Annotated in this window: 43 protein-coding genes, 1 tRNA gene and 1 pseudogene (1 of these 45 running past the window's edge); 19 read left to right on the forward strand and 26 right to left on the reverse strand. The window is 66.6% G+C overall.

What is annotated here, in order from left to right; genetic code table 11:
• The 6 genes and pseudogenes from PSRA_RS09805 to PSRA_RS06590 form a co-directional block, all read left to right on the forward strand.
• A pseudogene (locus PSRA_RS09805) lies at positions 1-184 on the forward strand (IS3 family transposase); the annotation flags it as partial.
• A gap of 9 nt (positions 185-193) precedes the next feature.
• Positions 194-661, forward strand: coding sequence for a DDE-type integrase/transposase/recombinase (locus tag PSRA_RS06570; protein WP_420820561.1), 468 nt, complete (start codon positions 194-196; stop codon positions 659-661).
• Positions 662-986: 325 nt separating this feature from the next.
• Positions 987-2549, forward strand: coding sequence for an LCP family protein (locus tag PSRA_RS06575; protein WP_158216356.1), 1563 nt, complete (start codon positions 987-989; stop codon positions 2547-2549).
• Between the two features lie 117 nt (positions 2550-2666).
• The gene (locus PSRA_RS06580; RefSeq protein ID WP_143516380.1) at positions 2667-4226 is read left to right on the forward strand and encodes an LCP family protein; all 1560 of its coding nucleotides are present in this window, start codon (positions 2667-2669) and stop codon (positions 4224-4226) included.
• 117 nt (positions 4227-4343) lie between these two features.
• The gene (locus PSRA_RS06585; RefSeq protein WP_094661115.1) at positions 4344-6260 is read left to right on the forward strand and encodes an FtsK/SpoIIIE domain-containing protein; all 1917 of its coding nucleotides are present in this window, start codon (positions 4344-4346) and stop codon (positions 6258-6260) included.
• A 155-nt stretch (positions 6261-6415) separates the two neighbouring features.
• A complete protein-coding gene (locus PSRA_RS06590) occupies positions 6416-6694 on the forward strand; it encodes a WhiB family transcriptional regulator (protein WP_094661116.1) in 279 nt (92 codons plus the stop codon).
• Between the two features lie 193 nt (positions 6695-6887).
• Here PSRA_RS06590 and PSRA_RS06595 read toward each other — a convergent pair whose 3' ends face one another.
• Complete coding sequence (locus tag PSRA_RS06595; protein ID WP_094661117.1) at positions 6888-8375, reverse strand: sensor histidine kinase; 1488 nt, start codon at positions 8373-8375, stop codon at positions 6888-6890.
• A 246-nt stretch (positions 8376-8621) separates the two neighbouring features.
• On the opposite strand from PSRA_RS06595, the gene trhA reads away from it, so the two are divergent.
• Entirely contained in the window at positions 8622-9653 is a 1032-nt protein-coding gene (gene trhA / locus PSRA_RS06600; protein WP_094661118.1) for a PAQR family membrane homeostasis protein TrhA, read from the forward strand.
• A gap of 343 nt (positions 9654-9996) precedes the next feature.
• Here the strand turns inward: trhA and PSRA_RS06605 are convergent, their stop codons facing one another.
• The 19 genes from PSRA_RS06605 to PSRA_RS06695 all read right to left on the reverse strand — a co-directional run bounded on the left by PSRA_RS06605 (position 9997) and on the right by PSRA_RS06695 (position 32811).
• Complete coding sequence (locus tag PSRA_RS06605; protein ID WP_094661119.1) at positions 9997-10479, reverse strand: GreA/GreB family elongation factor; 483 nt, start codon at positions 10477-10479, stop codon at positions 9997-9999.
• Between the two features lie 159 nt (positions 10480-10638).
• The gene (locus PSRA_RS06610) at positions 10639-11040 is read right to left on the reverse strand and encodes an FKBP-type peptidyl-prolyl cis-trans isomerase (RefSeq protein WP_094661120.1); all 402 of its coding nucleotides are present in this window, start codon (positions 11038-11040) and stop codon (positions 10639-10641) included.
• Between the two features lie 63 nt (positions 11041-11103).
• Positions 11104-11184 (reverse strand) — tRNA-Leu (locus PSRA_RS06615).
• A gap of 115 nt (positions 11185-11299) precedes the next feature.
• Entirely contained in the window at positions 11300-12307 is a 1008-nt protein-coding gene (locus tag PSRA_RS06620; protein WP_094661121.1) for a Ppx/GppA phosphatase family protein, read from the reverse strand.
• A gap of 214 nt (positions 12308-12521) precedes the next feature.
• Positions 12522-13040 (reverse strand): DUF501 domain-containing protein, encoded by a 519-nt coding sequence (locus tag PSRA_RS06625; RefSeq protein ID WP_245834939.1) that lies wholly within the window; start codon positions 13038-13040, stop codon positions 12522-12524.
• Between the two features lie 292 nt (positions 13041-13332).
• The gene (locus PSRA_RS06630; RefSeq protein ID WP_158216357.1) at positions 13333-14118 is read right to left on the reverse strand and encodes an FtsB family cell division protein; all 786 of its coding nucleotides are present in this window, start codon (positions 14116-14118) and stop codon (positions 13333-13335) included.
• Positions 14119-14239: 121 nt separating this feature from the next.
• Positions 14240-15535, reverse strand: a complete 1296-nt coding sequence (gene eno / locus PSRA_RS06635; RefSeq protein WP_094661123.1) for a phosphopyruvate hydratase — start codon at positions 15533-15535, stop codon at positions 14240-14242.
• A gap of 192 nt (positions 15536-15727) precedes the next feature.
• A complete protein-coding gene (locus PSRA_RS06640) occupies positions 15728-16384 on the reverse strand; it encodes a hypothetical protein (protein WP_094661124.1) in 657 nt (218 codons plus the stop codon).
• Between the two features lie 190 nt (positions 16385-16574).
• Positions 16575-17363, reverse strand: a complete 789-nt coding sequence (locus PSRA_RS06645) for an endonuclease domain-containing protein (RefSeq protein WP_158216358.1) — start codon at positions 17361-17363, stop codon at positions 16575-16577.
• Positions 17364-17820: 457 nt separating this feature from the next.
• Complete coding sequence (gene mfd, locus PSRA_RS06650; protein ID WP_094661126.1) at positions 17821-21387, reverse strand: transcription-repair coupling factor; 3567 nt, start codon at positions 21385-21387, stop codon at positions 17821-17823.
• Positions 21377-21976 carry an aminoacyl-tRNA hydrolase gene (gene pth / locus PSRA_RS06655; protein ID WP_094661127.1) on the reverse strand — a complete coding sequence of 200 codons (600 nt, stop codon included), beginning with the start codon at positions 21974-21976 and terminating at the stop codon, positions 21377-21379. The genes mfd and pth overlap by 11 nt, the downstream gene beginning before the upstream one ends.
• A 146-nt stretch (positions 21977-22122) precedes the next feature.
• Positions 22123-23373: a trans-sulfuration enzyme family protein gene (locus PSRA_RS06660; protein ID WP_094661128.1), complete on the reverse strand. Its 1251-nt coding sequence runs from the start codon at positions 23371-23373 to the stop codon at positions 22123-22125.
• Between the two features lie 158 nt (positions 23374-23531).
• Positions 23532-24098 carry a GNAT family N-acetyltransferase gene (locus PSRA_RS06665; RefSeq protein ID WP_094661129.1) on the reverse strand — a complete coding sequence of 189 codons (567 nt, stop codon included), beginning with the start codon at positions 24096-24098 and terminating at the stop codon, positions 23532-23534.
• Positions 24099-24315: 217 nt separating this feature from the next.
• Entirely contained in the window at positions 24316-27591 is a 3276-nt protein-coding gene (locus tag PSRA_RS06670) for a UPF0182 family membrane protein (protein WP_094661130.1), read from the reverse strand.
• Positions 27592-27775: 184 nt separating this feature from the next.
• The gene (locus PSRA_RS06675; protein ID WP_094661131.1) at positions 27776-28915 is read right to left on the reverse strand and encodes an amino acid ABC transporter permease; all 1140 of its coding nucleotides are present in this window, start codon (positions 28913-28915) and stop codon (positions 27776-27778) included.
• On the reverse strand, positions 28912-29589 hold the full coding sequence (locus tag PSRA_RS06680) for an amino acid ABC transporter permease (RefSeq protein WP_094661132.1): 678 nt from the start codon (positions 29587-29589) through the stop codon (positions 28912-28914). The genes PSRA_RS06675 and PSRA_RS06680 overlap by 4 nt, the downstream gene beginning before the upstream one ends.
• Complete coding sequence (locus PSRA_RS06685) at positions 29589-30449, reverse strand: glutamate ABC transporter substrate-binding protein (protein ID WP_094661133.1); 861 nt, start codon at positions 30447-30449, stop codon at positions 29589-29591. Before PSRA_RS06685 ends, PSRA_RS06680 begins: the two co-directional genes overlap by 1 nt.
• A gap of 60 nt (positions 30450-30509) precedes the next feature.
• Positions 30510-31322 carry an amino acid ABC transporter ATP-binding protein gene (locus PSRA_RS06690; protein ID WP_094661160.1) on the reverse strand — a complete coding sequence of 271 codons (813 nt, stop codon included), beginning with the start codon at positions 31320-31322 and terminating at the stop codon, positions 30510-30512.
• 244 nt (positions 31323-31566) lie between these two features.
• Positions 31567-32811: a PPK2 family polyphosphate kinase gene (locus PSRA_RS06695; RefSeq protein ID WP_094661134.1), complete on the reverse strand. Its 1245-nt coding sequence runs from the start codon at positions 32809-32811 to the stop codon at positions 31567-31569.
• A 250-nt stretch (positions 32812-33061) separates the two neighbouring features.
• On the opposite strand from PSRA_RS06695, the gene PSRA_RS06700 reads away from it, so the two are divergent.
• Genes PSRA_RS06700 through PSRA_RS06715 form a run of 4 tightly spaced genes read left to right on the forward strand, consistent with a single transcriptional unit; the run spans position 33062 to position 40050 of the window.
• A complete protein-coding gene (locus PSRA_RS06700; RefSeq protein ID WP_094661135.1) occupies positions 33062-36133 on the forward strand; it encodes a YhgE/Pip domain-containing protein in 3072 nt (1023 codons plus the stop codon).
• Positions 36133-38340 carry a YhgE/Pip domain-containing protein gene (locus tag PSRA_RS06705; RefSeq protein WP_094661136.1) on the forward strand — a complete coding sequence of 736 codons (2208 nt, stop codon included), beginning with the start codon at positions 36133-36135 and terminating at the stop codon, positions 38338-38340. The genes PSRA_RS06700 and PSRA_RS06705 overlap by 1 nt, the downstream gene beginning before the upstream one ends.
• A 1-nt stretch (position 38341) precedes the next feature.
• A complete protein-coding gene (locus PSRA_RS06710; protein WP_094661137.1) occupies positions 38342-39148 on the forward strand; it encodes a TetR/AcrR family transcriptional regulator in 807 nt (268 codons plus the stop codon).
• Positions 39145-40050, forward strand: coding sequence for a GDSL-type esterase/lipase family protein (locus PSRA_RS06715; protein WP_094661138.1), 906 nt, complete (start codon positions 39145-39147; stop codon positions 40048-40050). The genes PSRA_RS06710 and PSRA_RS06715 overlap by 4 nt, the downstream gene beginning before the upstream one ends.
• 126 nt (positions 40051-40176) lie before the next feature.
• Here PSRA_RS06715 and PSRA_RS06720 read toward each other — a convergent pair whose 3' ends face one another.
• On the reverse strand, positions 40177-41193 hold the full coding sequence (locus tag PSRA_RS06720; RefSeq protein WP_158216359.1) for a potassium channel family protein: 1017 nt from the start codon (positions 41191-41193) through the stop codon (positions 40177-40179).
• 123 nt (positions 41194-41316) lie between these two features.
• On the opposite strand from PSRA_RS06720, the gene PSRA_RS06725 reads away from it, so the two are divergent.
• Together PSRA_RS06725 and PSRA_RS06730 are read left to right on the forward strand one after the other, a co-directional pair.
• A complete protein-coding gene (locus tag PSRA_RS06725; RefSeq protein WP_143516384.1) occupies positions 41317-42189 on the forward strand; it encodes a hypothetical protein in 873 nt (290 codons plus the stop codon).
• A 103-nt stretch (positions 42190-42292) separates the two neighbouring features.
• Positions 42293-43423 carry a hypothetical protein gene (locus PSRA_RS06730; protein WP_094661141.1) on the forward strand — a complete coding sequence of 377 codons (1131 nt, stop codon included), beginning with the start codon at positions 42293-42295 and terminating at the stop codon, positions 43421-43423.
• Positions 43424-43562: 139 nt separating this feature from the next.
• Here PSRA_RS06730 and PSRA_RS06735 read toward each other — a convergent pair whose 3' ends face one another.
• The 3 genes from PSRA_RS06735 to ychF form a co-directional block, all read right to left on the reverse strand.
• Complete coding sequence (locus PSRA_RS06735) at positions 43563-44627, reverse strand: YeiH family protein (RefSeq protein WP_412157523.1); 1065 nt, start codon at positions 44625-44627, stop codon at positions 43563-43565.
• A 305-nt stretch (positions 44628-44932) separates the two neighbouring features.
• On the reverse strand, positions 44933-45775 hold the full coding sequence (locus PSRA_RS06740) for a LysR family transcriptional regulator (RefSeq protein ID WP_245834936.1): 843 nt from the start codon (positions 45773-45775) through the stop codon (positions 44933-44935).
• 127 nt (positions 45776-45902) lie between these two features.
• On the reverse strand, positions 45903-46997 hold the full coding sequence (gene ychF / locus PSRA_RS06745) for a redox-regulated ATPase YchF (RefSeq protein ID WP_094661142.1): 1095 nt from the start codon (positions 46995-46997) through the stop codon (positions 45903-45905).
• Positions 46998-47166: 169 nt separating this feature from the next.
• Here ychF and PSRA_RS06750 point away from each other — a divergent pair, with 169 nt between their 5' ends.
• Together PSRA_RS06750 and PSRA_RS06755 are read left to right on the forward strand one after the other, a co-directional pair.
• Positions 47167-48246, forward strand: a complete 1080-nt coding sequence (locus tag PSRA_RS06750; protein ID WP_143516386.1) for a hypothetical protein — start codon at positions 47167-47169, stop codon at positions 48244-48246.
• 179 nt (positions 48247-48425) lie between these two features.
• The gene (locus PSRA_RS06755) at positions 48426-49217 is read left to right on the forward strand and encodes an SDR family NAD(P)-dependent oxidoreductase (RefSeq protein WP_094661144.1); all 792 of its coding nucleotides are present in this window, start codon (positions 48426-48428) and stop codon (positions 49215-49217) included.
• Positions 49218-49320: 103 nt separating this feature from the next.
• Here PSRA_RS06755 and proC read toward each other — a convergent pair whose 3' ends face one another.
• Both proC and PSRA_RS06765 read right to left on the reverse strand, forming a co-directional pair.
• The gene (gene proC, locus PSRA_RS06760; protein ID WP_094661145.1) at positions 49321-50160 is read right to left on the reverse strand and encodes a pyrroline-5-carboxylate reductase; all 840 of its coding nucleotides are present in this window, start codon (positions 50158-50160) and stop codon (positions 49321-49323) included.
• A 53-nt stretch (positions 50161-50213) separates the two neighbouring features.
• A complete protein-coding gene (locus PSRA_RS06765) occupies positions 50214-51632 on the reverse strand; it encodes an alpha/beta fold hydrolase (RefSeq protein ID WP_094661146.1) in 1419 nt (472 codons plus the stop codon).
• Between the two features lie 153 nt (positions 51633-51785).
• Here PSRA_RS06765 and PSRA_RS06770 point away from each other — a divergent pair, with 153 nt between their 5' ends.
• From PSRA_RS06770 to PSRA_RS06785, 4 genes are all read left to right on the forward strand, one after another.
• The gene (locus PSRA_RS06770) at positions 51786-54668 is read left to right on the forward strand and encodes a sensor histidine kinase (RefSeq protein WP_158216360.1); all 2883 of its coding nucleotides are present in this window, start codon (positions 51786-51788) and stop codon (positions 54666-54668) included.
• Between the two features lie 169 nt (positions 54669-54837).
• Complete coding sequence (locus PSRA_RS06775; protein ID WP_094661147.1) at positions 54838-55668, forward strand: response regulator; 831 nt, start codon at positions 54838-54840, stop codon at positions 55666-55668.
• Positions 55669-55983: 315 nt separating this feature from the next.
• Positions 55984-56775, forward strand: coding sequence for an ABC transporter ATP-binding protein (locus tag PSRA_RS06780; RefSeq protein ID WP_094661164.1), 792 nt, complete (start codon positions 55984-55986; stop codon positions 56773-56775).
• 32 nt (positions 56776-56807) lie between these two features.
• Positions 56808-57671, forward strand: the beginning of a protein-coding gene (locus PSRA_RS06785) for an FtsX-like permease family protein (protein ID WP_094661148.1). Its footprint extends 1902 nt past the window's final position; the window shows 864 of its 2766 coding nt (coding positions 1-864); its start codon is at positions 56808-56810; its stop codon lies beyond the right edge, outside the window.

Here is a 57671-nt window from a genome sequence, read left to right on the forward strand (position 1 = left end):
GGCGCTGCGCCTCAGGGGCACGGTCGTGTCGGCCAGGCGGGTCATGCGCCTGATGACCGGCAACGGGCTGGTGCCCCCGTTCAAGAGCTCGCGCCGCTACTCCTCGTACAAGGGCGAGCTGTCCGACGCGCCCGCGAACATCGTCAACCGCGACTTCCACGCGGACGCGCCCAACAGGCTGTAGGTCACGGACATCACCGAGTTCTCCATCCCCGCGGGCAAGGTCTACCTGTCGCCGGTCATCGACTGCTACGACGGCATGCCCGTGGCATGGACGATCGGGACGAGCCCGAACTCGGCCCTGTCCAACGGCATGCTGCGCAAGGCATGCGCCGCGCTCAAACCGGGCGAGAGACCCGTGATCCACTCGGACCGGGGATGCCACTACCGGTGGGACGGGTGGATCTCGATCTGCGAGGAGAACGGGCTGGTGCGCTCGATGAGCGCGAAGGGCTGCAGCCCCGACAACGCGGCGGCCGAGGGCTTCTTCGGACGCCTCAAGCAGGAGTTCTTCCACAAGCGCTCCTTCGCGGGCGTCTCCCTGCGGGAGTTCATCCGCAGGCTCGACGAGTACATGACGTGGTACCGCGACGAACGCATCAAGACCGAGTTCGGCACCAGCATCACCGCGCGGCGACGCGAGCTCGGACTCATGGCATAATGAAAACCAACGACAACGCAGTCCAACAAAACAGCACCACCCCCCAACCCATCACACTGTTACCGAATTTGATTCTGCCCCGCCCCGCATGTCGCTCCACCCACCACGCTCCGCCACGCCTTACGAAATGGGCCGATGTTGTAAACGTCTCGCGCCATTCCGGGCCTCTTTTTCCTATTTGGTTCATATGTGCGCATATCATGAATTCGTTTGCCCCGCGCGGGGCGACATTCGCGAACTGAACGGCGCGGCGTCATATGGCGCCCTCGAGGAAAGGCAGCTGGTGACACAAGTGGCGGGGAGCGAAGCGAACTCTGCAAGGCACGTGCCCAGTCGTGCACCCAAGCATGCGAAGCATTACCGCATCACGCACGGCACGCGCACCTTCGTCGCTTGCCTCGTCATCGGCATCCTCCTGTTCATCGCCACCTTCGCGGGCGCGCTGTACACGCAGGTCACGAGCAACATCGGCGAAGCCGCAGTCGATTTCATCAAGCTGGACGCCCAGGGCAACGCGGTCGCCGACGACTCCGGCCCGCTCGATCCGTACGACGGCCAGGCCATCAACATCCTCGTGATGGGCCAGGATACCCGCGACGGCGAGGCCAACGCGGCGCTCGGCGGCGGCAACGTCGAGAATGAGCACCAGGCCGACACCACGATGGTGGTGCAGATCGCCGCCGACCGCAGCTACATCAATATCGTGTCCATTCCGCGCGATTCGCTCGTCGACCGACCCAAATGCACGATGTCCAACGGCTCTGTGCTCGATGCAGCGGACGGCGTGATGTTCAACTCCGTGTTCGCCGCCGCGTACCAGCAGGGCGGCGACCTCGCGTCCGCCGCAAGCTGCACCGTGCACACCGTGAACACGCTGACGGGCATGGACATCAGCGAATTCGTGGTGGTGGACTTCGCCGGCATGAGCCAGATGATCGACGCGATCGGCGGCGTGGACATCTGCCTGCCCGCCGACGTGAACGACGCCTACTCCGGCCTCGACCTGGACGCCGGCGTGCAGCATCTGTCCGGCACACAGGCCACGCAGTACGCGCGCACCCGCCACGGTCTGGGCGACGGCTCCGACATCATGCGCACCACGCGCCAGCAGTACCTCGTCAAGCGTCTTATCAAGACGGCGCTGCAGAAGAACATGCTCACGCAGTCGAACCAGCTGTACCAGTTCGCCCTCACGGCGCTGGACTCGCTGTCGATGAGCTCCGGCCTGGCCAATGCCTCCACTCTCGTGGGCCTGGCCATGACCTTCTCGAACTTCAGCATCGACCATATGTATACGATGACGATTCCCGTGATCACGTCGCCGGATGACCCCAATCGCGTGGTGTGGGCCGATTCCGCCGATGCGATCTGGGAGAAGATGCGCACCAACCAGCCGCTGCAGAATTCGGGCGATTCCTCGAGCTCCGCCTCGGCGAGCGCGTCGTCGTCGGAATCCTCGAGCTCCGCGGCGTCCGATTCGTCGTCGTCCGATGCCACCGCATCCGTGGACTCCGCGGCATCCTCCGACTCCACGGCCACGACGCAGACCTACCAGTACAAGGACGACACGGACGATTCCTCGAGCTCCAGCCCCTCCGCTTCCTCGTCCAGCAAGAGCTCCAGCTCCTCGTCGAGCTCGTCCAGCGCCTCCGCCGATCCGACGGATACCATGACCACGCAGCAGCGCATCGACTACTACACGTCGCTGGGCGGCACGTACAATGCCTCGACGCAGCTCATGGAGCAGCCTGACGGCACCCTCATCGACCCGGCGACCAATGGCTACGTGGATCCGTCCGACGGCACCATCCGCGACCAGGACACCGGTTACGCCATCGGCATCGCGTACAACTACATGACGCTGACCTTCTGCCCCAGCCTGATGTGACGACGAGGCCGCGCGCCCCGTTCCGACACGCCGTCCGCAACCGCGCGACACGCCGGGACGACACGCCGGGACGACACATCAAAACGGGGCGCGCCGAATGTGAAAGGACTGACCAGCATGGCAGATTCGGGCTCCGAGTTCCCGCCGAGTTTCTCACCCTCAGACCGCGGGCCGACACGCCGGAGCCCGCGCCGTGGCGTCCCGTCACAGAACGGTGCAGCATGGAACGGTACGGGGCAGCAGGGCACCGCCCCGTACCCGCCGAGTTTCTCCCCCACGGAGCGCCCGGCCCGGGGAGCGTCCTCCGCCGCCCCGTCGACAGCGTCATCCGCGCGCCACGCGGCCCCGTCGTATCAGGCCCCGTCATCGTATGACACGCCGCTGCCCATCTCCATCGCCCCGACACCCGGCATATCGCGTCAACGCCCCGCCCGCGCGTCCTCGGCAAAGCCGTCGTCCTACGCGGCCTCCCGTTCCGCCTCCTCGCAAAATCGTGGTGCCGTGGATTCCGCCCCGCGCTCCTACGCGCCCGCATCGTATGCCCCCGCCACGTCACGCCGAACGTACGGAGCTTCCGCGGACGGCGCCCCGTCGTATCCCGCAGCCGGGCGCCAGCCCGCCCCGTCCTCGCCTGCCACGCCGACGCCCGGGACTCCCAGCTCCCCCGCGAATCCGGCGAATCCTGCAACCCCGGGCGACCCCGACGACGCGCGAACGCGCGCGAAAACGCATCATCCGCTGCGCATCATCGCCGCGGTCGTCATCGCGCTGCTCGCCGCCGTTCTCATCTTCGGCTGGACGCAGATCCAATGGATCAACAACTCCCTCAACCACGAGACCATGCTGTCGGGCAACTCGAACACCGCCGGCATGACGTGGCTTGTGCTCGGCTCCGACGAGCGCGATGGTACCGTGGGCGGCACCAGCGACGAAGTGCCCGGCTTCCGCACCGATACGATCCTCGTGCTCACGAAGCCCAGCTCCGGCGCCGCCTCGCTTATCTCGATCCCCCGCGACTCCTACGTGACCGTCGACGGCACCGACATGAAGATCAACGCCGTGGCCGAAAGCTACGGCTACCCGCAGCTTGTGAAAACCGTGGAAGGCATCACGGGCGTGACGATCGACCACGTGGTGCGCATCGGCTTCTCCGGCGTCACGTCCCTCGTGGACGCCGTGGGCGGCGTGGAGCTATGCCTCGACTATGACGTGGACGACGCCTATTCCGGCCTCGTGTGGCAGGCCGGCTGCCACACGGCCGACGGCACGACGGCGCTCGCCTTCGCGCGCATGCGTTACTCCGATCCGCAGGGCGATATCGGCAGGGCCGAGCGCCAGCGCCAGGTGATCTCCGCCATCATGACGAAGGTGACGCAGGGCGGGGCGATCCACAATTACGCCTCCCTGCATGCCGTGGGTGATGCGGCGATGTCGGCGCTGACGGTGGACGAAAACACGAACGCGTTCACGATGGCGCGGCTCGCGCTTGCCTTCCGGGACGCCACGGGGTCGGGCGGCGTGACGGGCACCGCGTACTACTCGGATCCGGGGTACTACCCCGCGTCGGGCATCGGCTCATGCGTGCTGCTTGACGATGACAAGAACCATGAGCTGTTCAATTCCCTGAGCCACGGGTCGATTCCCGCGGGAACCGTGGGAGGCTACACCGGCGCCTGATGACGGGCGGTTTTCTTCCGCCTGCGAGTTATCCACAGGCTCGGCTGTGCGTGTGACCTTCGTCCACATTGTCCGCTTCCCCGGCGTGTCGCGATCGGGTTATGGGACCGTGGCCCCATGAGACATTCAGCACACACCCCACGGCGGCCCGAGTGCCCACGCAGACGGAGTCACGGCGACAGCGACGACGGCCATGACACCGCCGCCGAACCGCGCCGGCGACGCCGCGAGCGCTCGCCCCAGTCGCTGCTTATCTCCGTATCGTATCTGGCCCCGGTATTCAGTCAGCTGGCGATGGCCGGCATGATGATCGCCATGGGCAACTGGTGGTTCCTCGGCTTCGTGGTGCCCGGACTTATCGGCTCCCTGGCGTCGGGAGCGGCCATGATCATGTCGATGCGCCGTCAGGAGGAGCCTGTGGCCAATCCGCTGACCGATCCGCTGGCCGCACCGTCCGATGCGCCTCTGCCAATCGTTGCCGAGCCGCCGCCCGAGGAGACCCTGCTGTTCCCGGGTGTCAAGGTGGCCCGTCCGCAGCATGCGTGGCGGGCGGTGGTCCATGCGTGGCTTCTGCCGCCGAGCTTCGACGCGCCGATCGGCGTATGCGCGGACGGCGTGTTCACGCTGGGCTTGCTGAGGTCCGGGCCGCATGCGCTGGTGGCGGGCACAACGGGCTCGGGCAAGTCGATTCTTCTGGAGGTGTGGTGCCTGGCCCTCGCATGCCGCAATCCGCCCAGGCGACTGAATTTCGTGTTCCTCGATTTCAAAGGCGGCGCGGCGTTCCGTGAGCTGAGCCGGCTGCCACATTGCGTGGGCTGTGTGTCGGACCTTGATATCGCGCATGCTGTGCGTGCGCTGCGGGCGATGGAAAACGAGATGCACCGCCGGGAACGGCTGGTGGCGGAGCACGGCGTGGCCACCACCGACGAGCTGCCGGACCCGCCGCCGCGGCTCATCGTGGTGGTGGACGAGTTCGCGGCCCTGCGCCAACGCATCCCGGATTACGTCGACCGCCTGATCTCGCTGGCGTCGCTGGGCCGGTCGCTGGGCATGAACCTCATCATCTGCACGCAAAGCCCGCAGGGCCAGGTGACGGCGGATATGAAGGCGAATCTGAACCTCAATGTCTGTCTGCGGGTGCGCGACGCGTTCCAGTCGGGCGAGATGATCGGCTCCCCGGCCGCCGCACGCATCAGTCCGCGTCTGCCGGGCACCGCCTTCGCGTCGGACGGGGCGGACCTGACGATGTTCCGGTGCGCGCCCTGCGGCTGTACGCCGCGGCTCGTGGATGGATGCCTGAGGGCGGCGCGCTTCCTGGGAATGGACGGGGCGGCCCGACGCCTGTTCTCCGCTCCCCTGCCGCGCAGAATCGATATGCGCGGCGCGCTGCGCCTCGGCGTAACCGCGGCAGGTGCCGGGCAGGATGCGCGGTGCGGCCATCTGCTAGAGGTTGGAGTGGCGGACGATGGCATCCGTCTGGAGCCTTTCCTTCTGGACATGCGCGCGAATACCGCGATTATCGGCGCATCGGGCCGTGGCAAGACGACGGCGCTGCTGGCCGTGGCCGAGGCGGCGCGACGGGCCGGGTGGCGCGTGGAAACGGGAACGGGGTGCTGGACGTGGCTGCTCGAGTCACCCGACGGACTCGCGGTCCGGATGGCGGATGATGCCGACGCCGTGCTCGACCCCTTGGCCTCGGGGCCTCGGGCCGACGATTTCCGTCAGGCCCTCGCCTGCCGGGATGCGACGGTGATCTTCGCGGTCTCGTCGGCGCGGCATGTGCGTTATCCGGAGCAGTGCACGCGGCGCATCCTGTTTCCTCTGGCGGATAAATCGTCGAATGTCATGATGGGCATGCCATCGCAGACGGCATCCTCGCTCACCGACGACGATGTGCGCACGCCGGGCCGTGCCATCGTGGTGGACGAGGCGGCGTACCCGGTGCAGTTCTTCGCGCCCGACGCACGCCAGGCCCAGGCAACGGCCCATGAATACGCTCCTGACGCGCTCGATGACACGCCCGGCGGCGTGTGATGCGGCGTGTGATGCGGCGCCCGGAATCCCCTCGGAGCGCTGCAGCCGGGGCGCAACATGCACCATGGGCGTAATTTCGGAAAATTACGTCGGGAACTCTTGAAAATCGCGCTGATCAGTGGTTAGCTGAAATCACTGAACAGACAGGAGTATTCATGAGCAGTGCAAGCGATTGGCGTGCTAGGGCCGCGTGCCGGGACAAGGATCCCGAGCTCTTCTTTCCCGTGGGCAACACGGGTGCGGCCTATCAGCAGATCGAGGAGGCCAAGCAGGTGTGCCGTACCTGCGAGGTCATCGACCAATGCCTGAAATGCGCGCTGGAGACCAACCAGGATTACGGCGTGTGGGGCGGCCTGTCCGAGGACGAGCGCCGCGCACTCAAGCGCCGTGCCATGCGCGCCCGTCGTTCCCAGGCCCTGCAGATGCAGATCTGAAAACGAACCGCGCACAGCGCACACAACGCGCGCACAGCACGCGTACGAAAGGGGGTCCGCCTTACCGGCGGGCCCCCTTTCGCTTTCCTGGTGCATTCACATGCGGCCCTTCCACCGCCGCGTCCTCCATGTGGCTTTCGCTATGCGGCGCTCACCGCACGGACGTTCACCGCACCTGCGCGGCCCGCGGCCCTCACTGCGCGGCGCGCAGCTTCATCTTCATTATCACGCGCGTGCCACCGCCATGGCGCGGCTGCCACTGGATGGTGCCGCCGAAATCGTTTTTCACGAAGGTCTCGATGATCTGCGTACCCAGGCCCGAGCCGGACGCCTTCGCCTTGCCGTCCTCCGATTCGGACTCCAGGCCGTTGCCGTCGTCCTCCACCACCACGTCGAGCGAATTGCCGCCGCGGCCCACGGAAATCGTGATATTGCCCGAATCACGCCCCTCGAATCCGTGCTCGACGGCGTTCGTCACGAGCTCGGTGAGCACCAGCGACAGCGGCGTGGCGTCCTGCGCCGGCATGCTGCCGAACTGCCCCACGAAGCGGATGTCGATCTTCTGCCCGCGCTGCTCGGCCACGTCCACGCTCATGCGCAGCAGGCTGGGGATGATGGTGTCGAAATCGACGGTTTCATCGGCGGTCTGGCTCAGGCCCTCGTGCACCGCGGCGATCGTGGACACGCGGCGCTGCGCTTCCTGCAGCTCGCGTCGCACCTCCTCGCTCTGGGTGCGGCGGGCCTGGAGGCGCAGCAGCGCGGAGACGGCCTGCAGGTTGTTCTTGACGCGGTGGTGAATCTCGGAAATCGTGGCGTCCTTGGTCTGCAGCTCCACCTCGCGGCGGCGGATCTCGGTGACGTCGCGGAACAGCACAAGCGCGCCGTTGCGTCCGGTGCGCGCGTCATACAGCGGGAAGGAGCGCATGGCGAGGCACGCGCGGCTCGTGTCGAGCTCGGAATCCGCGGCGCTTTTGCCGCTGAGCACATACGACAGCGACTCGGGCACGCGGTCGCGCTCGTGGATGTTGTCGGTGGTGATCTCCGCCAGGTAACGGCCGACGAGCTCGCCGGTCACGCCGAGGCGGCGGTAGCAGCTGATGGCGTTGGGCGAGGCGTATTCGATGATGCCGTCGCCCGACAGGATGCAGAAGCCGTCGGAGACGCGCAGGTCGCTGCGACGTTCGGAGATCAGCGTCTCCTCGTAGGGGAAGCGGCCCATGGGGATCATGTCGAACAGGCGCTTGCCGGTCTGGATGCATTCGAGCTCGTAGCGGCCGTTGCCCACGCGCGTGGCCATGTTCGTCTCGCGGATCACCACGCCGAGCACCTTGTCGTGGCGGATGACGGGCGCGAAGACGTCGCAGACGGTGGTGGTGCCGATCATGCGGTAGTGGTCGAGGCGCGCCACCACACGATTGGAGTAGGCGCTTTCGACGGCGGGCACGAGCTCGTCGGCGATGGGCTGGCCGATGAGGTCGTCCATAAGCACGGAGACGACCGTGGACGAACGGCATTGGTCGGCCACCACGTATGTGCCGTCGTCGTCGCGGACCACGAGGATCAGGTCGGCGAAGCTCAGATCGGCGATGACCTGCCAGTCCGACACCAGGTGGTGGAGCCACTCGCGATCGGCGTCGACGAAGTCGGAATTGCCTGCGATGATCTGCGAAAAATCTGCCATGGCACCAATCCTAGTTGATGCGGTGCCGGGGTTGTGAAACGATGCCGCCGGCCGAACAGACGACCATCGCCTGCGATTCACCGATTGCAATCGCCGTGCGGCCGCCGACTTGCATTCTGGAATGGTTACGCTACAGTAAGTTACGAAAGAGAAACCTGCACTGGTTCCGTCGGACTCTGCCCGTATCGAATCCGACGCGAATCGCAGAACGTCAAATCGTAGAACGCCAACGGTAAGGAGGTCGGGATGGCCAACGCATCATCCGCCACGGCGCAGGGATCCATCGTTTCGAAACACGACGCAGCGCAGCGCCCCTCCCCGACGCCCGCCTCTACACCCGCCACCTCCCCCGACGACGCGCCGCTGGCCAAAAGCGCCATCGACGAGAACGCGCGCCGCCTCGCCAAGGAAGCCGAACGCGAAGTGGCCGATGCCATGACCGGCATCGCCGCCGAGGAAACCAAGGAGCGCGTGCGCACCGAGCGGCTCGCCCGCGCCCAGGCCAAGGCCGACGCCAAGCGCGCCAAGGCCGAGCGCAAGGCCAAGAAAATCCTCACGAAAGGCGAGTACAAGGCACGCAAGATCGAACTCAAGGCGCGCGGCATCCGCTACAAGAAGGTGCGCCTTGACGTGCACGGACGCCCCAAGCCCGCCATGCGCGGATGGCTGCACCTATGCGCCGCCCCGCTGGCGCTCGCCGGCGGCATCGTGCTCATCTGCCTCGCGCCGTTCGCGTCGCTCAAATGGGCGTGCGCGGTGTACATGGTCTGCTCGCTGATCCTTTTCGGCAACTCGGCCATCTACCATCTGGGCGACTGGTCGCCGAAGGTCACCGACGTGCTGCGGCGCATCGACCACACGAATATCTTCCTGCTCATCGCCGGCACCTACACGCCGGTCGCGTTCGCGCTCGAGCCGCGATGGCGCAACATCATCCTCATCAGCATCTGGTGCTGCGTCGCCGTCGCGATGATCATCCACGTGGTGTGGATCAACGCGCCACGCATCCTGTACACCATCGTGTACATCGTGTTCGGCGTGTCGGGCATCGGCTACATGGGGCTGTTCTGGGCCTCGCCGCTTGCAGGGCCGGCGGTCGTGTGCCTCATCCTGGCGGGCGGCGCCTGCTACATCGTCGGCGCGGTTATCTACGCCCGGCGCAAGCCCGACCCCTGGCCGCGCGTGTTCGGCTTCCACGAGCTCTTCCATCTGGGGACGGTGCTCGGATACGCATGCCATATGGTGGCGGTTTTCATGGTCGTGTGCGCCATGAGGTAACACGATTTTCCCGCTGCGCACGCGATGGCGTGCGGCGATAAGACTTCCCGCCAGGCCCGTCGGGGTCACGGCCGACGCCTTCCGGGAACAGTAGGCAGGCTCGCCCTGCCTACTTTTTTATGCGCGCACGGTAACGCGAGCCGCTTTGTGCAACAGTGTGATGGCTTGCGGACATAATCGGGCGTTTTCGAGCCGAAAAATCGTGTTTTCTGTCCGAAACCCACCACATTGTTATGAAGTACGATGCGGTCGCGGACATGAAACGGCGCCCGGCCTCTCGAGGAGCCGGGCGCCGTCAGCGCGCATCATCATTGCGTGCGTTCATCGTGGATGCGGCGGGACGTCAGGCCGCGAGGGGCTTGGCGGCCTTGATCGTCACGGTGATCTGGCGGCCGTTCGGAGCGGAGTATGTCACCTCGTCGCCGACTTTCGCGCCGTTGATGGCCGCGCCGATCGGGGACTCGGGGCTGATCACATCGTAATCGGTGGCAACGGCGATGTCGCGCGAACCGAGCACATACGTCATCTCGTTACCGGCGATCTCGACGGTCACGACGGAACCGTTGCCCACCGTGCCCTCCTTCGGCGCCTGCATGATCTGGGCGTTGCGCAGCTTGACGATGAGCTCGTTGATGCGCCCCTCGTTCTTGCCCTGCGCCTCGCGGGCGGCCTGGTATCCGCCGTTCTCCGACAGATCGCCCTCGGCACGCGCGGCCGCGATCTTCTGGGTGATCTCCTCGCGGTTCGGCCCCTCGCGCCATTCGAGTTCCTGCTTGAGCTTGTCATAGGCCTCCTGCGTAAGCAGGACGGTTTTCTCTTCGGCCATCATGACCTCCCTGTCAGTGCCCCGGCCCCGCGGGCCGGCGGCTCATTGTTGTATTCGACGCCTGCGGCCTTCCCGGCCACAGGCGTCCCATGCCGCGAACGCGGCCTCCGGAATCCCGGAAAGTATCTATGCGCTGGCGCGCAACCCGGCGCGCAGGCGTCAGTGGATGTCGACCACGAACACAAGCGTGTCGCCGCCGCCGATGCCCGCCTGCGGAATGCCGCGGGAGCCGTAGCCGTACTCCGGCGGAATCGACAGAAGGAGGCGCGAACGGCGCGTGCGGCCGACGAGTCCGCGGTCCCAGCCCTTGATGACCTGTCCGACGCCGATGGCGAACTGCGCGGGCGTGCCGCGGTCATAGCTGGAATCGAACGGGGTGTCCTTGCCCCATACCACGCCGTAGTAGTCGACGGTCACGGTGTCCCCCGCACGCACGACGGGGCCGTCGCCGGCCACGAGTTCCTTGATCTTGAGCCCCTTGGGCGCGTCGGCATCGGGGAATTCGATGACGGGCTTGGCGCCGAATTCGGCGTTCACCGTGGGCATGACATCTTCAGCCATTGCTTGCTCCTCGCTGTTCCATACTGTTTCCAGCAATCGTTTCCGCAGCCGGGCACCGCCCGGTGCCCCAGATGAGATTCGAACTCACACTCCTTGCGGATGCGGAGTTTAAGTCCGCTGCGTCTTCCATTCCGCCACTGGGGCCTGTGCGAAGCTTCGCACAGGTTCACCATAGTACTTCAAGTTTCCGGTCCGTCACGGCGTTCCGCCAGCAGCGCGGACATACGATGCCCCGCTCACGACGCCGTGTTCGCCAGACTCAGGCGGCGCGGCGCCCGGCGAAGGTGCGAACCGCCAGGTCGCGCACGATGCCGTCGAGCAGGCCATGCTCGGAGGCAATATACGAGTCGATGGCATGGCCCTCGTCGGCGGCGGCCTGCTGCACGCGGCGCAGGACGCGCGTCCACACCAACGCTCCCCCGCCGATCACATCGATACGGCCCGGATGGATGACCGGGTACTGCGCGCGCTCGGCGCGCGTCATGCGCAGGATGCGGTCGTCGGTGGCGCAGGCATCGTCGATGCGCACCACGGCGCCGTCCACCGCATCGCGGTCGTAGGTGGCGAGGCCCTGCGCGAGGCCCGTCATGGTGGTGACGGTGCCGGACACGCCGATGATGGTGCGCGCACGGCCGGCCGGCACCGTGGCGAAGGCGGTGTCGATATGCGCGTCGATGTCGGCCGACGCCTGCCCGATCTGCTCCTCGGTGGGCGGGTCGGATACCAGATGGCGTTCGGTCATGCGCACGGAGCCCACGTTCATCGAATACGCCGCGTCCACCTCGCCGGCATGCTCTCCCACGCCGCCGAGCACGACCTCGGTGGAGCCACCGCCGAGGTCGACGACGAGATACGGGGCCTGCGCGTGCCCGTCCGACAGCTGGTCGACGACGCTTGTGGCGCCGAGGAAGCTCAGGCGCGCCTCCTCGGTTCCGGGGATGACGTCCGGCCTTACGCCGAGGATGCTCTCGACGGTGTTCTCGAAGTCCTCGCGGTTCTCGGCGTCGCGCGTGGCCGACGTGGCGACGAAGCGCAGCGCGTCGACGGGATGCTCGCGCAATACATCGGCGAACTCACGACATGCGGCGTACGTGCGCTCGAGCGCGTCGGCGGCGAAACGATGCGTCTCGTCGATGCCCTGCCCCAGGCGCACGACACGCATGATGCGCGGCACGTCCACGGTGAAGCCGTCACCGTCGTATGTGGCGACCATAAGCCTGATGGAATTCGTACCGCAGTCGATGCCGCCCACCGTAACCGATGTCATGGGTCCCTCCTTGTTCCTGGGCCTGCGCCCGCCGGTTATGGCCGGCCGGGGCCGGCCGAATCGTCAACGCATCCGTCGACGCACAATCGTCGATGTCGTCAACGCATAATCGTCGACGGCATACCGTATCCGACGCCGCGGCGTTCATCGCCCGGCGCCCTGACACCAAGACTAGCCCGTCCGGGCCGCGGCGGTCTACGCCGCGTCACGATCCCTACGCCGCGTCACAATGGCAGACGGAGGGGCTGAACTCGTCGGCGACGCGTTCGAGCACGAGGTCGCCGATCGGATTGACGCCCGGCCCCATGGCCAGGCTCTGCGCCATCAGCGCGTGGAGGCATTTGACGCGCACCGGCAGGCCGCCGGCGCTGATGCCCTCGATATGCTCCTCCGTGTCGCCGAGGCGGCGGGCGAGTTCGTGGCGGAACTCCAGATAGATGCGGTGGGCGCGATGGTAGGCGGCGCGCACGGCTTCGTCGGACCGCACCATCTCGGTGTACGCGGCCATGGCGCCGGCGGCCTCGACATGCGAGGCGGCGCGCACGGCGGCGGTGCCGCACAGGTAGAAGGTGGTGGGGAACGGAATGCGCCCCTCCACCAGCGGGCGCGTGACGGTGACGAGCGGCGTGCCACAGACCTCGCAGCGGCGCCCGACAGCGACCATGCCGCGCGGGTAGCGCCCCAGCTGGCGGGTCACGGCCTCGATGTCGGCGTCGGTCGGCGTGTCGGCCATGATGCGGTCGAGCGCGGCGACGGCCACGGCCGCGTCCTCGGGGGTCGGGGTTTCGTCGACGGCGCGCGGCGTGTGGTGTGCGTTCGGCGCGGCGGCGGCCGTGGCGTCGGAGCGCGTGATGGTTGCCATGGTGTCGGCGGGGCGCTCAGCCTCGGCCGGGCGCGGCGCGTCCATACGATTCTGGGGCGTGTTCTCGGACATTCCTCTCCTTACGATGCCGCCGGACGAAAGCCGACGGCGTATCTGCGTGCCATTCTGCGTATCGTATCTTCGTGTTTCCGGAATCGTACCGTCACTGCCCGGCATCGGCGGACGCGGACGCATCGGAGGCAGCGCCATCCGCGCCGGCATCGGCCGCCGCGCCGGCATCGGAGGCCGGCGCATCGCCGCCCGACGCCGTCGAAGCCGCCCCGTCGGACGCCGACGAGCTCGCCGCGGCGGACGGATCGGTGGCATCGGTCGCCGTCGAGGACGAACCGCCCGACGAGGAACCGGAGGACGAACCGCTGTCAAGCGCGCCGCCCACCGTGGCGTCAGTCACCACGGAATCGGTGGAATCGGATTTCTCCAAGGAATACATAAGCTCGCGGTACCAGGGCATCGTCTCGGTTTTCGACGAGGAGCCCGACGCTCCGGACGATGACGTGGAGTCGCGCCCCGTGTTCACGAGATACACCGGCTTTTCGCCCGGATACACGAATCCGAGCCTCGAGCGCGCCTGCGCCTCCACATAGGCGTTGTCGTTCCACCGCTCGATATCGCTTTCGAGATCGGCCTTGCGCGCGGTGAGCTCGGCCTCCTTCTGACGGGCGGCGTCGAGCTCGGCCTTGTTCTGTACATAGGTGACGGCCACCTGCGCGAGCTGGAACGCGGCGAGCGCGATGATGATCAGCATGATGATGAGGCTTGCCATGGAGCCGCCTCGCGCGCGGTCCCTCTCCTCGGATTCCTCGCGCCGCCTGCGCTCCCTGGCCGCCATGAGCCTGTCGTCCTGTGACGATGCGCCGCGCGACGAGCGTCCGCGCGCGTCCTTCCGCCCCGAATCCTGGGTGCCTGTGCGGGGAACCTTGCTTGACATATCTACGAAAATACCCGCCGCACTCGACGCGCGAGCGGGCGGGTATCGCATGATCACAGGTGGCGCGGGCGACGGGCGCGGGTCAGCGGACCCTCATGCCACGGCGCGGCGCCGGAGCGGATCACATGTACTTCTTGCAGGCCTTGAAGGCGCTGTAGCCGGCGTACTGAGCGGTGGAGCCGAGCTCCTCCTCAATCTCGAGCAGGCGGTTGTACTTGGCGATGCGCTCGCCACGGGCCGGGGCACCGGTCTTGATCTGGCGGGTGTTCTTGGCAACCGCGAGGTCGGCGATCGTGGTGTCGGAGGTCTCGCCGGAGCGGTGGGACACCATGGAGGTGTAGCCGTTGGCGGTGGCGAGCTCGATGGCGTCGAGCGTCTCGGTGACGGTGCCGATCTGGTTGAGCTTGACGAGCAGGGAGTTCGCGGCGCCCATGTCGATGGCCTTCTGGAGGCGGGCCGGGTTGGTCACGAGCAGGTCGTCGCCGACGAACTGGAGGCGGTCGCCGAGCTTCTTGGTGATGGCGGCCCAGTCTTCCCAGCCCTCTTCCTGGAACGGATCCTCGATGGAGACGATCGGGTAATCGTTGATGAGCTTCTCGTAGAAGTCGAGCATGTACTCGGCGTCGCGCTCGCCACCCTCGAAGTGGTACTTGCCGGCCTCGCCCTTGCCGTAGAACTCGGAGGAGGCGACGTCGAGGCAGATGCCGATCTGCTTGCCCGGCTCGTAGCCGGCGTCCTGGATGGCCTTCATGATGTAGTCGAGGGAGTCGCGGTTGGACTTCATCTTCGGGGCGAAGCCGCCCTCGTCGCCCAGACCGGTGGCCAGGCCGTCCTTCTTCAGCTCGTTCTTCAGGGTGTGGTACACCTCGACGCCGGCGCGCAGGGCCTCGCGGTAGGAATCGAAGCCGTACGGGGAGATCATGTACTCCTGGATGTCGGTGGCGAAGTCGGCGTGGGCGCCGCCGTTCATGATGTTCATGTTCGGGACAGGCAGGATGTGGCCGTTGGTTCCGCCGATGTAACGGTACAGCGGCAGCTCCGCGGACTCCGCGGCGGCGTAGAGGGCGGCGAGGGACACGCCGAGGATCGCGTTGGCGCCGAGGCGGCCCTTGTTCGGGGTGCCGTCGAGGGCGATCATCACGTCGTCGAGGGCGCGCTGATCGGTGGCGTCCATGCCGATGACCTTCGGGGCGATCTCGTCGTTGACGGCCTTGACAGCATTCAGAGTGCCCTTGCCCATGTAGCGGGACTTGTCGCCATCGCGACGCTCCCAGGCTTCGGCGGCACCGGTGGAGGCGCCGGACGGAACAAGGCCACGGCCCACGGCGCCGTCCTCGGTCTCGAGGATGACTTCGACGGTCGGGTTGCCACGGGAGTCGAGGATCTCGCGCGCGTAAACGCTTTCAATAACTGCCACAACTACTCCTTTAACGTAATGTTGTGCGGACGTTTTCAAGAATAATGCCCCAAATGGACGTTGGCTGGAAGCGACATGATGATTCGCGCCATATGCGCCGACGGCGAAACCGTCGCCCCGCGGTGCGAACGGCGATACGAGGCGAAACGGCGGCGGATACGATGTCGCCGCCGTCTCGATGCCTCCGCTGCCTCAGCCGGCGTATTCGACGATGGCGCGGGTCACGCCGCGCAGATAGTCGAGCGAGCGCTCCCAGTCGCCGGGTACCTCGATGGAATGGTTCGCATCCTCGAAAGTGCGCACGCGGTCGGTGAGCAGGCGGGCCTTGGCCGGGTCGAAATACGGGTCGGCCGTGCCCGCGCAGATCAGCGGGGCCGGATAGTCGGGCCCGGGCAGCGGCGCGGGGATGACGGACTTGTGCACGTCGAAGGGCGGCGGGTTGAGCACCGGAGTGAGCAGCACCGTGCGCAGGCCCAGATGCGCGGCGTGCGGGAACGACAGCGTCGACAGCGACTTGGTGATGACGAGCAGGTCGGCCTCCTGCCCCGCATGGCGTGCGCGCTCGAGCGACTTTGCACGCCACAGGTCGATGACATGCTCCATGCAGTCGATCATTTCGGGAAACTCCACGCTTTCGGTGAGCTTGAGGTCGAGACGATCCACGTACCAGCCCTCGGGCGCGAGCGCCTGGGCTGCCCAGTACAGCAGCGGCCGGTCCACCGTGTAGCCGATGCCCGGCATGATAAGCACATGCCTGCCGGTCTCCTCCGGCTTGACCGTGTTCTTGCCCCACGGCGTCAGCGCCGGCGTGACGTTCTTCCAATCGTGACCGCGTGTCTGATCGTTCACCGTTCCTCCTTGGCGCACGATTCCGGCGCCTTCACAATCAGCTTGGCCGCAGGTGGCGACAGCCGCCCGCCGGCGCCATCGTCCGCCCGCCGGCGCCATCGTCTGCCACCCCCTCCTATCCACCCACTTTTGCGGCCAAATGGGGGCAAAAGTCACCATAAACCGCACCGATCATCGACGCACCGGCGGGTCAACGAGGGGGCCAGCAGCGGCCGGGAACGAAATCTGTGTGGATGGTGCGCCGGCGGTCGGCGAGCTGCCTCACGGTCAACGGCGCCCTCAACCTGACCTTGTGCCCCAATCGCCGCTCGATGATCCCGGCGAGCCCCATCACAAAACGTTCCTGGGCATCGGCATCGATGACATCGGCATTCTCCACCGACACAACGATCCACCCCGCACCTTCCAGCTCCCTGCGTCGCGCAGCGTCCTCCTCGCGCTGGGAACCGTGGTAGGCGCCATCGTATTCAATGCCGATCCTGAGGCTTTCGTACGCCATGTCAAGAAAGTACCGCCGCCCCGACCCGACCCTGACGGACGGATTGACGGCAGGGCACGGCAAACCGTAGCGAAGAAGCAGCAGCCGCAGATCGGTTTCGGGAAAGGAATCCGTGTTGTCACGCATAAGGCGCAGTGCGCGACGGCTGTTCTCGATTCCCGCGGGCAGCAACCGCCTTTTCTGTGCTTTCTGCCCAACCTGCCCTTGCGCCTCCTGCCCTTCCTGCCCTTGCGCCTCCTGCCCTTTCTGCGCCTCCTGCGTCGACAGGATCGCGCCGACGCCATCGACCGCCGCCTCCATTGCGGCGACCGTGTACCACTTCTGGTCCCGGTCGCGCCGCGCCAGGGCATCGCCGAGACGCACCAGCGCGTCGAGGGGCAGGCTGTTCGCGAACATCATCCATGCGGCGAGAGGGCTGGTGCACGCAATCCCGTCGATATCGATGACGCTCCACGGGTGGCTGCGCATGACGAAGGTCACGCCGTTGACATTGCGCCGCTCTGCGCCCCGTGACACGATGGCGACGAGTCCGCGATCGGGAACGTCCGAGGGCACGTCGACGCAGCACAGCCTCAATGCGGTTTCGAAACCGAAGACCAGACGCCGCCGGCATCGCGACTGCGCCTCGCGGCATTGCCCGAGGGTGGTTTTGAACATCCGGATGGCCTTGGACTCGTTCGATTCGAAAACCTTGGCGGGTCGCGCCATGATGGCTTTGCGGACCAAGCGGGATACGGTGGTGTTGTACTCCATGGGCCCACGGTATCGATTCCGCCGGCGACACGCAGGGGCGTCGGGAAAATGTGGATAACTTCCTCGCGCGCCCGACGTCGGTTGTGGAAAGCCGAGCGGTCGGTGGGACCGACGATAACCGCCGACTTTTGCGACCGGATGGGGGCAAAAGTCGGCGAATACGATAGGCGGCCGGGCGGACCGGTCAGGAGCGGCGGCCGGGCACCCACTCGAGGTCGTCGAGCAGCTGCTCCGTCCACGCGAGCACCTCCGACGAGCCCATCGGCTTGGAGCCCAAAGACCCCTGGAACGGCGAGGGCACGATGACGGTGTGCGTCACCGGGCGGTACTGCGTGCCGTGGTAGATGTGGATCATGCGCATGAGCTGCGAGTCACGCGGGTCAGCGCCCACCACGCGCACGGATCGGCCCTGCGCGATGATGTCGGTGATGCCCATGGCGCGCGCCCTGTTGCGCAGCTGCGCGACGGCGAAGAGACTGTCGAGCGACTCGGGCAGCGCGCCGTAACGGTCGCGCAGCTCCTCGCGGATCTCGCGGAAATCGTCGTCGGTGCGCGCCTGCGCAATCTCGCGGTACGCGTCGAGGCGCAGCTTGTCGGAGGAGATGTAATCGGTCGGGATCGACGCCTCCACGGGCAGCTCGATCGTGACGTTCGGTTCCTCCTCCTTGTCGGGCTCCTTGTAGTGCTCCACGGCGTCCGACACCATGCGCACGTACAGGTCGAAGCCGACGCCCTCGATATGGCCGGACTGCTCGCCGCCCAGCAGGTTGCCCGTGCCGCGGATCTCGAGGTCCTTCATGGCCACGTCGTAGCCGGCTCCGAGCGACGTGTTCTGCGCGATCGTGGCGAGACGGTCATGCGCGGTCTGCGTCATCGGACGCTCGGGGTCGTACAGGAAGTACGCGTAGGCGCGCTCGCGGCCGCGGCCCACGCGACCTCGTAGCTGGTGCAGCTGCGACAGGCCGAAGCGGTCGGCGCGGTCCACGATCAACGTGTTGGCGTTCGAGATATCGAGGCCGGTTTCAATGATCGTGGTGCACACGAGCACGTCGATGTCGCGGTGCCAGAAGTCGCGGATGACGGAATCCAGCTGCTTCTCCCCCATCTTGCCGTGCGCGATGCCGATATGCGCCTCGGGCACGAGCTCGGCGATATGCGCGGCCACCTTCGAGATGTCCTGCACGCGGTTGTGCACGAAGAACACCTGGCCTCCGCGCAGCAGCTCGCGCTTGATGGCGGCGGCGACCTGCGCGTCCTCGTAGCGGCCCACGTAGGTCAGCACGGGCAGGCGGTCCTCGGGCGGCGTGGCGAGCGTCGACATCTCGCGGATGCCGGTGACGGCCATCTCGAGCGTGCGCGGGATCGGCGTGGCGGACAGCGACAGCACGTCCACGTTCGTGCGCAGGGCCTTGAGCGTCTCCTTGTGCTCGACGCCGAAGCGCTGCTCCTCGTCGATGATGACAAGTCCCAGGTCCTTGAACTTGATGGCGGGATTGAGCAGCTTATGCGTGCCGATCACGACGTCGACGGTGCCCTTGGCGAGCCCGTCGATGGTCTCGTTGATCTCCTTGGCGCTCTGGAAGCGGCTCATCTGCGCCACGGTGACCGGGAAGCCCTCGTAGCGCTGGGAGAAGGTCTCGTAATGCTGCTGCACCAGAAGCGTGGTGGGCACGAGCACGGCCACCTGCTTGCCGTCCTGCACGGCCTTGAAGGCGGCGCGCACGGCGATCTCCGTCTTGCCGAAGCCCACGTCGCCGCAGATGAGGCGGTCCATCGGCACGGGCTTCTCCATGTCGGCCTTGACCTCGTCGATGGTGCGCAGCTGGTCGGGCGTCTCCTGGTACGGGAAGGCGTCCTCGAGCTCGCGCTGCCACGGCGTGTCGGGGCTGAAGGCGAAGCCCGGCGTGGACTGGCGCGCCGAGTAGAGCTTGACGAGGTCGTCGGCGATCTCCTTGACATGCTTGCGGGCGCGCGCTTTCGTGGCCGCCCAGTCGGAGCCGCCGAGCTTGTTGAGCTTGGGCTCGTCGGAGCCGATGTACTTGCTCACCTGGTCGAGCTGGTCGGTGGGGATGAACAGCTTGTCGGCGGGCGCGCCGCGGCGCGACGGGGCGTATTCGATGACGAGGTACTCGCGTTCGGCGCGGGAGGCGCCGGCGCCGACCATGCGTTTCTGGAGCCCGAGGAAGCGGCCGATGCCGTGCTGCTCATGCACCACGTAGTCGCCGGCCTTGAGTTCCATAAGGTCGATGGCCTTGCGCCGGCGGGCCGGTGTGCGTTGCACGCCGGCGACGGAGCTGCGTCCCGTGATGTCGCGCTCGGTGAGCACGGCCAGGCCTGCGGATTCGTCGACGAAGCCGTCGATGGCGCGCGAGGGGATGTAGTCGACGCCGGTGACGAGGTCCTCGACGAAGGCGCGCTTGAGGCGCGACAGGGTTCCCTGCGCGGGCGCCGTGACGACGACGCGCATGCGCCGGTCGATAAGACCACGCACACCGGCGACGGCGCGGTCCTCTTCGCCGCGGTATTCCTGGGCGGGGCGTGCGTCGAGCCTGAGGCAGTCGGCGCCGCTGAAATCGGCGAACTGCCAGATATGGCGCTTCGGGGAACGCAGGCCTTCGACGGCGTCCTCGTAGCTCAGGAAGCTGGCCGAATCGAAGGTGATGGGCGCGCCGGAGCCGGCGGCCTCGGCGGCGACATGCCAGCTGGCCGCGAGGAATTCGTTCGCGGTCTGGGCCAGGTCGTCGGCGGCGCGGCGCAGACGCTCGGGATCCCACAGCATGACGGTGCACGATTCGTCGAACAGGCGCGAAACAGGGCGCAGATCGTCGACAAGCGCGGGCATAAGAGACTCCATGCCCTCCACGGGGATGGCGTTGGCGATGGACTCGAGCATGTCGTCGGCGTTCGCGATGGTGCCGACGAGGCTTTTCGCACGGGCGCGCACGGCGTCGGTCAGCTGCAGTTCGCGGCACGGCGTGGCCCATACGACGGGCACATCATCGCCGTAGGTGCGCTGGTCGGAGGCGTGGAACTCGCGGATGGAGTCGATGGTGTCGCCGAAGAACTCGATGCGCACCGGATGCGGCGCCGTGGGCGGGAATACGTCGAGGATTCCGCCGCGCACGGCGAATTCGCCGCGGTCCATGACGAGGTCGGTGCGCGTGTAGGCGTTCTCGACGAGGCGGCGCTCGGCCTCGTCGAAAGGCATGTCGTCGTCGATGCGGAACACCAGGGGCTCGACGTCCTCGATGCCGGCCACGATGGGCTGGATGAGGGAGCGCACGGGCATGATGAGGATGCGGATCGGCGAAAACAGGCCGCTTCCCTGGCGCGGGTGGGCGAGGCGATAGAACACCGACATGCGCTGCGCCACGGTGTCGGCGCGCGGCGACAGGCGTTCGTGCGGCAGCGTCTCCCACGCCTCGAGCACGGCCACGTCCTGCGCCGGGCCGTCATACCACGATCGCACGGAGCCGGCGATCTCGGCCGCGTCATGGCTCGAGGGCACGACGAGCACGACCTGCCCCGCGGCGGCGCGGGCCGCGACGATGGCGGGGCGCAGACCGTCGGGCGCGTCGATCGGAAGGATTTCTCCCCCGCTGACGCCTTCGGGCAGGGAGTCGGCAAGTCCGGTGACGAGATGCCCGTAGGCGTCGTCGGAGTCGAGAAGCCCCAGAAGCGGGGCGAGGGAGCCATCGAGTCGCACCTGCGGCTGTTTCGATGCGCGGGAGGCCTTGCGCTCAGCGGCCATTGAAACGCTCCTGCGCGGCGTTCAGTCCGTCGAAGATGATGGTTTCGGCCGCGTCCGCCCCGTCGGCGAGGAAATCGTCGAGCTCCTTGCGCTGCGAGCCATTGAAGCCACCCAGCACCCAGTCGATCGTGTTCTGGTGGGCGTTGGCGCCGCGCGCGGCATGCCCCACGCCGAGGCGCACGCGCGCGTACTTGTTCGTGCCGAGCGAGCGGTCGATTGACTTGATGCCGTTGTGGCCGCCGGCGGAGCCGCCCGCCTTGACCTTGATGCGTCCGAAGTCAAGGTCCATGTCATCGTGGATCACCACGATATGCTCGGCGGGGATCTCGTAATACGCGCTGATGGAGGCCACCGCGTCGCCGGATGCGTTCATATAGGTCAGCGGCTTGGCAAGGAAGAACTTGCGCGTGCCGCCGCCGAGGCTCATGACGCCTTTGCCCAGCATGGCCAGGCCTTTGTGGTCGGAGAAGCTCACGGACCACCTTTCGGCGAGCACGTCGGCGCACATGAAGCCCATGTTGTGGCGCGTGCCCTCGTACTTCTTCCCCGGATTGCCCAGTCCTGCGATCAGCCAGAAATCGGATGCCATGCTTCCCCGCCTTCGTCCGCGCGCCGCGCGCGCCTGTCGGTGCCGTTCGATACGGCATCGAGATAACTCCAACGGCTCGACTTTACCGCGGTCGGCGCATGGTGCGGAAGGCGTTCAGCGGCGGGCGAAGGCGGCAGGCCTGGCGTTCAGGCGGCGGCGCCGACGGGCTCCTGCTCGCCCACGATGGGCACGCCGAGCTTGGCCGGCAGATTCGCCAGCTCGCCCTTGACATCTCCCCCGCGCCCCGCGGCGCCGGCGGCGAGCGCGCGGTCGAGGTCGGCCAGCAGGTCGCGCACGTCCTCGATGCCCACCGACAGGCGGATAAGGCCGTCGGTGATGCCGATCTTGAGGCGTTCCTCGCGCGGCAGCTCGAAATGCGTCATGCGGCTGGGCAGCTCGGCGAGCGATTCGACGGCGCCCAGCGAAACGGCGAGGCGGAAGAGGCGGAAGGCGTTAAGCACCACCACCGGGTCGACGAGGTCCTCGTCCACCTCAAAGGAGAGCACGCCGCCGAATCCGCGCAGCTCGCGCGCCGCCAGCTCATGGCCGGGGTCGGAGGCCAGGCCCGGGTAATGCACGGCCGTGACGCCCGGGTGCGCCTCGAGATGCTCGGCGATGCGCTGGGCGTTCTCCTGCTGGCGGTCGATGCGCAGCGCGAGCGTCTGGATGCCGCGGCGCACGGCGTCGGATTCCTGCGGCGGCAGGACGCCGCCCAGCCGGTTCTGCGCGTAGTACAGGCGGTCTGCGAGCTCCTCGCTGCCGACGACGGCGACGCCCGCGATGACGTCGGAATGCCCGGCGAGGTACTTCGTGGCGGAATGCAGCACGATGTCGGCGCCCAGATCGAGCGGGTTCTGCAGATAGGGCGAGACGAAGGTGTTGTCGACGATGGTGATGGCGCCGGCCTCGCGCGCCAGGCCCGCAAGCGCCGCGACGTCGTTGACGCGCAGCAGCGGGTTCGTCAGGGTTTCGAAATACAGCGCCTTGACATCGTCCTGCGCGAGGGCTGCGCGCACGGCGTCGAGGTCCTGCGTGTCGACCACCGTGAAGAGCAGGCCCCAGCGGTGGAAAAACTCGTTGACCTGCGAATAGGTGCCGCCGTAGATGTTGTCTCCCACCACGATGCGGTCGCCGGGCTTGAAGATCGACAGCGTGGCGTGGATGGCGGCCAGGCCGGAGGCGAAGGCGAAGCCGCGCACGCCGTGTTCGAGCTGCGCCACCTGGCGCTCGAGGAACTCGCGCGTGGGGTTTCCGGAGCGTGCGTAGTCCCATCGGGGCATGGAGTCCACCGATTCGAAGGCGAATGTCGATGAGTTGTAGATGGGCGGGTTCACCGCTCCGGTTGCGTTGTCATGCACGGGAACCCCGTGGACGAGCTGTGTGGAGAAATACGACATGGGTGCACCTCCTCGGTGGCGTCAGACGTTTGCGTTATGCGTCGTATGCGCGGGTTTCGCGCGACGCCTTCCACCCTAGGAGGCGCGGACGGCCGGCGGGCCGCCGCGTTATGCGTGTCGTCGATAGTGCGTTCAAAAGGGCGGTCGATAACAGACCGTCAACACCGGCCGGCCGCAGGCCGCTCCCCCTGCACGCCCTGGACCGGCCGCAGTTCCTTATACCAGTACTGCACGTCGAGGGTGCGGCCGGCGTTGTGGATGGCGCCGGGCAACAGGCCGAAACGCGTGAAGCCGAAGGACCGCATGAGGGCGAGCGAGCCGGCATTGGGGCTGAACACGCAGCTGACGGCTTTCTCGTACCCCAGGCGCGCGGCGGTGTCAAGCAGCCAGGAGACGAGGAGGCGCCCGGCGCCGCGGCCGCGCCAGTAGGAGCCGATGTAATAGCTGATCTCCACGATGGCGTCGTATCCGGCGCGCGGACGGTAGCGGCTCAGCGAACCGAAGCCGACGGTCTGCCCGCCCAGACGCACCACGACGACGGGATACCGCGAGCGCGGGGCGTGCCGTTCGAGCCATTCGCGGCGCTGCTCGGCGCTGCGCTCGTCGACGTCGGAGGTGGAGATGCCGTCGCGGATGGCCTCGTTGTAGATGCTCGTGATGGCGTGGATGTCGCTGACGCGCGCGTCGCGAATCGTGAAGCCGCCTGTGGTACCGTTGTCCGCCATGCGCCGAACCTCCTGCCCGTCGGCCGCGGGTGCGCCGCCACCCATATCGAAGGCGTGTCGGCCGCGGTCCCGTTCCCATGTGCCTGTTGCGTGTTCCTGTTCTGTGCCCGATTGTAGCGCCGCCCCATGCGTCCTGCGATGGGACGGCATGGGGCGGCGCTGAATAGGCGGGGCGGCATAGGCGGGCATGATGCCTCGCGCTATGGCGCGGCCGACCTTACGATGCCGAGGACGAGGATGACGGGCTTGAGGCGGCGCCGGACGATGCGGCGTCCGACGACGAGCCCTCGAGCGCGTTCCCTTGCTCAGTGGCGGTGGCGAGCGCGTCCTTGAGACGCTGCTGGGCCTCGCCGTAGGCCGCCCAGTCGCCGTTCTTCATGGCCTGCTCGGAATCCTGCATGGCCTGGTTCGCGTCGTCAAGCGCTTTCCTCAACGTGCCCGAATCGCTCGACGCACCCGACGCGCCGGAGGACTGAGGCGTGTCGGAGGCGCCGGACTGGCCCGTCTGCCCCGTCGAGCCCGTGTCACCTCCCGACGAGCCCGAGGACCCGGACGAACCGGTCGAATCCACGCCGTCGGCCTGGTCCGCGTCGCCGGCGCTCGCACCCGAGTCGCCGCCGAACACCTGGTCCAGCGCCTCGTCGAGCGTGTCGGCGAAGCCCACCTGGTCGCCGAAGGCCACGAGCACCTTCTTGAGCAGGGGGTAGCTCGTCGTGCCGTTGGACTTCACGTACACGGGCTGCACGTACACGAGGCCACCGCCGATGGGCAGCGTGAGCAGATTGCCGCGATCGATGCTCGTGTCTCCCTGCTGCAGGAGGTTGAGCTCCTTCGACACGTCGGCGTCGGCGTTGAAGTTGTTCTGCGCTTGGCCGGGGCCAGGCACGTTCGAGTTCTTCGGCAGCTCGAGCAGGCGAATCGTGCCGTAGTTGGGGCCCACCACGCCCGTCTCGCTTCCCGCGTCGGAATCGACGGAGAGGAAGCCGGTGAGAATCTCGCGCGTCGACGTGCCCGCCGGGATATACGTGCTGGTCAGCGAGAACGTGGGCTGGTCCATGCCCGCCGTCTGGAGCGTCAGATAGTACGGCGGCTGGAGCACGCCCTGCTGCTTCTCGGCGTCGGATTCCGTCGGGTCGGTCGGCGTCTGCCAGAAATCCTCGCCGGAGAAGAACTCGCTGGCGTTCGTCACATGGTAGGTGGCCAGCAGGGAGCGCTGTACCTTGAACAGGCCCTCCGGATAGCGCAGGTGGCTCATAAGGTCGCCGCTGATGGCGCGGATCGGCTTGTACTGGTTGGGGAACACGCCCTCCCACGCCTTGAGCACCGGATCATCCGGGTTCCATGCGTACAGGTCCACGCTGCCGTCGTAGGCGTCGACGACGGCCTTGACGGAGTTGCGCATGTAGTTGACGGTCTCGGACTGCAGCGAGGTGACGCTCGAGGATTCCGTCGTCACGGAATCGGTGGTGACGGAGGCGAGGTCCACGCTCTGGCTGTACGGGTAGTCGCTCGACGTGGTGTACGCGTCGACGATCCACTTGACGCGCCCGTCCACCACCGCCGGGTACACGCGTCCGTCGAGCGTGAGGTACGGGGCCACTTTCTTCACGCGCTCCGACGGATTGCGGTAGTACAGGATCTGCGAGGCGGAGTTCACGCGGTCCGAGAAGAAGATCTGGTCGGTGCCGAAGCGGATCGAGTACAGCAGCTTGGTCAGCGGGTTGCTCACCTTCGGCCCGCCGTCGCCCTGGAAGGTGGTGGTCACGCCGCTGGAGCCCGACGGGTAGTCGAATTCCCAGCTGGCGGACGTGTCGGAACCCACGATGGAGTAGTCCGGCGCGTTCGGCGAGAAGTAGATGCGCGGCTCGTAGGCCTGCGTGTCGGTCAGCTCGCCGGTGGTGGGGATGTTCTGCTCGAAGAAGCGCGGCTGGCCGTCGGCCGTGATCTTGTTGCCGTAGGCCGCCACGATGCCGTAGCCGTGCGTGTACACGGTGTGGTCGTTGACCCAGTTGCGGTTGTCGTTGCCCGCGAGGTTGAGCTCGCGCGCCGCAATGACGGTGTCCTGGCTATGCCCGTCGATCGAGTACTTGTCGACGGCGAGTGTGTCGGCGAACGAGTAGTACTGCTTGGACTGCTGCAGCTGCTTGAAGGTCGGCGAGACGATCTGCGGGTCGAGCAGGCGGATCTGCGCCGTGGTCTCCGCGTCGGCCGACAGGGCGCCGGCCGCGCCCTGAGTGGAGGCATCGTAGTCGCTGAGCGTCACGGTGTCGATGCCGAAGGCCGAGCGCGTCGCGTCGATGTTGCGCTGGATGTACTCGGCCTCGAGCTCCTGCGCGTTCGGGCTGACGCGGAAGCGCGAGAGCACGGCCGGGTAGATGCCCGAGCCGATAAGCGCGATGACGAGGGAGGCGGCGATGACGATGACGGGCGTGCGCCACGCGCGCAGGGCCTCGCGCGCCGAGGTGTGCACGGCGTCCGAGCGGAATGCGTCGGAGGTCATGACCCACACGCCGATGATGATGCCGCCCACGAGCATGACGCCGGCCATGGCGAAGTCCATGGGGATCGTGGCGTGCACCGTCGTGTACGACGCGCCGTCGAAACGCGAACCCGCGTCATGCAGATGCGAGAACGCGTCGAGCGTGCGGGAAACGGCGAGCATGACGCCGCCGAGGATAACCCACACGCCGATCTGGCGGCTGGCGCGGCGCGTGACGTCGAAGATCCCGCGTCCGCGCGTCGGCATCGTGAATCGTATGCCGCCGACCACCACATGCATGCCGATGCTCACCACGAGACCCAGGAACACCAGGGCAACGAGCGCCTGCACGATGAGGCGCAGGCCGGGCAGCACGAACACGTAGAAGCCGTTGTCGATGCCGAACTGCGGATCCGCCGCGCCGAAGGACTGCGCGTGGAACAGCAGCACGATCTGCGACCAATCCACGAAGAAGCGCGAGCCGACGAACACGGCGATGACGAGCGCCACCACCAGCGCCGTACGGCGGGCCGTCTTCGTGGTCACGCCGGCGCGCATCTCGAGCACACCGTCGTCGCCCGTGCGGTAATGCACGCCGTCGGGACCGTCCGGGCGCACGCCGATGGCGCGCCATGCGGCGAAGTACGTGATGCCGAACGCGAGCACGGCGTAGGCGACCCACAGGCCCACCTTGATGCCCAGCTGCGTCCAGATCACCGAGGCGTAGCCCACCTGCGAGTACCACATGACCTCGGTGACGAAGCGCGAGAGCAGCACGAAAAGAAGCGCAACGGCGAGGATGACCGCGACGATGACGCCGGACACCCGGCGCGCCGTACCCCCGCGCGAGGCGGCGTCGCCGTCGCCGATGCGCTTGCGGCCGCGCCCGCTGCCGGTGCCGTCGCCGTCATGTCCGCCGTCGCCGTCATCGTCAGACGGCGATCCGCCGAACCCGTTGCCCTGAAAGCCCGCGGGAAAACGCAGGCCGGTGAAATCCCAGAAGTTATTCGACATATCGTCAGCTTACACAACGGACGCCGACCACTCCCGGAGCGAAATCTCCCCCACGATTTCCTGGCACCGTGCACGAATACCGCGCACGAATACCGCGCGCGAAAAATGCGGCCGGGGCGCAACGCCCCCGGCCGCATATGGATCCGCACGGCGCAATCCGCCGCCGCGCGTTATCCGCCGCGCGTCACTCGACGCCGGCGGAATCGTCGGAATCGCCCGACCCCTTGGAGCCCTCGGCTCCCTTCCCCGCGTCGCGCCGGTCGGTCGGTAGCTTGGGGAACGGGCGCTGCGGGTGGTTCACCGGATGGTTGCGGTCATGCCCGTGGCTGTAATGCGCGTGCTGCCAGTGGTCGGTGGTGGCGTTCGACCCATGGTAGTGGTCCGGGAACTGGCGGTCGGCGCCGCCGTAGGGCCGCTCGCCCTGCCGCGCGTCGGCGATCTGGTTCGCGTTCGTGGCGTCGAGAATCGCGATGGGCGCGGTCGGCTCGGTCACCGTGTTGCCATAGGTGCGGCCCTGCATCAGCGCCGGCATGCGCTCGGCCAGGCGCGACAGCAGCCAGTCGAGCACGAAGTATATGACGCCGGCCACCACAAGGGTCTGCAGAATGTTGAAGTACATGGCGCCCAGACGCCGCGACTCCTGCAGCAGGTCGGTGTACATGATGATGGAGCCCAGGGCCGTGTCCTTGAGCACCACGACGAGCTGCGTGATGGCGGCGGGCAGCATGGCGTACAGCGCCTGCGGCACCTCGACGGTCATCAGCGACTGCATGGGAGACAGGCCCAGGGCGAGCGCCGCCTCGCGCTGGCCGTGCGGCAGGTTGCCGACGCCGGAGCGCACGAGCTCGGCGATGACGGACCCGTTGTACAGCACGAGGCCGCCGACGACGGCCCAGTAGCTGGGCGACGACAGGCCGGCGAAGGCGAACCAGCGCCAGAAGAACACCATGAGCAGCAGCTCCGGCACGGCGCGGAAGAACTCCACGATGACGGCGGACACGGCGCGCACAAGCATGTTGGGCACGAGGCGGCCGATGCCGAACACGATGCCGAACACGACGGAGCCGACCACGGCCACGACGGCGGCCTTGACGGTCATCCACAGGCCGGGAAGGTAGAAGTCGGTCCACGCCTCGCGGTCGAGGGCGGGCTTCCACAGCTCCCAGCTCAGCTGGTTCTCGCCGTCCGGCGGATTATGCAGGCGCAGGATGACGAACACGGCGAGCGCGACGAGCAGCAGGCTGGCGATGGCGTTGAACACGCGGATGCGCCGGCGGCCACGCGGCCCCGGCTGGTCGAAAAGGACGGATGATGACTCGTTCATCGGCGCACCGCCAATCTATTGGACAGGTATGTGGTCAGCAGGCCGATGGGGATGATGAGGATCACGTAGCCCATGGCGAAGATGAAGAAGATCTGCAGGATCTGGCTGGCGTGGAACTCGATCATGTCGCTCATGACCGACGACGTCTCCGTGGTGACGGAGGCGGCCGCGGCGACCGTCGAGTTCTTGATGAGGGCGATGAGCGTGTTGCCCATCGGCGCCACGGAGCCGCGGAAGGCCTGCGGCAGGATGACCTGCGAGGCGGACTGCCAGAAGGACAGCCCCAGCGCGCGGCACGCCTCCGCCTGCCCCAGCGGCACCGTGTTGATGCCGCTTCGCAGTGACTCGCACACGAACGACGCCGTGTACAGGGCCAGGCCGGTGACGGCCAGCCAGAAGAAGTTGATGTCGAAATCGTCGGAGAACGACAGCTTGAGCTGGCCGAACATGCCGAGCACCATGAACACCATGATGATGGTCAGCGGCATGTTCTTGAAGAACTCCACGTAGGCGGTGGCGAAGCCGCGCAGCGACGAGACCGGGCAGATGCGCATCATCACGAGGACCACGCCGAGCACGAGCGAGATGACGGCGGCCCAGAACGTGAGCTGGATGTTGACCCAGAAGGCGCCGGGGATATCGTATTCGCGGAACAGGTCGAGGAATGCGTCCATCAGTCGTCCTCCTCCCCCTCGGTCGGATCCGGCGGGTTGTACTGCGTGTTCGGCGAATAGCCGGTGCCTGCAGTGTTCTCCTCGATGGCGCGCTGCCACGAGCCGTCGTCGATCATGTCCTTGATGGCCTGGTTGATCTGCTTGGCGAACTCGGTGTCGCCCTTCTTGATGCCCACGCCGTAGCGCTCCTGCGTGAACGGCGCGCCGACGAGCTTAAGCTTGCCGCGCGCGTTCGCAGCCAGGCCGGCGAGAATGATGTCGTCGGTGGTCACGGCGTCCACGATGCCCGAGAACAGTGCCGTGGCGCATTCGGCGTAGCTGGGCTGCTCCATGAGCTGCACCTCGTTGGCGAATTTCTTCTTCACCGTGTTCGCCGAGGTCGATCCGGTGACGGAGCACAGGCGCTTGCCGTTGAGGTCCTGCGGACCCGTGATGTCGGTATTGTCGGAACGCACGAGCAGGTCCTGGCCGGCCACGAGGTACGGGCCGGCGAAGCTCACGGCCTTCTTGCGCTCGTCGGTGATGGAGTAGGAGGCGAGGATCATGTCGACGTCGCCGTTCTGCAGCATGGCCTCGCGCTGTTTGCTCGGCGCTTCCTTCCACACGATTTCATCGTCGCGATAGCCCAGCTTGTGGGCGATGTAGCGCGCGACGTCCACGTCGAAGCCCTCGTACGTGCCGGATTTCTTGTAGCCGACCCCCGGCTGGTCGAATTTGATGCCGATCTTGATGACGTGCCCGTCGCCCGATGACGACGACCCGCACGCACCCATCGACAGGGCGCAGGCCACGACCGCGACGAGCGCGACGAGACGCCGTAGCAGCCTGGCGGGCCCGCGTCCCCTGGTTTGATTGTGCATGATGTCCTTCTCTGTTTCCGCGCACGATGCGCGGGGGCGCGCAATGCGCCCATGGGTCTGTCAGTGGTCGATGATCTTGGAGAGGAAGTCCTTCGCACGCTCGGTGCGCGGGTGCTCGAAGAAATCGTCGGGGGCGCCCGTCTCGAGGATCTTGCCGTCCGCCATGAACACCACGCGGTCGGCGGCCTTGCGCGCGAAGCCCATCTCGTGGGTCACGCAGATCATGGTCATGCCCTCCCCCGCGAGCTCGAGCATGACGTCGAGCACCTCGTTGACCATCTCGGGGTCGAGGGCGGAGGTCGGCTCGTCGAACAGCATGACCTTGGGGTGCATGGCCAGGGCGCGAGCGATGGCGACGCGCTGCTGCTGACCGCCCGACAGCTGGGCCGGGTACTTCTCGGCCTGGGAGTCGACGCCCACGCGGGCGAGCAGCTCCATGGCCTCGTCATGCGCGTCCTGCTTGGAGACGTGGCGCACCTTGACGGGCGCGAGCATGACGTTGTCGATGATGGTTTTGTTCGCGAAGAGGTTGAACTGCTGGAACACCATGCCGACCTCGGCGCGCAGGCGCGTCAGCTCGCGGCCTTCCTGCGGCAGCGGCGTGCCGTCGATGAGGATAGAGCCCGAATCGATAGTCTCGAGGCGGTTGATGGTGCGGCACATCGTGGATTTGCCCGATCCCGAGGGGCCGAGCACCACGAGCACCTCGCCCTTGCTGACGGTGAGGTTGATGTCCTTGAGCACGTGCAGGTCACCGAAATGCTTGTCGACGTGGCGGAGTTCCACGAGCGGACGCCCGTTGCTGTCGGCCTCGTCGGGCCGCGCAGTTGCCGGCGAGGCTTGCGCCGGCGTGGTTGTTGCTGTGTTGGTCATGGCCCCCAACGGTAGCAAGTCGTCGTGTCACCGGGCGTTTCTTCTCATTTTCACGCGTTTTATCCCAAACGGTCGTATTTTTTCGCGCGGTACGATTCACAAACAACGCATAACAACAACACATAACAATGTGATGGCTTACGGACAGAATCAGGCCTCTTGGAGGCAAAATCATCGCAAAAATGTCCGCAAGCCATCACACTGTTCGAGGTCCGAGAGACGACTGCGCGCCCACCCACGCTCGTCAGCCGATCACGACGTGGTCCTCCTCTTCGAGGCGGCGACGCGCCTCGGCCATGTCGAAACGGGCGGGCGGCCAGTTCAGACCCATGTCGCGCAGCCCGACGCGCAGCAGCTCGGAGACGACGGCGCGCGAATACCAGCGATGGTCGGCCGGCACGAGGTACCACGGGGCGCGCCGCGTGCTCGTTTTCTCGAACACCTCCTGCCACGCGTCCATGTAGTCGTCCCAGCGCGCGCGGGCGTCGAGGTCGGAGGGGTCGAACTTCCAGTACTTGCACGGGTCGTCGAGACGCCCGAGGAAATGCTTCTTCTGGCATTCGCGGCTCACCACGAGGAAGATCTTGATGATCGAGCACCCGTCGTCGAGCAGCGAGGCCTCGAAGTCGTTGATCTCGTCGTACCTCGCGCGCCACACGTCCTCGGGATACGTGCCGTAGACATGCGGCATGACGATGTCTTCGTAATGCGAGCGGTCGAACACCTTGATCCACCCGTTCTTCGGCAGCTCGCGGCGGATGCGCCACAGGTAGTCGTGCTGGAGTTCCTCCTCGGTGGGCTTGCCGAAGCCGTGGTAGCTGATGCCCATCGGGTTGCCCTGGTGGAACACATGCCGCACGATGCCGCCCTTGCCGCTGGCGTCCATGCCCTGCAGCACCACGAGCATGCGCCTTTTGCCTCCGTCCACGCCGTTGGCGTACAGCAGCTCCTGGTAGAAGGCGATCTGGTGCGCGCTCAGTTCGATGAAGCGCTCGGCGTCGGCCTTGGTGCCGTCGAATCCGGGACATGACGCGCCGTCGATGTCGGCCACGCGCATGCCCGGGCGGAAGCGGAGCAACGATTCGACCGACGGCGACCACACGGCGGACAGCTTGCCGCTGGATTCGGCGGCGACCTCAAGGCGGCGCTGGATGGCGCTGCGCCCCTCGTCGAAACCCGCGTCATGCTCCACGCGGTCGAGGGTTTTCGTCACCTTCGTGCGTTCGGCGCGGGAATCGTTCTTCCACGATTTTCCCTGCCCCTTGTCGGATTTGTCGCTTTTATCCGACCTATCGCCCTTGTCGGAGCGGTCCTTCGACTTGCCCTTGCCGGACTTATCGGACTTGTCCTTCTTCTTGCCCTTGCCGTCGCCGGAACCTCCGCCGCCCTGGGCGGTCCAGGCGCCGCCGTCGCCGGCATACCGCGGCGCGTCCGAATCATCGTTTCCCCACGGGACGGATGCGCCCTGCGCGTAATCCACGGAAACCATCGATGCTCCTTCCCGACGGCATCGTCCCTGACGCCGCCATGCATCCCTTATGCGCGCACCCATCGCACGCATCTGAGTGAATTGTAGACCCTGCCGCCCCGTCCGCGGCGGCATCGCGGACGGGGCGGCGAGGACATCGTCTTGTAATGCTACGATGTGCGTAGCATTGATACGACAGCCGTAGCGTTTCGGCCCACAAGGCCACGCACCACGCCAACACAGCAAGCCAACACAGCAACCAAGGAACCTCATGCGCAACGCTTTGAGAATCTACTGGCGAGACCTCGGGAGGATCGCCAGGACACCGGCCACGTGGATCATCGTCTTCGGCCTGACCTTCCTGCCCGCCCTGTACTCATGGGTCAACATCTACGGCTTCTGGAACCCCTACCAGCACACCGACAAGCTCTCCGTCGCCGTGGCCAACTGCGACCAGGACGCCTCGAGCGACCTGACCGGGACCGTCAACCTCGGCAACGCCATCGTGGAAGCGCTGAACAGCAACGACCAGCTGGGCTGGACCTTCACCAGCGAGGACGACGCGCTCGACCAGGTGAAAAGCGGCAAAAGCTACGCCGCCTTCGTCATCCCGGCCGATTTCTCCTCCGACCTGCTGACGATTCTCACGGATGACTTCCAGCAACCGTCGCTCGAGTACTACGTCAACGAGAAGCAGGGCGCGGTCGCACCGCGCATCACGGGAACCGGCGCCACCACCGTCGACACCGAGATCAACAGCGAGTTCGTCGCCACCGTCTCCAAGGTGGTGGCCGACAAGCTCAGCTCCGCCGTGGCCGACGCCAACGGCAAGCTCGACACCGCCAACGCCAACGCCACGAACGCCCTGCACACCGCCTCCTCCAAGATCGGCGACGCACAGACCAAACTCGACCAGCTCTCGCAGAACATCTCCGGCGAACGCAGCGAGGTGCGGAACGTGCACGGCACGATCGACCAGCTCTCCCAGCAGGCCGACTCGCTGGGCGCCTCCCTCGACGACGTCATCACACAGGCCGGCGCCACGCAGCAGGCCGTCATGAACTTCAGCATGTCTCTCACCTCCCCCATGCTCGCCTCTCTGCAGAAGGTCAACACGGCCACATCCACCGCCTCCGTGGCCATGGGAACCGTGCAGACCAACTACGCCGAACTCAACACGCAGGTGGGGCTCGGACTGGGCAACGCGCAGTCCGTGCTCGACACTGAGCAGGGCATCATCGACCAGATCAACGCCTCCGGCCTGGCGAACGACCCGGCCGTGCAGCAGCAGCTCCAGAAGCTGACCGACCGCCACACGCAGTCGCAGCAGAACCTCGACGCCCTCAAGAACCAGCAGAACAACATCACCACCACCGTCAACGACACCACGACGATGGTGCGGAACCTGTCGGACGACACGCAGAAGGCCACCGGCTCGCTGGGCACGCTCACCACCACGCTGTCCGGCTCGTCGCTGCCGACCATCGGCTCCGGCTTCACAAGCCTCAACTCGGCGCTGGCCACCATGGTGTCGACCGCCTCGCAGCAAAAGCAGATCGTGACCCAGGTGGGCAGCCTGCTCGACCAGCTCGACGACACCCTCGGCCAGCTGCAGGACCTGCTGTCGAGCACGAAGGACTCGCTGGGCACGCTGCGCACGAGCCTCGACGGCGCGGCCACCGACGCGGGCCTCCTGGCGCAGACGCAGACCTGGCAGAACATCCTCAAGGCCACGCAGCTGGATTCCACGAAGATCTCGGACTTCATGTCGTCCCCGACGCAAATCGAAACCGAGCGTCTCTACCCCGTCAATAACTACGGCTCCTCCATGGCCCCGATGTTCACGGCGCTGACCATGTGGATCGGCTGCCTCGCGCTCGTCATCCTCTTCCGCCTCGACGCGGATGACGAAGGCATCGAGAACATGACGGCCCGGCAAAGCTACATCGGCCGCTACCTGCTGCTGGGCACGATGTCGGTGATCCAGGCGCTCATCGTGTCGATCGGCGAAATCGTGATGGGCGTGCAGCTCGCCAGCCCAGCGCTGCTCGTGGTCTCCACGATTCTCGTGGGCCTCGTGTTCCTGAGCCTCATCTACACACTGTCGGTATGCTTCACGCATATCGGCATCGGCGTGGCCATGCTGCTGGCGTTCATCCAGATCCCCGGCACGTCGGGCCTGTACCCGATCGAGATGATGCCGAGCTTCTTCCAGCGCCTGTACCCGATGCTGCCGTTCACCTACGCCATCAACATGTTCCGCGAGTGCATCGCCGGCTTCTACGGCTCGCTGTACTGGTCGAACCTCGCCTTGCTGCTCGTGTTCGCCGTCATCTCCTTCGCCTTCGGCCTGCTCGTGCGCCCGGTGATGACGAACCTGACGCGAGTGTTCAACAAGGAGGCGCTCGACACGCATCTGATGGTGGCCGAGCAGACGCCGACCGTGGCGCGCCGCTACCGCCTCGACCAGATGATGCGCGCCCTCGGTGCGAACGACGAGTACCGCCGGCAGATCATGCTGCGCGCCGCCAGGTACGAGGTGCGGTACCCGCGTCTGCAACGCGGCGCCCTTGTGGCCGGCATCATCATCCCGTCGCTGCTGACCGTGCTGTCGGCGTACAACTCGCATAACAAGCCGCTGATCCTGGCGCTGTGGGTGCTGTGGATGGCCATCATCATCGTGTTCCTGCTGGCCATCGAGCTTGTGCGCGATTCCTACCAGCGCCAGATGCTGCTGCTCAACGTGGCCCCCGACGAGCTGCGCCACATGGTGGCCACGAACAGCTCCACGCTGTTCGGCCGCGTGTCCGCCACCATCGACCCACGCCACGGGTCCGGCGCCCGGAACGACGGCGCCGCATCCGGCGGTGCCGCGGCGAACGCCGCCGCGCAGGCAACGGCATACGATGTTCCCGTCACACAGGCCGCGGCGCCGACGCACTACGTCCCCGGCACCGACATCCCGGTGCGCGACGACGAGCCGACGCAACAGATCGACATCTCGCCCGAAACCATCGCGCTGGCGCAGACCATCCAGGACTCCCAGGACACCCCGACGGGCGGCGCGACCGCCGCGGCGCTGACCAAGCTCAACGACGCCATCGTCACGCGCATCGACGCCCGCGCCGAGGCACGCGACCGCCAGCTGACCGACCAGCTCATCCAGCGCTTCACCACCGACGGCACGCAGACGCCCGCACCCCAGGCACCCGCGCAGCCGCAACCCACGCCGCAAACACCGCCGCAGCCGGACGGCGGCGGCACCAGAGCCGGCGACGTCATCGCGGATAACAGCGACGGCACCGCGAACACCACCGGCACCGACCCGAAGCGGGAGGCATAATGAGGAACGCATGGAGGCTTTTCATCGGAGACGTCAAGCGCGCCTTCTCGAACGCCGCGGCCATCACGATCGTCATCGGCCTCGTCATGATCCCCGCCATCTTCGCGTGGTTCAACATCTCGGCGAGCTGGGACCCGTTCTCGAACACCAAAAACCTCAAGGTGGCCGTTGCCAACTGCGACGAGGGCTATAAGTCCGACCTCGCGCCGCTGACCATCAACATCGGTGACAACGTCGTCAACGCGCTGCGCGGCAACGACGAGCTCAACTGGCAGTTCACCGACCGCGACTCCGCCATCGAGGGCGCCAAGTCGGGCGAATACTACGCCGCCGTCATCATCCCCGAGGACTTCTCGCATGACATGATGACCTTCTTCTCCGACCACATGGAGCACGCCACCATCACGTACTACCAGAACGAGAAGAAGAACGGCGTCGCCCCGAAGATCCTCGGCCAGGGCGCCACCCAGATCAGCTCGATGATCAACACCGCCTTCACGCAGACCATCACCACCGTCGGCCTGAGCGTGGTGGATTCCATCGCCACATACATGGACTCCGACGACTCGCATACGCTGCTCGCGAACCTGCAAAAGCACGTCGACGAGCTGAGCACGCAGACGCAGGACGCCTCGACCCTCGTGGCCGCCTACGGCACACTCGTCGACTCCTCCAAGACGCTGATCTCGAGCTCCGATTCGCTTGTCTCTATGACCAAGCAGCAGGTCGACACGGCGCAGTCCGACGTCACCGACGCCGTGCAGTCCGTCAAGGACATCCAGTCTGCGCTTGACGCGGCTTCCTCCACCGTGTCGGCCTCCATCGACGAATCGGCGCAGGCCTTCTCCGGCGTCTCCGACGACCTCGGCAAGGTGCTGGGTGACGCGAGCACGAACGCCACCGACCTGCACAACGCCCTGCAGCAGCGCGCGGACGCCGTGCAGTCGCAGCTCGACAGCTACCGCCAGCTGTCATCGTCCCTCACGCAGGTGCGCGACCAGCTCAAGGCCGATGCCGCCGCCCGCGGCGTGACGATCGACACCTCGTCTCTCGACAACGCCATCTCCACCATCGACGGCACCATCACCGGCACGCTGCAGAGCCTGCATGACGAGATCCAGTCCGCCGCCGACAAGGCGCAAAGCGCCTCGAACGCCGCCACGAACAGCAAGGACTCGATCCTGCAGTCCGCCAAGGAGGCGAAGGACGCGATCGACGGCCTCAAGACAAGCTACGATTCGACCGTCAAATCGAGCCTCGCGTCGATCGGCGGCACCGTGTCCGACGCCTCGTCGTCGCTGAGCTCCATGAACCAGACCCTCGAGAACTCCTACGCGACGCTCTCGCAGTCCAGCGGCTCGATCTCCCAGCAGCTCGACGACCTCAAGGCCACGATCGGCGAGGCCTCGGACGGCCTGTCGCAGGCCAGCTCCTCTCTCAAGACGATCAGCGACGCGATCGGCCGCGCCATCGACACCAACGACCTGTCGCAGCTCACGTCGCTGATCGGCGACGACGCGAACGGCCTCGCCTCCTCGCTCGCAGCACCGGTGACGGTGCAGACGAACGCCGTGTACGCCGTCGACAACTTCGGCACCGGCCTGTCGCCGCTGTACACGTCGCTGGCCCTGTGGATAGCCGGCATGCTCATGTCGCTGACCCTGCGCTGCGAGCCCGACGAGGAGACGCTTGCCGGCCTTCCGGGCATCAAGCCGCGCCAGGCCTTCGCCGGCCATTTCGGCGTGTTCATGCTGCTGTCGATCGTGCAGTGCCTGTTCCTGTCGCTCGGCGAGATCTTCTTCCTCGGCATGAACTTCGTGCACCCGGTGCTGTATGTGCTCGCCTGCGTGCTTATCGGCCTCGTGTTCAACTTCTTCTGCTACTCGATGGTCGCCATCTTCGGCAACGTGGGCAAGGCCATCAACCTGATCTTCCTCGTCATGCAGATCTCGGGCTGCGACGGCGGCTACCCGCTGAAGATGCTCGACCCGATCATCGGCGACATCAGCCATATCCTGCCCGCCACCTACGCAATCCGCGCCCTGCGCGCCGCCATCTGCGGCATCTACCAGAACGATTTCTGGATTGCGCTCGCCTACCTCCTGCCCTTCGTCGTCATCCCCATGATCCTCAGGCCTCTGCTCAGCCCGATCAAGCGGATCAACACGAAGGTCGTGGCACGTCTGGAAGCGTCGAAGCTGTTCTGATATGACCGAAGCACCCACCCACATGGTGCGGTCAAGCGCCGGCGTCAGCGCCCGCGACCGCACCAACAACCGCACCGGTATCAGCGCCATCGCACGCAACAACCGCGTGACCGGCCGCGAGCGCGTGCGTTCGCGCACCGACCGCAAGCTGTTCGACGCCACGATGACGATCGCCATGGGCCGCGGCGTCAACGCCGTGACGATCGAGGAGGTCTCGCGCATCAGCGGCGTGGCCAAAACCACGATCTATCGGCGTTTCCGCAACAGAAACGAGCTGCTGCAGGGCATCGCGCGCATGATCGTGGTGCAGATCCCGCCCTTCGATGATGTCCCCTTCACGAAGGACGGCATCGAGACGGTGATCCGCTCGGCCATCGCGATTTTCGAGGAGTCCTTCGGCGTCAAGGCGATCGGGCTGATCCTGACATCCGACACGGCGTTCTTCCAGAGCGTGGTGGCGAATGTGCTGGCCCCGATGCGCGAGAAAATCAAGGCGTATTTCGACCACGGCATCCAGGCCGGCGTGTTCGATGCCGCCACCGACGTGGGATTCGTCATAGACTGCGCCATGGGCGGCATGGTGACGCATGCGGCGTTGAACGACGGCATCGAGCCTGGCTGGTCCCGGCGCATGGCGGCGTTCCTGTGGCACGCCATCGCCATCGACCCCGATGACACCACGGCGGACCGCGGCATCGTGGATTCCGGCGCCCCCACCGGCACAAGCGGCACGACCGCCGCAACCGACCCGACCGCCACCGCAGATACCGCCGCCCCAGGCACCGCAAGGAAAGGACAGGAGATATGACGCATCCGACGAAGACCCGAACCGCAGGCCGCGGCACCGCGCCCCGGAGCAACCCGTTCAGACGCATCGTCGCAGGCACCCAGGCGCAGTGGGCTAAGACGCATGTCAAGCTCGCGCACGAGCCCGAGGGCGACCGCTTCGGCACCGTCTGCGCCCCCGAGGCCGATCCCGACGCCACGCCCATCACAATGCTCGCGGTAGGCGACTCGATGGTGGCCGGCTGTGGCACAAGCCACCAAAGCAAGGGCCTCATCCCCCAGGAGGCGTATTTCCTCTCGAAGGAGACGAAGCATCCGGTGCAGTGGCGCACCGACGCCAAGCTCGGCGCCACCATCCGCCGCGTCAAGTACCGCCAGCTGGCCAAGCTCGACGGCCAGGACCCCTCGCCGCTGTACGACATCATCACGATCTGCGCTGGATCGAACGACATCATGGCCCGCCGCAAGCCGTCGGACTGGGGCGAGGATCTCGCCGACGCCATCGACATCGCGAAACGTCATGCGCGCGCCGTGGACGTCATGTCCTGCGGACAGCTGTATACGATTCCCTCGCTTGGCAAGGCGTTGCGCGAGGAACTGGAGCGCCAGTGCGACGCGCAGGCCGAGGTGTCGCTCGACGTGTGCACCAGGCACGGGGCGCATTACATCAATCTGGTGCATGAGGAGCTGGGATGCGACCACTCCTGGTTCTGGTGCGGAGACCAGTTCCATCCCAATGCGGAGGGGTATGAAAGGCTCGCGCGCGCGTGCGTGGAGACGATGGCACGCGAGCGCATGGACCTGATTCTGTCAGACCTGCTGCTCGACCGCCCTCAGTCCGAACGCGTCGGCAAACATGTGCCCGCGACGAACGGCACGGAACCGGATGGCGCCGGGCGGGACGGCGCGGCGACGCAGGACTAGCGCGAGAACGAGTTTCGACGATTCCCCTGTCGTCATCCCTTCCATCGCCATCGGCGCCCGATGCCCCCGCCACCGGGCGCCGTGCCATATGCGCTTCACACGCGACGCCGCTTACTTGGATTCCGTCTACTTGGATTCCGTGTGCTTGGAGTCGGCATGGCGTGACAACGGCATTTTTTCGCCCGTCAGCCTGTCGGCCTTGGGGTCGCGCGCCAGCGGGCGCACGGCCTGCACCGACACAATCGTATGCGTGATGGGATCGGAGGCCAGCTGCGCGTATCCGGAATCGGGATCGGGCGCGTCGGTCACGCGAGCGTCGCGCAACTCCTCGCCGATGACCTTCTGCGCGGCGAGCTCATCGTCGTCCTCTTCTTCCTCCTCGTCCTCCTCGCGGTAGGCCTCGTCCACCTTCTCGGCATCCTCGCGCTCCAGCATCTTCTTGACAGCCCTGAGGTCCTTGGAGATCTCGTCCATATGGCCGTTGATCTTGGCGATGCGCTCCTTGGTCAGGCGGTCCTCGCGGTTCTTGCGGATGGACTCCTCCTGGATGAGCCAGGAGGACAGAAGTGCACAGATGATGCCGTTGAGAATGATGCCGGAGAACATCAGCGTGCCGGCGATGACGCGGCCCAGGGCCGTGACGGGCGAGTAGTCGCCGTAGCCGACGGATGTGGCGGACACCCATGTGCACCACATGGCCTCGGGGTACGTGGTGATGGATGCGGTCGGGGCGCCGCGCTCGGTGTCGAGCAGGGCCAGGGATCCGACGAAGAACACAAGAACCGAGACGGCCACCGTATAGATGATGACACGTGCGCGGAACGCCTGGGAGCTGGCCTTGCGCAGGGCCCTCAGCGGGCTGAGGGCGAAGACAAGGCGCAGCGGGCGGAACATGGGGAGAGTGACGACGACGAGATCGAAGAGATGGTGGACGAACCACTGCAGCTTGTTCGGAGCCAGGATGAGGGTGATGACGTAGTTCACGGCGAAGACCACCCAGATCACGTCCATCGTCACGTTGCCGACGGATGCCCACGCGCCGTAAGGCTGTGCGAGAACCGTCCATGCATAGACGGCCAGGAAAACAAACGAGAGTCCGGTCATGATCGGCTCGGACAGACGCTCCCATTTTTCGTAGGTCATACCCATAAGACTAGTCGAGGCCCCGCACCCATGCGGCATCCAGAATCCGCGGCTAAGCTTGTACCATGGTTTCGGTCCGTCGCCCGCGCGAGGCGGCGCGCTTCTCCCATCGAAAGGACACACATGGCAGTGCATCCGCATCCGGCGCTTCGCACGGCGCTTTCCGCCGCCCTCGTCATCCCCCTCGTCTTCTCCGCGGCGGCCTGCGGCGGCTCCTCCAACGCCTCCGGGTCCTCGTCCGATTCCTCCAGCTCCGGATCGGGCTCATCGTGGATCTCGACGGTGGACTGGTCCGCGCATCCGGCGACCGACACCGACCTGAGCCTGTACGGGGCGGTGAACGCGCCGATCGCCATCTCCGACCTGCTCGCGCACACGTCGTCGGTGAACATCGCCACCGACGGCGACACGATCACCGACCCCTCCCAGCTGACGACCAGCGACGCGCAGCTGAGCTCCAACACCACGTATGACACGATGACCTTCGACTCCACGCTCGGCTCGCTGTCGATGACTGTCGGCTTCTCCTTCTACCAGGACGAGACATCCACCGTCGCGAACGCATTCAACGACGGCTGGTGGAAGATCTCGCTCGACTCCACGTCGTCGAGCACCATCGACTCCCTCATCAACGTGGAGCCCACCACCGAGGACGAAGCGGGCGTGAGCGACGAAGGGTCCGTGCGCCTCAACGCGATCATCCGCCAGTACGGGGCGCCGAGCTCCATCTGGTACTTCGATTCGCAGTTCGACCCGGCGAAGGCCTCCGAGGGCGGTGCCTACGATCTGGTGTGGGAGCGCGACAGCTACGCCTTCGACGTGGTGGTGCAGGATATCGTCAGCGACGGCTCCACCGTGGCCGATGCCGCCGGCTTCGGCTACTACCCCGCCAACGCGTGGGGCAGGGAGAAGGAGCAGCTGCAGTCCGGACTGACCGATTCGCAGGGCGGCAACCTCGTGTTCAAGGATTTCCAGGACGTGGCGTCGCAGCTCTAGGACGCGACGCGCCGGCTGGCATTGTCAGAAGCCCGGCATCGTCAGAAGCATCGTCGATCGCCCCCGAGCGCAGCACAGCGCACGGGGCACAGAAAGGACCTCCATGGTGACATTCCCCCATCACGCCGCATCGTATCGCAACGCGGCGCCGCACCGTTCCCGCACCCATCGCGCCCGCCGCATCGTGGCGGCGCTCGTCGCTCTGCCGCTGACGCTGTCTGCCGCGGCATGCGGATCGTCGTCGGATGCCTCGCCGAGCTCATCGGACTCCTCCACAAGCACCTCCGTGTCGTGGCTGTCTCAGGTCGACTGGACGAAGTACAACGTGACCGACGCCAATCTCGAGTTCTTCGGTCAGCTCACCGCGCCGCTGGCGGCCAAGGACCTCTTCGACCACGCCAGCGAGATCTCCGTGGCCGTGGCCAGCGGCAACGGCACGAAGGCCATGACCGACGGAAACGAACTGCTCACGTCGAGCGCCACGAAGCCGCGCGAATCCACGGCGAGCTCGGGCAGCACGGACGGTTCCTCCAGCTCCTCGGCCTCGGCCGTCGATTTCATGACGATGGACGATTCGTTCAAGAACGCCACGATCGACCTGCATTACGAGCTCGACAACGACACGACGCCCATCTCCGACGTCTTCAACGACGGCTTGTTCGACCTCGCGGTCACGCCCGACAACTCCTCCGTCACCCTCTCCGACATCCTCGGTCTCGATTCGTCGTCCGGTTCGGCTTCGGATTCGGGCCAGGGCACGTCGGAGCTCGACCAGGCGCTGGATAAATACGGCATGCCGACCGGCATCTGGTACTGGAACGACACGTCGTACTTCGACCCGACGAGCGCGGCGAACGGCGGCGCCTACGAACTGTGCTGGGAACGCGACGGGTACGCGTTCACCATCGCCGTCAACGACATGATCGGCACCGAGTACTCGATGACGAACACCTCGTTCACATACTATTCGGGAAACGCATGGAAGAGCTTCAAGACGGACCTGCAGAACGGATCGATCGACGGCGGCAATAACAACGTGCGCTACTGCGATTTCCATGATTTCTACGATTCCTACCTCTCCCCCGAGGCCGTGGCATCGCTCGAGGCGTCAGCTTCCGCCGCGCAGTCCTCCGCGATGGCGTCGGCCTCGTCCGAGGCGGCGAGCTCGGCATCGGCCTCGTCGTCCGAGTCATCGTCTGATTCGACGGACGGCGGATCGGTATCCGTAGAATAGCGCCAATCGCGCCATTCGACGCAACCGCACCATTCACAAGCACAGCGCCCGGCAGGCTCCCCGCTTGCCGGGCACTGTGCTTTCCCGTGCGCATCATCGTCCGCGCGGCGAACGCCTCGCTCACAATCACAAGCCAGGCTCAGAAGAACAGCCACGCCATGAGGGCGGCGTACCCCACGAGCAGCACCGAGGTGAGGACACTTGCGAGGAACGCGGCGCGCCCCTCCTTCGCGATGGCACGCACATTCACCGTCAGTCCCAACGCGGCCATGGCCATGCCGAGCACGATATACGCCACCGACACAAGCGTCGGCGCCGCCGCGCCCAGGCCCGGCACATACGTGCCCGCCACGGACGCGCCGATGAAGCCGAGCATGAACCACGGGAACCCCGCCCGGCCGCCCCGGTGCACCCCGTCCTCGGCGTGTCGCCTGTTCCACCACACGGAGATGACGCCGGCCGCGACCACGAGCATCAGCACGCGCGACAGCTTCATGATCGTGGCGATGTCGACGGCGCCGAATGCGTCGCCCGCCGCCACGGCGTGGGCGATTTCGTGAAGCGACGCGCCGGCCATGACGCCCAGCTGCGTGGAGGTCAGGCCCATGAGGGGGCCAAGGGCGATTTCGGCGAGCGCGAAAATCGTGCCCATGATGGCCACGATCGCCACGGCCATCACCTGATGGTCCGCCTTGCTGCGCTCCTTCTCGGGCGGAACAGTGATCGACCCCGACAGCCCCATCACCGCCGCGGCCCCGCAGATGCCCGTGCCGCCGGCCACGAGGATGGCGAGGTCGGGCTCCACGCCGAGACGCCGCGCGATGCGGTAGCAGACCACGATCGTCAGCGTCACGCCGACGGCGGCGATGGGCAGGCATACGAGGCCTTGCGTGAACAGCACGGCGAGGTTGAGCTTGAATCCCAGGAGGATGATGCCGAGGCGCAGCAGCTTGTTGGAGATCAGGCCGGCCGCGTCGCGCACGCCGGCGCCGCGTTTCTCGGAGCCCGCCACGTACAGGCGGCGCACAGGTGCCTGGAGCGCCATACCGATAAGAAGCGCAATGATGAGGGCGCCGAACAGGCTCAGCACGGGAAGGCGCTTGAGCCACGATCCGGCCAGCGAGGCGGCGAGTGTCAGCGCCGCGATAATGCCCATCTGCGGGGTGAGGATGCGACGGCCCCATGCGGAGGCGAAGGCCGCCACCGGGTTACGGCGCGTGGCGGGGCGAGGTGCTGGGCGATCGGCGGGGCGAGCGGGGGTCAGGGTGTCGGTATGCGGCGCGTCGGGTCGCGCGGGTGTGTGGTTCTGTGTCATGCCTCGTATTCAACAGCACGCGTTGGCATTCATCAAATAAAACATTCCGATGTTTTTCATCAGGTTTTTTAATACGATTTTTCCATCGTGCGGCGCCATATGATGGCTCCATCGCGCGTCATCATCGCGCGTCATCATCGCGCGGCTCCATCGCGCGTCGCCATCGTGTAGTCTTGCGCCTACCGTTGCGCCCCCTACGCCCTCTCGTCGACGCGCATCGCCGCGATCATCGTCTCCGCGGCGCGTCGCTGGTCGCGCGACAGGCCCGTGCGCGGCGTCACCGCGTAGAAACGCCGCACGAATTCGCGCCCCAGGGACCGCACCGGAACGCCGTCCGGCACAATGGACCGCGAGACGACGGAGCAGCCGAAGCCCGACGCGAGCGCCGCGACGATGGACGCGTTGCTTGCCACCGTCACCGACCGCCCGGGCACGATGCCCTCGGTTTTGCACAACAGGTCGGTGTAGTAGCGCACGCCGGAGCCCTGCTCGCGCACCAGCCACACCGACGAGGGGTCGCCGGCGAGCACAAGCTCGTCCGAGCACAGCGTGACGCGGTCGATGGCGTCGTTGATGACGGGTTTTTCGATAACGCCGAATTCGGCCTCCTTGCGCCCCACGAGGTCCACGATGACATCGGAGTTGACGGCGCGGAAGGTCAGGTCGTACCGCTCGAGCCGCGGTTCGAGCGCCTTCAGCGCGGCGGGCATGAGCACACAGGCGGCGGTCAGGGAGAAGCAGGCGCGCAGACGGACGGCGGTGCGGGATGCGCGGACCGCCTCGTCGCAGGCGTCGCGCCATGTGTCGCCGATGGTCGCGGCGGCGCGGTACAGAAGCGTGCCTGCGGCGGTGGGCTCCACGTCGCTTTTCGCCTTGCGCACGAACAACGGAACGCCGGCCTCGGCCTCGAGCGCGGCGATGCGCGCGGAGACGGTCGGCTGCGATACGCCGAGCTCGTCGGCGGCCGCCGTGAACTGGCCGGTTTCGTAAACCGCCGCCAGCGTCCTTAGCAACGGGAACATGTCGTGCGCTGGCATGGGCCCTCCCCTTCCGTCCGCAACAGGCCGTCGCACCGTTCCGGAAGCGACCTCCCCGAGAGGAACCGTTCCGGGGTCGCACATCGTGCGACGGCCTGCGGCACGGTTCCTCTCCCAGAGACGGACGTCACTTGCTGACGTTGAACTTGAACTCCACGATGTCGCCGTCCTGCATCACGTAGTCGCGGCCTTCCTGGCGGAGCTTGCCCTCCTCCTTGATCTCGGTCATGGAGCCCTTCGCCGCCACGAAATCGTCATAGGAGACGATGTCGGCCTTGATGAATCCCTTCTCGAAATCGGAGTGGATCACGCCGGCGGCCTGCGGAGCCGTCCAGCCCTTGTGGATCTGCCAGGCGCGCACCTCCTTGACGCCTGCGGTGAGGAAGGTCTGCAGGCCGAGGATGTCGAAGCCCACGCGGGCCAGCTGGTCGAGGCCGGATTCCTTGAGGCCGGCGTCGGCGAGCATCTCGCGCGCATCGGCCTCGTCGAGTTCGGTAAGGTCGGATTCGAACTGCGCGTTGAGGAACACAGCGGGGGCCGGCGCGACGCTTGCGGACAGCTTCGCCTTGAGCTCGTCGTTCTGCAGCTCGTCGTCGTCCACGTTGAACACATAGATGAACGGCTTGGCGGTCATGAGGTGCAGGTCGTAGACATCGTCCTTGTCGATCTTGCCCGCGGAGGCCGCGTGGTCGATGGTCTCGCCCGCCTCGAGGATCTTCTGGGCCTTCTTGACGGCATCCATGTACGCGGGCTCGATCTTGCGGCCGCGCAGGTCCTTCTCCAGCTTGGGCAGCGCGTTCTCGATGGTCTGCAGGTCGGCCAGGATCAGCTCGGTGTTGATGGTGTCGATGTCGTCGGCGGGATCGACCTTGCCGTTGACATGCACGATATCGTCATCCTCGAAGGCGCGCACGACCTCGCAGATCGCGTCGGCCTCGCGGATGTTGGCGAGGAACTTGTTGCCCAGGCCCTCGCCCTCGGAGGCGCCCTTGACGATGCCGGCGATGTCGACGAAGGTGACGGTGGCGGGCACGATCTTCTCGGTGTGCACGAGCTCGGCGAGAACCGGGAGGCGCTTGTCCGGCAGGGGCACGATGCCGGTGTTCGGCTCGATGGTGGCGAAGGGGTAGTTCTCCGCAAGCACGTTGTTGCGGGTCAGGGCGTTGAACATGGTGGACTTGCCGACGTTCGGCAGGCCGACGATTCCGATAGTAAGAGACATGGCTTCTAGTCTAGAGCCCACGGGGACAATGCCGCTCCTCCCGGACGCGGGCCAGACCGCGCCCTTCCCTTCTCACACCCCTCTCGCCCCCAACATGTTCGCGTTAGAATTCCGATGTATCTCTTGATACGTTCTTTCAGCGGAGTTCCCATGAATGGAGAAAAACACCATGACAGACCATAGATTCACCGGATTCCCACGTCGCTTCCGACGCGACGGAAAATCCGCAACTAGGACCTCCGAGAACCAACAATCGTCGACAGTAGAGCCTGACACCACCAAACTCACCACCTCAGCCGCCCTTCCTCCCCATGCCTCGGACGGCACGACAACCGCCACGAAAGGCAATAGCACATTCACAAAAATCGTCGATTCCGTCAAACAGATGCCGACGATTCTTTTCGCCACCTATGTCTTCACCGTCATCGGTGTCATAGGCTGGTTCACACCGCTCAAGACATCCGGCATAATCGCCGCCCTTGTCGGCATCGTCACAGGCATCGTCAGCCTCATCAAGAACCGCAAGAACGACCAGCACAAGCGCAATTCCATCATCGCAACCATCGTCTGCGTTGTGGCTCTCCTCGGCTGCGCCGCAACCGCACCCGCGTCTTCATCCTCGACGCAGGCCGAATCCACCGCCGCCAGTTCCGCGCCCTCGACCGAAGCCAGCTCTTCTGAAACAACGTCCTCCACCCCGACGCAGGACCCGAGACTCCCGCAGGCCCAGCAGGACCTCCAGTCCAAGCTCACCGAAGCCAATACGCTGCTGGCGTCGTCGGAAAACCAAGTCGCGGACGAATCCACCAGAGTCGCGCTCACCCAAGCGATCACCGCCGCGAGCGCCGTCACATCGGAGAATCCCGATGATTACACACAGGCCCAGCAATCCCTCCAATCTGCGATGGACGCCGTGACCTCCAGCGAGCAGCAAAAGCAAGCCGCCGACGCCGCGGCGCAGCAAGCGGCGCAAGAAGAGGCATCAAGGGAAGCGGAGCAACAGGCCCAGCAACAGGCGGCTCAACAGGCCCAGCAACAGGCGGCTCAACAAGCTCAACAGCAGGCACAGCAACAAGCGACCCAAAGCGCACAGAAACCGACGCAAAGCACGCAGAGCAACACCAACACCGGGAAAACCATCAGACGCGGCGAATTCTGCAGCAAATCCCGGATTGGCGAACAGGCCACGGCATCCAACGGCGGAACCGTGACGTGCACCGCCGACGGAAACCGCGCCCGTTGGAAGTAAGCGTGCGTCAGTCACCCCGCCATCACATGGGTCGGTCCTCCTCATCAGGACCGACCCCTCACCAAGGCCGACCCTGCTGATGCCGAATTCCTGAACAGTGTGGGGCGCTCCCCCTCCCCGCCTCGCCGCTTGGGCGGGATAGAATCGAAGAACGCAATCGTGTGAACAAAGGAGTTGGCATGGGATATGCACTGATCACGGGAGCATCCGGAGGCATCGGGAAGGAATTCGCCAGGATCCTGGCGCAGCACGGCAAGGACCTCATCCTCGTGGCGCGCAGCGACGACAGGCTGCGCGACATCGCCGACGGCCTCGAGAAGCGCTACGGCGTGCATGTGGTGCGCGTGGCGCTGGACCTGTCGGAGGAGGACAGCGCGCAGCAGCTGTTCTCGATCACGCAGGGCGCCGGCTACACGGTCGACACCCTCATCAACAACGCGGGCTTCGGCGACCTGACCGGATTCCTCGACTCGAACTGGTACCGGTCGCGCAACCTCATGGAGCTGAACATGGTCACGCTCGTGCACCTGACGTACCTGTACGGCAACGAGATGCGCGCGCACCATTTCGGGCGCATCCTCAACGTCTCGTCGGTCGCGGCGGCGTTCGCAGGGCCCAACATGGCGCTGTACTACGCGTCGAAGGCCTTCGTGCTGAGCTTCACCGAGGCGCTGTCGAGCGAGCTGAAGGGCACGGGGGTGTCGGCGACGGCCATCTGCCCTGGCCCGACGGCCACGTCGTTCGGGGTGAACGCGAAGATGAGCGGCCGCAGCTTCATGACGATGGGCCGGCCCATGTCGGCGGCCGACGTGGCGGAACGCGGGTACCGCGCGATGCTGCGCGGGCGCACGACGGTGTACGTGGGACCGCTGACAAAGGCCGGCTTCCTTGCGGCGCGCATCCTGCCGCGCCGCGTGACCCGCGCGATCTGCAAGTGGGCGAACGGAACGCCGCAGGGGCCGCATTTCTAAACGGCGAGCCCCAAGCCGGAACCTCCCAACCAACGACACAGGGCGGGCGCCACCGGAATACCGGTCGGCGTCCGCCCTGTGTCGTTTCTCAATCGCCCGTTTCTCAGTCGCCCATCACCGCGTCGACGGCGCTCATGACGTCGCCGCGGAAGCCGCGCTCCTCAAGGCGCTGCACGCCGCGAATCGTGGCGCCGCCGGGCGAGCACACGGCGTCCTTCATGGCCGCGGGAATCTGCCCCGTCGCCACCTGGAGCGCGCCGGTGCCCTCCACCATGGCCGACACGAGGCGGTAGGCGGCGGCGCGCGGGATGCCGTGCTTCACGGCCGCGTCTGACAGTGCCTCGATGAACATGGCCGCGTACGCCGGGGCGCAGCTGGTCACGGTTCCCGCCTGGTACAGCGTGGCCGTGTCGAGGAACTCGACGAGGCTGATGGGCTCGAACAGGCGCGTGAACGTGCCGATCTCGTCAGGCGTGAGGTTGCTGAGGCGCTCGGCCACCACGACGCCCTTGCCCACGGCGATCGGCGTATTCGGCACGATGGACAGATGGTGCGTGCCCGGCGCGAGAATCGTCTCGTACTTGGCGAAGTCCCAGCCCCAGGCGATGGAGATGACGACGGTGCCCGGCTCGGCGAGCTTGGCCTTGATGGGCTCGACGACGGATTCGATGACATTGGGTTTGACCGCGAGGATCACGACCTCGCATTCGTCCACCACGTCGGCGGCGCTGGCGGCGGCCGTGGCGCCGAGCACGGAGGTGGCGGCGTCGAGGGTCTGGCGGTTGATGTCGTAGGCGACGATCTGCGCGCCGTCGATGCCGCCGTGGCGCACCATGCCGGTGGCGATGCCCTGCGCCATGGCGCCGAAGCCGATGAATCCGATGGTGAGGTTCGATGCGGCGGTGCCGTCGGCGACGACGGCGGACGGGTTGATAACAGTCATGTTTTCTCCGGTTTCCTCAACGATTTTTCCGACGGACGCCGCCCCGCGGGCGGTCAGCAATAACGGTCGGCGAACACGGCGCGCAGGTCGCCGCGATCCAACGCCTCATTATAAAGGCGCGGGAACACGGAGTCGCCGTGGATTCCATCGTGTTCGAACTCGTTCGTCACCCACGCATGCGACGCGCCGATATGCTCGAGCGAGGCGAGCGACAGCTCGGACGGCACGTACATGTCGTCGTGGTAGACGGCGGCCTGGAGCGGAACCTCGTTGGAGGCGAGGCGGTCGAGGTCGTAGATCATGCCCCAGCGCGTGTCGTGCATCATCAGTTCCTCGGCGTCGCGGAAGGGGCGCAGCGACGAATCGGTGGCGAACATATCGGGCAGCGCCGCCTCGCCGATGAAGCACAGGGGGCGCGCGTCGGGCGCCATGTCGGCGTGTCGCGCGATCTGGCGGTCGGCGGCCCAGTCGGCGGGGGCGCACTGCCCCTCCGCGCCGCCGTTGAGATAGATGAATTCCTGCAGCGTCCAGTACAGCGGGCGGTTATACGATTCCGTTTCCGACAGCACGTTCATGAGGAAACCGTCGGTGAGCGTGGGGCGACGGGATGCGGACGACACAGACGCCGCGGACGATGCGCCGTCCTCCCCCGCGATGCCGCCGGCACAGACAACGGAGCCGTCGCCGTCCGCGAAAGCCTGGTCGAACAGCCAGTGGAGGCGCTCCGGGGCGGGCTTCATGCCCATGCCGCCGCCGAGCATCTGCAGACGGCGCACCGTCAGCGGATCCCCGTTGGGCAGGCGCACGTCGCCGTCGGCCAGCGCGTCGGCCACGGCGGCCACGCGCGCAGCGTCGCCGGGATACCGCTCGTAGTAGCGGCGTGTCTTCATCATCATCTTGCGCACCGTGTGCTCGTACACGGTGTCGGGGCCCGCGTCGATGGCGGGGATGCCGCCGGCGGTGAACGATGCGAGGACTGCCTCGGGGAAGATCGACAGATAGGTCAGCGTCAGGAAGCCGCCGTAGCTCTGCCCCAGCGTGACCCAGCGCCGGCCGCCGAACTCGGTGCGGCGCAGATGCTCGAAGTCACGGATGATGGAATCGGCGAGGAAATGATGCAGGTAGTCCGCGAGCGCACGCGGCGTGCCGAAGCGACGCGCGACGCTGGCCTGCACACGGCTGGAGCGCCCTGTTCCGCGCTGGTCGGGCAGGATGACGCGGAAATGGCGCACCGCCTCGGCTATCCACCCGTCGGAGTCAGGCGACAGGGGGCGCGGCCCGGGGCCGCCGGGGCCGCCCTGGAGGAAGACGAGAAGCGGCATGTCGCGCGATTCGTTCTCCGGCGCGCACACCACGCGGTAGAACAGGCTGAGACGCTCGGACGCGTCGGGCGCCGACCAGTCGAGCGGCACCTCGATGGAATGGTCCTCGATGCACAGGCCCGGAACGTAGTATTTCGCCAACAGAGTCATGGTCCTCCCCTCGTCGCGCACGGCTATAAGGCGGTCTGCGCGCCGCGTCATCCTTCCGGACGATGGCCGGCGCCGCCCGCCACGGCTAGTGTGGAAGGCACCATGGACGGCGCCCGCGCATGGCGACGCAGACGAGACGACGGAGGGACCACGATGGGCACTGGGATAGGCGCCGGGAACGTTCCGAGCCCCGGCACGCCGGATAACGGGCAGACGGAAGGCAGCGCCGGCGCCCCGTCCGACGCCGCCTTGTCCCGCATCGTCCCGTCCGACGAAACCCACGCGGGCGCCCCGTACCGCCCCGCCGCAATGTCGGGCACCGTGCGGCATATCGTCTCCGCCCTCTCCCGCCATGCCTGCTATCCGCACGGATGGCGCTCCGTCATCTTCGACGTAGCCCTTGCCGCAGGTCTCTATGCCATCTGCACACCGCCCATCGCATCGATGACGCCCGCCCCGCAGAATCCGGTTCTCGGCGACATGTCCGACCCGGGCGTGTGCATCGCATGGTCGATGGCCCTTTTTCTGCCCGCCGCCTGCCGTCGTCTGGCACCCGTGCGCATGGCGTGGGCCTTCGCCGCCGTCTGCGTGGCGCAGCTCGCGCTGGGGCCGAGCATTCTTCCGTTCGACCCGTTCTGCCTCGTCATGCTGTATACAGCCATCGTGTATGGGGACCGGACATCGGCGCCCCCCCTGTGCCTGGCATCCGTCGGCATCGGCGCCGTCGCCTCGCTGTTCATGGCGTATACGAATGTGCATGATCTGGCGGGGCTGGACTGCTCCACGGCCATGAAGCCCACGGCGACCATCATCGACACGATGGCGGGATGCCGCGCCGCCCTGCTCACCCAATTCTCCGGGAACGCCCTCGGCGTCGGCGTACTGCTGGCGTTCACGATGGTGGCGGCGTTCTGGCGTCGCACGACGCGTGACTCGATGCTTCTTCTGCGCGAGCGCACCCAGGTGCTGGCGAGCCAGAAGGAGCAGGCGGGGCGCGAGGCGGCGATGCGGGAGCGGGCGCGCATCGCACGCGACATGCATGACGTGGTGGCGCATACGCTGTCGACGATCATCGTGCAGGCCGATGCCGGACGGTACGCCGCCGCGAACGACCCGGGGAAGGCGCGGGGCATCATGCTTACGATCCGGCGCGAAATCGACCATGCGCGCAGCGACATGGCGCAGCTTCTCGGCGTCCTGACCGACGGACTGCCCGACGGGGTTCAGAATGGCAGGGCCAAGCATGACGGCACCGGGGCGGGCGCCTCCCCCGCCGCCCCGTCCTCGCAACACGCGGCATTCTCCGGCGTGTCGTACGAACGCATACCCGAGCTCATCGCCCAGGCAAGCCTGGAGTCGGCCGCGCTGGGACCGACGACTCCGGGACAGGTGATTCCGAGGTCCGCCGTGACGCATGTGGTCTCGGGCATGCCCCGGCCCGGATTGCTGTCGGGCAATGCGTCGATCTGCGCCTACCGCGTGGTGCAGGAGGCGCTGACGAATGTCCGCAAATACGCGCTCGGCGCCGCCTACGATTCACCCGATGCACGCGCCACGCACAACACGCGGGACACGCCTGATATCTCCGGCGTGTCCGAAGCTGCCGGGGCACCGGACGGGACGCACAAAGCACTGGACGAGGCGCCTGGAACCGTCACGGCGCCGCGCACCGTGCATGTCCGCGTCGATGAACGCTGGGACAGGACGGGGCTGACGCTGCGTATCAGCGACGACGGCATCGGGGCGGGCTCGTCATCGGACGGGCACGCGCCGGGTTTCGGCCTCATGGGCATGGCGGAGCGTCTCCGTTCGGTCGGCGGCACCCTGCACGCCGGCCCCCGAGCCGACACGGAGGGCCCGGGCACGCCGGGTTTCGTCGTCGAGGCCGTCATTCCCTATGATGCCGCCGCACCGGTCGGCGCCTCCGCCGCATCATCCGCATCGTCGCCGGCCCCGACTTCCGTCGCCTCGCGCCACACCTCTGCCGCGAGCGCCGCCCCGTCAGCCGCGGCACCGGCTCCATCGCCAGCCCCAACGCCCCGCCAGCCGCGGCGCAATGCCGTGGAACGCATGGCGGCGTGGTCGATCCGTCACGAGCGCATCGCCGATATCATCATCACAACGCTTCTGTGCCTGCTGACGCTGATGCTCGATGCCTCGCTCGTCGGTACGAATCCCCCCGGCTCGTTCGTCCTGCCCGCGCCGGTTATCGCCCTTCTTCCCGTCGCGACGTGCCTGCCCCTGGTCAACCGCCGTCGCAGGCCGGAGCGCAGCTGCCTGCTGGTGTTTCTCCTATGCGTCGTGAACATGCTGGTGGGCACGACGCAGCTTCCCGCGTGCATCGTGCCGGTCACGGCGGCTCTGTTCTCCGGCACCCTGTATGGGCGGCGCGGCATCGGCTGGCGCCTCGCCGCCCTATCCGCGACGGGCAGCGTCATGGTCGGCCTCGACATGACGCTGTACGAGGGCCTCCAACCTGACGGCACCATGCCCTTGCAGGGGCTCGCGTTCGCGGCGCGGCATACGGGGCCCGTATCCGAGGAGAACATCGCGATCGGCCTTGCCTACGCCGTGCTGTCTTTCATCGTCTGCCTGACTGCCATCGGCCTGGGCAACCTGTCGCGCAGCCGCGACGAGAACCTCACGCTGCTCCGAGCGCGGGCGGATGCACTCGAGCAGGAGCGTGACGCGCGTGACAAGGCGGCGGCCGCCGAGGAGCGCACGCGCATCGGCGCGCAGATTCAGCACGATGTCTCCGCCACGCTCGAATCCGTCAGCCGGCGCGTCGACGAGGGCCTGGATGTGGTGGATTCCGGGCGTGCCACGCCGGACGCCATTCGCTGCGCCTTCGCCGACATCGCGCAGCAGGGTCGCTCCGCCCTGCGCCGCATGAGGCGCCTTCTCGGCGTGTTGCGCGACACGGAGCGGGGCGAGGATGACCGAAGCGCACCGTCCACGGCGCTGTCGAAGCACGAGCTGCATCCCGCCGCCCCGCTGGACGAGCAGCTGCATGACGCACATCTGCCCCACGCCTGATCCGCTGTCACCCCGATCCGTTCCCACGGCCCAGCCGCTGCGCCGCCCCGGCGCAGCGTAGCCCGCTCCCCAGAGCTCCGGCGCCGAATGCCCGGCGGTTAGAATAGGCGTCGGCAACACAGGCGACACGACGCAGGCCGGTACAAGCCGCCGCAGGCAGGGAGGTTTTATGGAGAGCCAGGGACCGAACGCGGACGGCGTCATCACCGTTCTCGTCGCCGACGACCAGGAGCTTGTGCGCACCGGATTCGCCATGGTCATCGACTCGCAACCCGACATGCATGTGGTGGGGCTCGCCGGCGACGGGGCCGAGGCGGTGCGCCTGGCCGCCGACCTGCATCCCGACATCGTGCTCATGGACGTGCGCATGCCCGGTATGGACGGCATCGAGGCGACACGCCGCATCGTGTCCGCGCCGGACGCATCGTCCGACAGGATGACGCGCGTCATCATCCTCACCACCTTCGATCTCGACGATTACGTCATGTCGGCCCTTCTCGCCGGCGCCAGCGGCTTCCTGCTCAAGGACACCGAGCCCGAGACGCTGCTCTCCTCGATCCGCACCGTACGTCGGGGCAATGCGATCATCGCCCCGACGGCCACGAAACGCCTCATCCAGCGCATGATCTCGCACGATGGCGGCGCGGCGCTCCATGTGGCGCCCACCACGGCACCGGACACGCCGGCGACCGCCCAGGCGGGCGCATCGCCGGTCTCCCGGCACGCATCGTCGCCCCATGCATCATCGCCCTCCGCCCCGGCACCGCAAACCGCCGCATCCGGCGCCGCCTACACCGACCCGGAGCTCGACTCCCTCACCGCCCGCGAGCGCGAGGTGCTGGTCGGCATCGCGCGCGGGCTGTCGAACCAGGAGATCGCCGACGAGCTGGTCATCAGCCTGCCCACGGTGAAAACGCATGTGGCGCATATTCTGCAGAAGACGAATTCCCATGACCGCGTGCAGGCCGCCGTCTTCGCCTACCAGAACCATCTGGTCTGAGGCAGGCGGCCACGCCCCGCTCCCATCGCGCCCCGCTCCCATCGCACCCTGCTCCCATCGCACCCCGTCCATCGTCTTCTCGCCTCCCTTCGCCGCCATCTGCACGGAAAATCATCCCCGCGGATGATGGCGGCCTCTTTCACCCTCCGGTAGATTCATGACATACCGGGGCGGAACGATCCGCCCGTCGCACCGGGCGGCGACGCCGTCCCAAGGGAGGAAAGAGGAAACATGAGCGCATCCACCAATGCCCCGACGCCCACGGCAGGCCAGACCCTGCCGAACCTGGCATCGCTGAACCAATCGGCCGCCGGCATGGCGAACGGGCCGGCCATCCAGGCCATCGATCTCGTGAAGGATTACGGAACCGGCGATTTCGCCGTCCATGCGCTGCGCCACGTGAACGTGGCGTTCGAACGCGGCCGCTTCACGGCCATCATGGGCCCGTCCGGATCGGGCAAGTCCACCCTCATGCACGTGCTGTCGGGCCTGGACTGCGCTACGTCGGGCCATGTTCTGTTCGACGGCAACGACATCACCACGTTCGACGACAAGCAGCTGACGCTGATGCGCCGCGACAACGTCGGCTTCATCTTCCAGAGCTTCAACCTGCTGCCCATGTTCACGGCCGAGCAGAACATCGCCATGCCGCTGACACTGGCCGGCAAAAAGCCGGATCGGCAGTGGCTGCACAGGCTCGCCGCGGACCTCGGCATCGAGGACCGCCTGTCGCACCGTCCGGCGGAGCTGTCGGGCGGCCAGCAACAGCGCGTGGCCATCGCCCGCGCCCTCATCACCCATCCGCATGTGGTGTTCGCCGACGAACCGACCGGCGCGCTGGACTCCATCAGCTCCGCCGAGGTGCTCGGCATGCTGCGCCGCCTCGTGGACGAGACGGGCCAGACCGTCATCATGGTTACGCACGATGCCGCCGCAGCGGCGTACGCGGACCGCGCAATCGTCTTCTCCGACGGCAGGATCGTGGCGGACGTGGACCATCCCACTGAGGAAGGCATGAGCGCGCTCGTCATGGAGCAGCGCCGCGCCACGGCGCAGGCCGCCGCATCGAACGCCGCCGCCCCGAACGCCGGCCCCGCGGGCCTGTGAACCGCGCACCGTCAAGGAAGGACAAACACACCATGTGGTCCATCACCCGAGGAATGATGAAGCGCAGCCGCAGGACCCTCGTCCCCGCCGGCATCGCCATCGCCATCGCATCCCTGTTCATCAGCGCCACGCTTCTGTTAGGCAACGTGCTCGACGCGCAAAGCGTCAAGCAGTTCACCGCTGAGTACGGCAACGCCGAATACTCCGCCACGCCCGACTACCCGGCGTCCCCCTCGTACCAGTCGGACGGCGACGTCCCCACACTGGCGAGCACCGGGCTCGAAGACATCGCATCCGTCAACGGCGTGTCGGACGTGCGCTACTCCGGAACGGAGCCCGTCATCGCCTCCGCCGGAGCCGCGTCATCGGCATCGTCCGCCGCCTCGTCCGGCTATTCCGCGTCGGGCATCGAGGTCAGTACGAAGGCGGGCATCATGCCCATCGACCTGGCCGACGGCTCATGGCCGTCGAAGCCTGGCGAGGCCGCGCTCGACTCCGACCTCGCCTCCAAACTCGGCGTGTCGGTCGGCGGCACCGTGAGCCTCGTCTCCACCGCCGTCGACTCCGCCGCAGCCGACGACGCGGCCGCCGTCTCGCCCCTCGTCGTGCGCGTCACGGGCCTGACCGACGACCCGCACGAGCAGTACTCGCTGGCCGGCGGCTCCGTCACGCTGGCCGCCGATGACATCGTGGAGCTCGAACGCCAGAACCTCCTTGCCATCGGCACGCCGCAGTCCGACGTCGATTCCTTCACGCACGGCGACATCACCGCCTCCGCCGTGTATTTCTCGCTGGACTCCGGCATGAGCGATTCGCAGAAAAACGATGCCATCGGCCAGATCCGCTCGAAGCTGCGGAGCGTGACGGTCACGTCGCGAACCGACGCCGCCGACGCC

Source organism: Pseudoscardovia radai, from assembly GCF_002259605.1.
Taxonomy (GTDB): domain Bacteria; phylum Actinomycetota; class Actinomycetes; order Actinomycetales; family Bifidobacteriaceae; genus Pseudoscardovia; species Pseudoscardovia radai.

What these genes read in the sequence shown, in the direction of transcription:
- PSRA_RS06580 (WP_143516380.1), top strand. Translation starts at nt 2,667, where the DNA reads ATGGCAGATTCGGGCTCCGAGTTCCCGCCGAGTTTCTCACCCTCAGAC.
- PSRA_RS06585 (WP_094661115.1), top strand. Translation starts at nt 4,344, where the DNA reads ATGAGACATTCAGCACACACCCCACGGCGGCCCGAGTGCCCACGCAGA.
- PSRA_RS06590 (WP_094661116.1), top strand. Translation starts at nt 6,416, where the DNA reads ATGAGCAGTGCAAGCGATTGGCGTGCTAGGGCCGCGTGCCGGGACAAG.
- PSRA_RS06595 (WP_094661117.1), bottom strand. Translation starts at nt 8,375, where the DNA reads ATGGCAGATTTTTCGCAGATCATCGCAGGCAATTCCGACTTCGTCGAC.
- trhA (WP_094661118.1), top strand. Translation starts at nt 8,622, where the DNA reads ATGGCCAACGCATCATCCGCCACGGCGCAGGGATCCATCGTTTCGAAA.
- PSRA_RS06605 (WP_094661119.1), bottom strand. Translation starts at nt 10,479, where the DNA reads ATGGCCGAAGAGAAAACCGTCCTGCTTACGCAGGAGGCCTATGACAAG.
- PSRA_RS06610 (WP_094661120.1), bottom strand. Translation starts at nt 11,040, where the DNA reads ATGGCTGAAGATGTCATGCCCACGGTGAACGCCGAATTCGGCGCCAAG.
- PSRA_RS06620 (WP_094661121.1), bottom strand. Translation starts at nt 12,307, where the DNA reads ATGACATCGGTTACGGTGGGCGGCATCGACTGCGGTACGAATTCCATC.
- PSRA_RS06625 (WP_245834939.1), bottom strand. Translation starts at nt 13,040, where the DNA reads ATGGCCGACACGCCGACCGACGCCGACATCGAGGCCGTGACCCGCCAG.
- PSRA_RS06630 (WP_158216357.1), bottom strand. Translation starts at nt 14,118, where the DNA reads ATGTCAAGCAAGGTTCCCCGCACAGGCACCCAGGATTCGGGGCGGAAG.
- mfd (WP_094661126.1), bottom strand. Translation starts at nt 21,387, where the DNA reads ATGGCCGCTGAGCGCAAGGCCTCCCGCGCATCGAAACAGCCGCAGGTG.
- pth (WP_094661127.1), bottom strand. Translation starts at nt 21,976, where the DNA reads ATGGCATCCGATTTCTGGCTGATCGCAGGACTGGGCAATCCGGGGAAG.
- PSRA_RS06660 (WP_094661128.1), bottom strand. Translation starts at nt 23,373, where the DNA reads ATGTCGTATTTCTCCACACAGCTCGTCCACGGGGTTCCCGTGCATGAC.
- PSRA_RS06665 (WP_094661129.1), bottom strand. Translation starts at nt 24,098, where the DNA reads ATGGCGGACAACGGTACCACAGGCGGCTTCACGATTCGCGACGCGCGC.
- PSRA_RS06670 (WP_094661130.1), bottom strand. Translation starts at nt 27,591, where the DNA reads ATGTCGAATAACTTCTGGGATTTCACCGGCCTGCGTTTTCCCGCGGGC.
- PSRA_RS06675 (WP_094661131.1), bottom strand. Translation starts at nt 28,915, where the DNA reads ATGAACGAGTCATCATCCGTCCTTTTCGACCAGCCGGGGCCGCGTGGC.
- PSRA_RS06680 (WP_094661132.1), bottom strand. Translation starts at nt 29,589, where the DNA reads ATGGACGCATTCCTCGACCTGTTCCGCGAATACGATATCCCCGGCGCC.
- PSRA_RS06685 (WP_094661133.1), bottom strand. Translation starts at nt 30,449, where the DNA reads ATGCACAATCAAACCAGGGGACGCGGGCCCGCCAGGCTGCTACGGCGT.
- PSRA_RS06690 (WP_094661160.1), bottom strand. Translation starts at nt 31,322, where the DNA reads ATGACCAACACAGCAACAACCACGCCGGCGCAAGCCTCGCCGGCAACT.
- PSRA_RS06695 (WP_094661134.1), bottom strand. Translation starts at nt 32,811, where the DNA reads ATGGTTTCCGTGGATTACGCGCAGGGCGCATCCGTCCCGTGGGGAAAC.
- PSRA_RS06700 (WP_094661135.1), top strand. Translation starts at nt 33,062, where the DNA reads ATGCGCAACGCTTTGAGAATCTACTGGCGAGACCTCGGGAGGATCGCC.
- PSRA_RS06705 (WP_094661136.1), top strand. Translation starts at nt 36,133, where the DNA reads ATGAGGAACGCATGGAGGCTTTTCATCGGAGACGTCAAGCGCGCCTTC.
- PSRA_RS06710 (WP_094661137.1), top strand. Translation starts at nt 38,342, where the DNA reads ATGACCGAAGCACCCACCCACATGGTGCGGTCAAGCGCCGGCGTCAGC.
- PSRA_RS06715 (WP_094661138.1), top strand. Translation starts at nt 39,145, where the DNA reads ATGACGCATCCGACGAAGACCCGAACCGCAGGCCGCGGCACCGCGCCC.
- PSRA_RS06720 (WP_158216359.1), bottom strand. Translation starts at nt 41,193, where the DNA reads ATGACCTACGAAAAATGGGAGCGTCTGTCCGAGCCGATCATGACCGGA.
- PSRA_RS06725 (WP_143516384.1), top strand. Translation starts at nt 41,317, where the DNA reads ATGGCAGTGCATCCGCATCCGGCGCTTCGCACGGCGCTTTCCGCCGCC.
- PSRA_RS06730 (WP_094661141.1), top strand. Translation starts at nt 42,293, where the DNA reads ATGGTGACATTCCCCCATCACGCCGCATCGTATCGCAACGCGGCGCCG.
- PSRA_RS06740 (WP_245834936.1), bottom strand. Translation starts at nt 45,775, where the DNA reads ATGCCAGCGCACGACATGTTCCCGTTGCTAAGGACGCTGGCGGCGGTT.
- ychF (WP_094661142.1), bottom strand. Translation starts at nt 46,997, where the DNA reads ATGTCTCTTACTATCGGAATCGTCGGCCTGCCGAACGTCGGCAAGTCC.
- PSRA_RS06750 (WP_143516386.1), top strand. Translation starts at nt 47,167, where the DNA reads ATGACAGACCATAGATTCACCGGATTCCCACGTCGCTTCCGACGCGAC.
- PSRA_RS06755 (WP_094661144.1), top strand. Translation starts at nt 48,426, where the DNA reads ATGGGATATGCACTGATCACGGGAGCATCCGGAGGCATCGGGAAGGAA.
- proC (WP_094661145.1), bottom strand. Translation starts at nt 50,160, where the DNA reads ATGACTGTTATCAACCCGTCCGCCGTCGTCGCCGACGGCACCGCCGCA.
- PSRA_RS06765 (WP_094661146.1), bottom strand. Translation starts at nt 51,632, where the DNA reads ATGACTCTGTTGGCGAAATACTACGTTCCGGGCCTGTGCATCGAGGAC.
- PSRA_RS06770 (WP_158216360.1), top strand. Translation starts at nt 51,786, where the DNA reads ATGGGCACTGGGATAGGCGCCGGGAACGTTCCGAGCCCCGGCACGCCG.
- PSRA_RS06775 (WP_094661147.1), top strand. Translation starts at nt 54,838, where the DNA reads ATGGAGAGCCAGGGACCGAACGCGGACGGCGTCATCACCGTTCTCGTC.
- PSRA_RS06780 (WP_094661164.1), top strand. Translation starts at nt 55,984, where the DNA reads ATGGCGAACGGGCCGGCCATCCAGGCCATCGATCTCGTGAAGGATTAC.